At 39.5% G+C, this 47512-nt stretch carries 44 protein-coding genes and 1 pseudogene; 33 read left to right on the top strand and 12 right to left on the bottom strand.

The window, feature by feature from the left end; all coding sequences use genetic code 11:
• Positions 1-30: 30 nt before the first annotated feature.
• Positions 31-646: pseudogene (locus HMPREF3129_RS10790) on the bottom strand (phosphorothioated DNA-binding restriction endonuclease); the annotation flags it as partial.
• Positions 647-1480: 834 nt separating this feature from the next.
• On the opposite strand from HMPREF3129_RS10790, the gene HMPREF3129_RS10785 reads away from it, so the two are divergent.
• Positions 1481-1738 carry a helix-turn-helix domain-containing protein gene (locus tag HMPREF3129_RS10785; RefSeq protein WP_036919663.1) on the top strand — a complete coding sequence of 86 codons (258 nt, stop codon included), beginning with the start codon at positions 1481-1483 and terminating at the stop codon, positions 1736-1738.
• A gap of 475 nt (positions 1739-2213) precedes the next feature.
• Here the strand turns inward: HMPREF3129_RS10785 and prfH are convergent, their stop codons facing one another.
• From prfH to deoC, 4 genes are all read right to left on the bottom strand, one after another.
• Complete coding sequence (gene prfH / locus HMPREF3129_RS10780) at positions 2214-2825, bottom strand: peptide chain release factor H (protein ID WP_036919665.1); 612 nt, start codon at positions 2823-2825, stop codon at positions 2214-2216.
• Positions 2825-3961 carry an RNA ligase RtcB family protein gene (locus HMPREF3129_RS10775; protein WP_026090512.1) on the bottom strand — a complete coding sequence of 379 codons (1137 nt, stop codon included), beginning with the start codon at positions 3959-3961 and terminating at the stop codon, positions 2825-2827. Before HMPREF3129_RS10775 ends, prfH begins: the two co-directional genes overlap by 1 nt.
• Before the next feature lie 266 nt (positions 3962-4227).
• On the bottom strand, positions 4228-5004 hold the full coding sequence (locus tag HMPREF3129_RS10770) for a DeoR family transcriptional regulator (RefSeq protein ID WP_004246149.1): 777 nt from the start codon (positions 5002-5004) through the stop codon (positions 4228-4230).
• A gap of 55 nt (positions 5005-5059) precedes the next feature.
• A complete protein-coding gene (deoC, locus tag HMPREF3129_RS10765) occupies positions 5060-5728 on the bottom strand; it encodes a deoxyribose-phosphate aldolase (protein ID WP_004246148.1) in 669 nt (222 codons plus the stop codon).
• Between the two features lie 179 nt (positions 5729-5907).
• Here deoC and rbsK point away from each other — a divergent pair, with 179 nt between their 5' ends.
• The 8 genes from rbsK (at position 5908) to ilvN (ending at position 13458) form a co-directional block, all read left to right on the top strand.
• Positions 5908-6828: a ribokinase gene (rbsK, locus tag HMPREF3129_RS10760; RefSeq protein ID WP_004249546.1), complete on the top strand. Its 921-nt coding sequence runs from the start codon at positions 5908-5910 to the stop codon at positions 6826-6828.
• 216 nt (positions 6829-7044) lie between these two features.
• Positions 7045-7959 (top strand): N-acetylmuramic acid 6-phosphate etherase, encoded by a 915-nt coding sequence (murQ, locus tag HMPREF3129_RS10755; RefSeq protein WP_004249544.1) that lies wholly within the window; start codon positions 7045-7047, stop codon positions 7957-7959.
• A 39-nt stretch (positions 7960-7998) separates the two neighbouring features.
• Positions 7999-9363: a PTS transporter subunit EIIC gene (locus HMPREF3129_RS10750; RefSeq protein WP_004246145.1), complete on the top strand. Its 1365-nt coding sequence runs from the start codon at positions 7999-8001 to the stop codon at positions 9361-9363.
• Between the two features lie 31 nt (positions 9364-9394).
• Positions 9395-10246, top strand: coding sequence for a MurR/RpiR family transcriptional regulator (locus HMPREF3129_RS10745; RefSeq protein WP_036894102.1), 852 nt, complete (start codon positions 9395-9397; stop codon positions 10244-10246).
• Complete coding sequence (locus tag HMPREF3129_RS10740; RefSeq protein WP_036919668.1) at positions 10246-11034, top strand: sulfite exporter TauE/SafE family protein; 789 nt, start codon at positions 10246-10248, stop codon at positions 11032-11034. Before HMPREF3129_RS10745 ends, HMPREF3129_RS10740 begins: the two co-directional genes overlap by 1 nt.
• 235 nt (positions 11035-11269) lie before the next feature.
• Positions 11270-11368 carry an ilvB operon leader peptide IvbL gene (gene ivbL, locus HMPREF3129_RS18350; RefSeq protein WP_004249539.1) on the top strand — a complete coding sequence of 33 codons (99 nt, stop codon included), beginning with the start codon at positions 11270-11272 and terminating at the stop codon, positions 11366-11368.
• Positions 11369-11475: 107 nt separating this feature from the next.
• The gene (gene ilvB, locus HMPREF3129_RS10735; RefSeq protein WP_004249538.1) at positions 11476-13170 is read left to right on the top strand and encodes an acetolactate synthase large subunit; all 1695 of its coding nucleotides are present in this window, start codon (positions 11476-11478) and stop codon (positions 13168-13170) included.
• A gap of 3 nt (positions 13171-13173) precedes the next feature.
• Positions 13174-13458 (top strand): acetolactate synthase small subunit, encoded by a 285-nt coding sequence (gene ilvN, locus HMPREF3129_RS10730; RefSeq protein ID WP_004246140.1) that lies wholly within the window; start codon positions 13174-13176, stop codon positions 13456-13458.
• A gap of 54 nt (positions 13459-13512) precedes the next feature.
• Here ilvN and HMPREF3129_RS10725 read toward each other — a convergent pair whose 3' ends face one another.
• Positions 13513-14409, bottom strand: a complete 897-nt coding sequence (locus HMPREF3129_RS10725; protein ID WP_036919671.1) for a cation diffusion facilitator family transporter — start codon at positions 14407-14409, stop codon at positions 13513-13515.
• 76 nt (positions 14410-14485) lie between these two features.
• Positions 14486-15064 (bottom strand): helix-turn-helix domain-containing protein, encoded by a 579-nt coding sequence (locus HMPREF3129_RS10720; protein ID WP_004246138.1) that lies wholly within the window; start codon positions 15062-15064, stop codon positions 14486-14488.
• 238 nt (positions 15065-15302) lie between these two features.
• On the opposite strand from HMPREF3129_RS10720, the gene HMPREF3129_RS10715 reads away from it, so the two are divergent.
• The 5 genes from HMPREF3129_RS10715 (at position 15303) to HMPREF3129_RS10695 (ending at position 22120) form a co-directional block, all read left to right on the top strand.
• On the top strand, positions 15303-16490 hold the full coding sequence (locus HMPREF3129_RS10715; RefSeq protein WP_036919674.1) for an MFS transporter: 1188 nt from the start codon (positions 15303-15305) through the stop codon (positions 16488-16490).
• A gap of 770 nt (positions 16491-17260) precedes the next feature.
• The gene (locus tag HMPREF3129_RS10710) at positions 17261-18607 is read left to right on the top strand and encodes an NCS2 family permease (protein WP_004246136.1); all 1347 of its coding nucleotides are present in this window, start codon (positions 17261-17263) and stop codon (positions 18605-18607) included.
• A 127-nt stretch (positions 18608-18734) separates the two neighbouring features.
• Entirely contained in the window at positions 18735-19238 is a 504-nt protein-coding gene (locus tag HMPREF3129_RS10705) for a GNAT family N-acetyltransferase (RefSeq protein WP_004246135.1), read from the top strand.
• A 357-nt stretch (positions 19239-19595) separates the two neighbouring features.
• Positions 19596-21245, top strand: a complete 1650-nt coding sequence (locus HMPREF3129_RS10700) for a Na+/H+ antiporter (RefSeq protein ID WP_004246134.1) — start codon at positions 19596-19598, stop codon at positions 21243-21245.
• A 2-nt stretch (positions 21246-21247) separates the two neighbouring features.
• On the top strand, positions 21248-22120 hold the full coding sequence (locus tag HMPREF3129_RS10695; protein WP_004246133.1) for a carboxylate/amino acid/amine transporter: 873 nt from the start codon (positions 21248-21250) through the stop codon (positions 22118-22120).
• Here HMPREF3129_RS10695 and metR read toward each other — a convergent pair.
• On the bottom strand, positions 22035-22988 hold the full coding sequence (gene metR / locus HMPREF3129_RS10690) for an HTH-type transcriptional regulator MetR (protein ID WP_004246132.1): 954 nt from the start codon (positions 22986-22988) through the stop codon (positions 22035-22037). The two genes, HMPREF3129_RS10695 and metR, sit on opposite strands and share 86 nt — an antisense overlap.
• A gap of 107 nt (positions 22989-23095) precedes the next feature.
• Here metR and metE point away from each other — a divergent pair, with 107 nt between their 5' ends.
• Together metE and HMPREF3129_RS10680 are read left to right on the top strand one after the other, a co-directional pair.
• Positions 23096-25369, top strand: a complete 2274-nt coding sequence (metE, locus tag HMPREF3129_RS10685; RefSeq protein ID WP_004249531.1) for a 5-methyltetrahydropteroyltriglutamate--homocysteine S-methyltransferase — start codon at positions 23096-23098, stop codon at positions 25367-25369.
• Between the two features lie 168 nt (positions 25370-25537).
• Complete coding sequence (locus tag HMPREF3129_RS10680) at positions 25538-26365, top strand: hypothetical protein (protein WP_004246130.1); 828 nt, start codon at positions 25538-25540, stop codon at positions 26363-26365.
• Positions 26366-26469: 104 nt separating this feature from the next.
• Here HMPREF3129_RS10680 and HMPREF3129_RS10675 read toward each other — a convergent pair whose 3' ends face one another.
• A complete protein-coding gene (locus HMPREF3129_RS10675) occupies positions 26470-26862 on the bottom strand; it encodes a YidB family protein (RefSeq protein WP_036894111.1) in 393 nt (130 codons plus the stop codon).
• A 334-nt stretch (positions 26863-27196) separates the two neighbouring features.
• On the opposite strand from HMPREF3129_RS10675, the gene udp reads away from it, so the two are divergent.
• From udp to tatC, 10 genes are all read left to right on the top strand, one after another.
• Positions 27197-27955: a uridine phosphorylase gene (gene udp / locus HMPREF3129_RS10670; protein WP_004246127.1), complete on the top strand. Its 759-nt coding sequence runs from the start codon at positions 27197-27199 to the stop codon at positions 27953-27955.
• Positions 27956-28104: 149 nt separating this feature from the next.
• Positions 28105-28887 (top strand): tyrosine-protein phosphatase, encoded by a 783-nt coding sequence (locus HMPREF3129_RS10665; RefSeq protein ID WP_004249528.1) that lies wholly within the window; start codon positions 28105-28107, stop codon positions 28885-28887.
• A gap of 71 nt (positions 28888-28958) precedes the next feature.
• Positions 28959-29489 (top strand): DedA family protein, encoded by a 531-nt coding sequence (locus HMPREF3129_RS10660; protein WP_004246124.1) that lies wholly within the window; start codon positions 28959-28961, stop codon positions 29487-29489.
• A 102-nt stretch (positions 29490-29591) separates the two neighbouring features.
• Positions 29592-30932 carry a DNA recombination protein RmuC gene (rmuC, locus tag HMPREF3129_RS10655; protein ID WP_004246122.1) on the top strand — a complete coding sequence of 447 codons (1341 nt, stop codon included), beginning with the start codon at positions 29592-29594 and terminating at the stop codon, positions 30930-30932.
• A gap of 81 nt (positions 30933-31013) precedes the next feature.
• Positions 31014-31769 (top strand): bifunctional demethylmenaquinone methyltransferase/2-methoxy-6-polyprenyl-1,4-benzoquinol methylase UbiE, encoded by a 756-nt coding sequence (gene ubiE / locus HMPREF3129_RS10650; protein WP_004246121.1) that lies wholly within the window; start codon positions 31014-31016, stop codon positions 31767-31769.
• Position 31770: 1 nt separating this feature from the next.
• On the top strand, positions 31771-32412 hold the full coding sequence (locus HMPREF3129_RS10645) for a ubiquinone biosynthesis accessory factor UbiJ (RefSeq protein WP_004246120.1): 642 nt from the start codon (positions 31771-31773) through the stop codon (positions 32410-32412).
• Positions 32412-34049: a ubiquinone biosynthesis regulatory protein kinase UbiB gene (ubiB, locus tag HMPREF3129_RS10640; RefSeq protein ID WP_004246119.1), complete on the top strand. Its 1638-nt coding sequence runs from the start codon at positions 32412-32414 to the stop codon at positions 34047-34049. Before HMPREF3129_RS10645 ends, ubiB begins: the two co-directional genes overlap by 1 nt.
• Positions 34050-34174: 125 nt before the next feature.
• Positions 34175-34441, top strand: a complete 267-nt coding sequence (gene tatA / locus HMPREF3129_RS10635; protein WP_004246118.1) for a Sec-independent protein translocase subunit TatA — start codon at positions 34175-34177, stop codon at positions 34439-34441.
• 3 nt (positions 34442-34444) lie between these two features.
• Positions 34445-34975, top strand: a complete 531-nt coding sequence (gene tatB / locus HMPREF3129_RS10630) for a Sec-independent protein translocase protein TatB (RefSeq protein WP_004249526.1) — start codon at positions 34445-34447, stop codon at positions 34973-34975.
• 3 nt (positions 34976-34978) lie between these two features.
• The gene (tatC, locus tag HMPREF3129_RS10625) at positions 34979-35764 is read left to right on the top strand and encodes a Sec-independent protein translocase subunit TatC (RefSeq protein ID WP_004246116.1); all 786 of its coding nucleotides are present in this window, start codon (positions 34979-34981) and stop codon (positions 35762-35764) included.
• Positions 35765-35826: 62 nt separating this feature from the next.
• Here the strand turns inward: tatC and rfaH are convergent, their stop codons facing one another.
• Positions 35827-36327, bottom strand: coding sequence for a transcription/translation regulatory transformer protein RfaH (gene rfaH, locus HMPREF3129_RS10620; protein ID WP_004249522.1), 501 nt, complete (start codon positions 36325-36327; stop codon positions 35827-35829).
• A gap of 284 nt (positions 36328-36611) precedes the next feature.
• Between rfaH and pepE the strand changes: the two genes are divergently transcribed.
• From pepE to fre, 3 genes are all read left to right on the top strand, one after another.
• Positions 36612-37337, top strand: coding sequence for a dipeptidase PepE (gene pepE / locus HMPREF3129_RS10615; RefSeq protein ID WP_004246111.1), 726 nt, complete (start codon positions 36612-36614; stop codon positions 37335-37337).
• Positions 37338-37456: 119 nt separating this feature from the next.
• Positions 37457-38926 carry a 4-hydroxy-3-polyprenylbenzoate decarboxylase gene (gene ubiD / locus HMPREF3129_RS10610; RefSeq protein WP_012368791.1) on the top strand — a complete coding sequence of 490 codons (1470 nt, stop codon included), beginning with the start codon at positions 37457-37459 and terminating at the stop codon, positions 38924-38926.
• Positions 38927-38941: 15 nt separating this feature from the next.
• The gene (gene fre, locus HMPREF3129_RS10605) at positions 38942-39643 is read left to right on the top strand and encodes an NAD(P)H-flavin reductase (protein WP_004246107.1); all 702 of its coding nucleotides are present in this window, start codon (positions 38942-38944) and stop codon (positions 39641-39643) included.
• Positions 39644-39776: 133 nt separating this feature from the next.
• Here the strand turns inward: fre and fadA are convergent, their stop codons facing one another.
• Entirely contained in the window at positions 39777-40940 is a 1164-nt protein-coding gene (gene fadA / locus HMPREF3129_RS10600; protein WP_004246106.1) for an acetyl-CoA C-acyltransferase FadA, read from the bottom strand.
• An 11-nt stretch (positions 40941-40951) separates the two neighbouring features.
• The gene (gene fadB / locus HMPREF3129_RS10595; RefSeq protein ID WP_004246105.1) at positions 40952-43132 is read right to left on the bottom strand and encodes a fatty acid oxidation complex subunit alpha FadB; all 2181 of its coding nucleotides are present in this window, start codon (positions 43130-43132) and stop codon (positions 40952-40954) included.
• 288 nt (positions 43133-43420) lie between these two features.
• Between fadB and pepQ the strand changes: the two genes are divergently transcribed.
• The 4 genes from pepQ to hemG are packed head-to-tail and all read left to right on the top strand — an operon-like array spanning position 43421 to position 47403.
• Positions 43421-44755 carry a Xaa-Pro dipeptidase gene (gene pepQ, locus HMPREF3129_RS10590; RefSeq protein WP_004249521.1) on the top strand — a complete coding sequence of 445 codons (1335 nt, stop codon included), beginning with the start codon at positions 43421-43423 and terminating at the stop codon, positions 44753-44755.
• Positions 44755-45375, top strand: a complete 621-nt coding sequence (locus HMPREF3129_RS10585) for an IMPACT family protein (RefSeq protein WP_004249519.1) — start codon at positions 44755-44757, stop codon at positions 45373-45375. The genes pepQ and HMPREF3129_RS10585 overlap by 1 nt, the downstream gene beginning before the upstream one ends.
• 25 nt (positions 45376-45400) lie before the next feature.
• Positions 45401-46852: a Trk system potassium transporter TrkH gene (gene trkH / locus HMPREF3129_RS10580; protein WP_004252906.1), complete on the top strand. Its 1452-nt coding sequence runs from the start codon at positions 45401-45403 to the stop codon at positions 46850-46852.
• A 20-nt stretch (positions 46853-46872) separates the two neighbouring features.
• Positions 46873-47403 carry a menaquinone-dependent protoporphyrinogen IX dehydrogenase gene (hemG, locus tag HMPREF3129_RS10575; RefSeq protein ID WP_004246101.1) on the top strand — a complete coding sequence of 177 codons (531 nt, stop codon included), beginning with the start codon at positions 46873-46875 and terminating at the stop codon, positions 47401-47403.
• The last annotated feature ends 109 nt before the right edge of the window (positions 47404-47512 follow it).

The raw sequence follows: 47512 nt of genomic DNA, 5'->3' as shown, positions 1-47512 counted from the left end.
GATCCACGTCCTTTAGGGCGTGGAGGATGTCAAATGAGCGGCTTCTAGGCCAACCACGGCGCTATCATAACGTAGATTATAACCGCATATAGCACACTGATAATTGTAAGCACGTAAGATATTTTTTCTAAGAGTGGGATCTCGGTTTTGGCGAATTTCTTGTAGGGGAAAATCAAGACGGTTAGCAATAACTTCTTGTACATTATCAGGGAAGTGTTCACTTAAAATCTGTTGTGCTAGCTTATTGATTAAACTTGGCTTTTTTATAAGAAGCTGATAGCTTTCTTGGTCAAATCCACCTAACACATTTTGCTGAATTAATTTATTTTTCGATGGTTGCTTATTATCTTTTGATAGATCGCTCTCTTTTGGTAGTTGCAACTTCCAAAAACCATCGCGAACTAATCGCCAGAAAGGCAGATTTGGATAATGCTCACGGCGAGATGGGCCAAAATTAATCAATAATTCTAATAACTGTTGATGAATTTCATTACCATAATTAAATAGTCGTGGATGGCCTTTGCGGTTTGCAGTACTCGGAAAGCGCTAATAAGAGTAACAGTGGTTTATGGGGCGCTCTGTTATCACCTTTACGCCAGATCGTGATATTAGATATTTTCTGTTGTAGGATTTTTTGAGTATACATGGGTATTTTAGATAATAAGTGAATGGCTGAATGATAGCGAATGCGAAAGTTTATTAATATAGTCGTATAAAATCTTATTTTATAGAAGAAGTACAGAAATATGTTTAATTATTCATATCTGTTATAATAACATTGTTTTTTAATTTCTTTGCAACATCTTGATACTTAACGTAACAATAGTGATTTTAATGTCTCAAACATCTTCCTCACTCTATTAAATACAATATAAAAATAAAATGGTAAAACTTCCTCTAATCGCTCATTTTTTTTGATTTTACCATTAAAAATGGTTTTATCTTTATTTTAAAGATTCTAATAGGTAAATCTGTTTTATTATAGAATAACAACCATTCTTACATTTTGTACTATTTTTAGTCGTATTTAAAAAAAAGCAAATAATAGACTCAAAATATCTATAAGTAAAAATAGCTAATTATTCTATTCTTTGAAATGCTTATAAGAAAGCATTTTTATGCTATGGTAATATTATAAGTAATATCATATTTGATATATTTTTATAAATATAGTTATTGGTGGAGATTATTTTTATCTTTAAATTTAAAATATATTTTTATTTATACATACAAGTATTAATTTTTTAACATTACATTAACTGTAAATTAGGCTTTTGTTTAGATAATAATCTTTATTAAGGTAAATTATTAAAATTTAATACTTAAAAAACGCATTTATAGGTATATCTATCTAAGTATTGTTACTACCGATCAATGCTTGTTTTTTGATAGCCGTTGGCTATCGTAATCTTTTTATTGATCGTTTTTATCAATTTGTACTAGAATCATCATTAGGGTTACCTGTCATTGAGGGGCGTATATGATGATCAATACAGTGGTAGGGAAAAGAATACAAAATAGAAGAAAAGAATTAAATATATCAAGTTCGAGAATTGCATTACAGTTAGGGATGACAGAGCAATATTATCTAAAATTAGAAAATGGTTATACTAAGATAACCGTTGATGAATTAATATGTATTGCGATTATTTTGAAAGTGTCACCACAAAGTTTATTACTAAAATCAACTGTTAGTCAGCAAAATAGGGATAGCCAATTAAATAATTATTATCACTAATAATATTATCACAATAGTGCTTTGTTAAAAAATACTCATATAGTAGTAGTTTATTGAGTAATATAGTAATGATAAGAAATTACTTTTAGGCATCTTTGATATTAAAATATAAGTATATATCTTTATTGAACGTCATAAATCAATAATTGATGATGCATATTTGATCGTTTTAAGATGTTTTCTATTACCACTCTATAGTGTTAATGCTTTGTTTTTATAGTATAAAATCAGGTCTAATGTTAAATGAAATAGTAATTAAAAGTCGTGATAGATGGCTAATCGTCACTAAAGTGAATTAATAATAACCCTCTATCTTATACTGATGGCATTTAACATCGCTGATGCGTTTTTATTTTCGCTATCTACTAAGGTGTATAACCGATTTTATTATTTAGGATCACAGTGATGGTTTAATTATTAGATTTATTAGTCAGTTAAGCCACGATTTAATAACGTGGCTTTAGTTTTATATGAGTTATTTCGTTATTGGTAAAAACTCACGTCCATAAAAACAATGAGTTGTATTACCACGGATCACTCGGTGATGAGCTAGGTGTCTCTGGTTATTAAATGAAGCTTGCTGTTGGGATAGATAATGAGTTAGATGCCAAGCAATAAGCTGTTTCGCTAATTTTTTATTAGCATGTTGGCTTCGCTGAGACTGGATCTTGACGCTAATGCCTGTTGCAATATGCGTCGCTCTGACAGCTGAACTCGTTTTATTAACATGTTGTCCTCCGGGGCCATTGGCACGCATGGTTTCAAATAAAATTTCGGTGTCTTGGATTTCTTGTGGTGGGTCAAAATAAGCGATACCGATAAACCAATTTTTGCGTTTATGTTTAGGTCTTAAAGTACTTGTACATTGCCATTGCACAGTGCCTGACCATTGTTGTGCGATAGCTTTAGCCTCTGCACCTTTAAGCGATACTAATACTGACTTTAAACCATAACGAGATGGCTCTTGCTCAAGAATTATCACATCAACTTGCCGCTGCTCTGTGACGGTTAGAAAATAATTCAATGTTTTTTCTACCGCTATACAGCATTCTTCGGGGCCTTGTGCTGAAGAAAATTGTAATAACATTATGCTATCTCCCCACTGGTTTTATAAGTAATAACCGGTTTTAAGCGGGCGATAACCTCAATTAAACCAAGACTCCTCATACTTTCTATAACAGTTTCAATTGATTTATACGATTGAGGCGCTTCCTCATAAATTAATTGTTTATTAGCACAAATAATACGGCTACCTAGTGCTGTGCGTGAGAGCTGTAATGGCGTAAATCGATGTGATAAACGGCCTTTACACTCAGTTCGCATCCACTTTCTACCCGCACCATGTGGTAGAGAATGGAGGCTTAATTCAGAGATAATAGGTTTAACGAGATAACTGTGATCACCACGTGAACCAGGAATAACCACAATATCGTGATGGGCGGGCGTCGCCCCTTTGCGATGTAACCATCCCTGTTGATTATATAATTCGCAAGGCTCTACCAGATTATGGTTAACATCAGTAATAACCGTTCCTTGTGTATGAATTTGTTCCATCATTCTATGGCCAATCAAGTGGCGATTGAGCTTAGCATAATTAAGAGCATGGTCATGGGCTTGTAAGTAGTCATTGGCAGCGTCTGTATTCGCGACCAATCCTTGATGGCCAAATTGCTCTGTGTGAGCACGTAAAATAGATTGCCCTAAACCACGTGAACCGCTATGCACCAATAGCAATAATTGTTTTTTATTAATACCACTGTTTGTAAACAATGCTTGATTAATAACTTGGTCAATTTGTTGGAATTCAGCAAAGTGATTTCCACCACCAATAGAGCCTAATGAGTGAGCAAATGGATGATTTTGCATATCTGCAGGTAAATTATCTATCAACCATTCGATGGGCGCGATATCACTCATTTCGCTCAATTTTTTTTCTATTTTATCTAAATTGAGTTTGCTATGGTTAAATTCTGTTTGAAACAGTGTCATACCACAGCCAATGTCATTACCGACTAAAGCAGGGTAAAAACGGTTAACAGAAAAAAAAGCCGCTCCAATGGGATAACCACGACCGGGATGTAAGTCTGGCATGCCAGTGACATAAGCCATTTCAGGAAGTTGAGCGGTTGTTACTAGTTGTTGGATTGCTTTACTTTCAATCCAAGTTTTATCTGAGGCGATATAACAAACGCGATCAGATAAATAATGAACACACTTGTCCATATTCCAATCCATATATTGTAAAGGATAAAAAATAACGTGATTGGCGGACAGTAAAAAGAAAGGATTACTTTTGAGATTGTCCGCAAAGAGTATTCATATTTGTTGTTGTCATGGGATACCTCCTTGCAGTTCTGTGAAATGGAAAATAATAAATCAGGCGAATAGTAATCACTTTTTTTCACTTTAGCAATTAAAAAAGTAGCGTGATTTTTCTTTCTGTTTACCAAAAAAAGTAAATTAGGGAACAGTGAGATTTTTCTTTTGGGTTAATAAATAATTTTAACTGAGCTTTTTCGGCAATAGGCTTCGTAATCATCTGTTAATTTTCTATCGGTGATCACGACATCAAATTGCGCTAAATCGCCCATATTGCCTGTGGCGGTTTCATCGAAGGCATGGTATTTGGTGAGTAAGATCTTGCGAATCGATTTATCCATCGCTTTTCTTTTCATATGAAGATCATCGATGTTGTAGCAAGAAACACCAAAATCGAGGTGGACACCCTCTGCGGAAATAAAGGCTTTTTTCGGGTTTATGTTATCAAGGTAACAAGGCTGGAGGGGATTATAAAATGAGTCGCTTTTAGGGCGATATTCGCCACCACACAGTAGTACGGTCGCATTTTTCTTTCGGCTTAATGCCAGAAAAACGCGGTGCGAATAACAAATACCAGTAAAGTGTAAACTCTCAGGAATAAGCTCAATTAATGTCGGAATAAGTTGGCCATTATCAAAAAATAGTACATCACCTTCAGACACCATGCCCGCAGCAAGATTAGGAATATGTAATTCTTGGGTTTGATCCGGGGTGATAATATCACTAGTCGATGTGATTAGGTTACTATGAGGTTGTGCCAATGCGACAATATAGCCACCAAGCAGTGACATCGGATAGGGGTTTTCAACATCTGAACTGAGATCACGACGAATGGTCATTTCAGATACTTCAAGGATCCTCGCGGCATCTTTGAGATGGATGCGGCCTGAGCGTTTTATGCATTCGCTAAGGCGACGCAAACGTTCATGCTGTTTGGTCTCTATCACCTAAGGATCCTTCTATTATCGAATAGCGTATCCCATATAACGATACGCTAGGCTATTAGTAATTTGATTCTGGTGCATCTGAATCTGTTACAATCGCAACACTGGCACTTGCACCAATACGTGTTGCCCCCGCTTTGATCATCTTTAAGGCAGTTTGGCGATCACGTACACCACCTGACGCTTTTACGCCCATTTTGTCACCGACAGTTTGACGCATTAAAGCGACATGGTGTTCTGTGGCACCCATTGTACTGTATCCAGTTGATGTTTTAACAAAATCAACACCGACTTCGCAACACATTTCACAAACTAAACGTACTTCGTCGTCAGTTAATAGGCATGTTTCTAGAATAACTTTTAGTGTTGTATTTCCGCAAGCGGCTTTTACCGCGGCAATATCTTGTTTTACAAAATCAAAACGACCACTTTTTAACATGCCAATGTTGATAACCATATCGACTTCTTGAGCACCTTGGCGAATAGCTTCTGCCGCTTCAAATGCTTTGGTTGCTGTTAGGCCTGCACCAAATGGGAAGTCGATAACACAACATACTTTTACATCACTTCCGGTTAGGCAAGTTCTTGCTAAAGGGATATAAGAAGTGTTAATACACACAGAGAAGAAACCGTGTTCAACAGCTTCAGCACATAATTGTTTGATTTGTGCTTCAGTTGTATCTGCAGCAAGTAGAGTATGATCGATATAATTAGCTAATGGACGCATAATCGTTTCCTTAAGAGAAGATTGTTATTTATCACTCATGTTAGTTTGGCAACATAATAGTGAGCTTTTAACGGGATAACAATCACAAATGATATTTAAATAACACGATATTGTTATATATCTATCTGAATGTAACTATTCTAACATTTTAACTTTTTCATTAGGGTGAGAGGGGCACTATGGATATCGCAGTGATTGGTTCAAATATGGTGGATTTGATCACCTATATAGATAGGATGCCAAAAGAGGGAGAAACCCTTGAGGCGCCAGCATTTAAGATTGGTTGCGGCGGGAAAGGGGCAAATCAAGCGGTTGCCGCTGCAAAATTAAATTCTAAGGTGATGATGTTAACCAAAGTGGGAGATGATATTTTCGCAGATAACACCATCATGAATTTAGAGTCTTATGGTATTAATACTCGTTATGTTGAAAAAGTGCCCGGAACCACCAGCGGTGTTGCACCTATTTTTGTTACCTCTCAATCATCCAATAGTATTTTGATCGTAAAAGGCGCGAATCAGCATCTATCTGCTGAAGATATCGATAGAGCCGCGGTGAGTTTAAAAAAATGTCGTATGATTGTGCTGCAATTAGAAATCCCGCTTGAAACGGTCTATCACGCGATTGAGTTCGGTAATAAACATCATATCCCTGTATTGTTTAACCCTGCACCAGCATCGAAAGCTTTAGATCTCACTATCGCCGCACAATGTGATTTTTTTGTCCCCAATGAGACAGAGCTGGAAATTTTAACGGGTATGCCAATTAATACGTTGGATGAAATTCGAGAAGCAGCCTACTTTTTACTCGAAAAAGGGTTTAAAAATATCATTGTTACATTAGGTGAAAAAGGGGCGTTATGGGTGAATGGGGAAATTGAGAAATATATCCCCGCCATTGAAGTTAATGCCGTTGATACCAGCGGTGCTGGAGATGCTTTTATTGGCTGTTTTTCTCATTACTATGTGCATACCGGCAATATTGAAGAAGCGTTAAATAAAGCGGTTATGTTTTCGGGTTTAAGTGTCACAGGAAAAGGCACTCAATCTTCTTATCCTAGTATTGAAGAATTTAGCGAATTTTTAAGCTCAGCAAAATAGCCATCAATGAGCCATACCTCTCACAGCTCTCCTGTTTAAAATCAGGAGAGCTTTATTATCAATTAGTTATCTTTTTTACATCGCGTTAAGTTTGTTTTTAGTTGAATGTTTTTACGGTATTGTGATTTTGTTCACAAAATAGTCATCAATAAGATTGAATTAAAATTTCATTAGATGTAATTTTAATTGAAATAATATTTCATTAAGGTTATTACAATGAAAGATGATGCATTGAGTTTATGTCTTCAAAATGAAAGTAACCAAGAGACCACACAATTTTCTGAGCTAAGTACCTTAGCGTTAGTTTCGTTAATTAATAGTGCCGATATCACCGTGGCCTATGCCGTAAAGAAAGAATTACCCGCAATCGCGAAAGCCGTAGACAAAATTTGTGAACGTCTACGTCAAGGGGGACGCATTTTTTATGTCGGCGCAGGAACAAGTGGTCGATTAGCGGTATTAGATAGTGCGGAATGCCCGCCTACTTTTGGCGTTTCTCCCTCACTGGTACAAGCCATTATTGCTGGTGGGCATGATGCTATGCTCCAAGCCGTTGAGAATATTGAAGATAATCAACAAGCTGCTATCGAAGAGTTGCAACGCCGTGAGGTAAATTCTAACGATGTCGTTATTGGTATCGCTGCCAGTGGTCGCACGCCATTTACAGTGGCTGCATTACAGTATGCAAAGCAGATCAATGCATTAACGCTCTCAATTACTACCCGCGGTAAAGGTATGATGAGTGAAATAGCCGATTTATCCATCGCGCCAGATGTCGGCGCCGAAGTGTTAACAGGCTCGACAAGAATGAAAAGTGGCACGGCTCAAAAAATGATCTTAGGTATGCTAAGTACCAGTGTAATGACTCGTTTAGGTAAGGTGCATAAAAACCTGATGGTCGATGTCGTGGCCAGTAATGAAAAATTACAGCGACGTGCTGAAGGTATTGTGAGTGAAGTGTGTGGGATCACAACACAAAAAGCAGCGGAGTTATTAAAAATGGTTAATTATCATCCGCGAAAAGCCATTTTAATGTATGAGCTTCATCTGAGTGTAGAGAAGGTTGAGCAAATGACACAACGCTATCCTTACCACTCTTTACAACAACAGTTAGCCCTATTTAATGAATAACAATATCAGTCAATCCTCTGAACTCTAGCAGGCACAATTATGGCTAATAAAATAGAACATCTCGACACCTTAGCATCAGAAATAGAAAAACAGGCTGGTGGGTTTAGCAATATCGCAACCTTAACACATTGCATGACCCGTATTCGTTTGATCTTAAAAGATAGTTCGCTATTTAATACCGAAGCATTAAAACAAGTCGAAGGTGTCAAAGGCGTGGTATTTAATGGCGAGCAACATCAAGTCATAGTAGGAATGGGAACGGCCGCCAAAGTTTATTCAATCATGAATAAACGTATGCAAAAAAACACAGATAATAGCGAAGAAACCCCTGCGTCAACACCAGTGAAAAAAGGGTTTTCCATTCGTCGTATGCTAAATACGTTGGCGGCTATTTTTGTTCCTACTATCCCAGCATTAATTGGCTGTGGTTTAATTATGGGGCTAATTAATATTATCCGTTTAGTGGCTCCCGGCTTAGTTGATCAGTTTCCTGAACTCTTTAAGCTATTTAAACTGATCGGAAGCACCGTATTTGCTTATCTCTCTATTATGATAGGTATAAATACGGCTAAAGAGTTAGGGGCTTCAACCTCCATAGGTGCTGTTATGGCGGGATTATTAGCCATGCCGGGACTGGCTGATATCACATTATTTGGTGAGAAATTACAGCCTAATAGTGGTGGGATCTTCGCGGTCTTAATGGTGGTGGTATTCTCTTCAAAATTAGAACTATGGTTTCGCAGTATTGTAAAAGAGAGTCTTGATCTTATTTTAACCCCCTTTGTTACTATTTTAGTTTCTGCGTTAGTGGCAATTATGGTATTCCAACCTATTGGTCATTATCTGAATCAACTATTAGCGCAAGGCGTCTCCTTATCACTATTAAATCATGGTGGCGGTGCGGTTGTGACAGGCGCAGCGTTAGGGGGCAGTTTCTTATTCTTATTACTAACCGGCCTACACCAAGGTTTAATACCGATCCACACTGAAATTTTAAATACCTTTGGGTTAAATTACCTATTCCCTATTTTAGCAATGGGTGGAATGGGGCAAGTAGGCTCTTGTTTCTGGGTTTATTTACGTACTAAAAACCAACGCTTAAAGAAAACATTAATGGGTGCATTGCCTGTCGGAATTTTCGGCGTGGGTGAGCCTTTATTATTTGGTGTCTCTTTACCTTTAGGTAAGCCCTTTATTGCTGGTTGTATTGGCGGGGCTGCGGGTGGTGCATTAATGGCTTATTTTCAGGTTGGGATCATTATTCCATTTGGTACTGCTGGGTTATCATTAATTCCACTGGTGGGGGATGGGCAGATCATCAAATTCCTTATCGCAGTATTGGGGGCTTGGGTTGTCGGTTTTATTGCCAGTATATTAATCGGATTTACCGATCCAGAAAAATAAGTCAGAAGAAGAAAAGAAAAAGGATAATAGAATGTCAACACTGACTAAGAAACTTGAAAATTTGCGCTTACAAGGCAAAGGGACAGAGCAACGTCTCGCCCACTATTTATTAGAAAATAGCGATAATATTGCCAGTATGAATGCCGCAGAATTGGCACAAAAAGCCGGTGTCAGTAGTGCTTCTGTTATCCGTTTTTCCCGCCAAATGGGGTATGGCGGTTATCCTGAATTTAAAATTGATTATCTCTCAGAGGAAAAACAACAAAAAAGCAGTAGTGATATTCTTTATGCCAATTTAGCCAAAACAGACTCGACTGAGCAGATTATTGCTAAAACAGGACATCTATTTACTACTGCCATTCAGGATTCGATAGCGTTACTGGATGCAGCGACGATAGATCTACTCGCTGAGAAAATGATCAGCGCTAAACGGATCGTTTTATTTGGTGTGGGCGCATCTGCGATCGTTGCGAGCGATATCTTCCATAAACTGATCCGAGTGAATAAAAACACCTTATTTAGTGCAGATCTCCATGCGCAACTTGCTTATTCAGCGAATTTATCCGTGGATGATCTGGCGATTGCTGTTACTGCAAGAGGTAATACTGCGGATATTAATCGTATGCTGAAAGCGGCAAATCAAGAAGGCTGTATCACAGTGGCTTTAACACGTTTTGGGCAAGATGAAGCTACGCGCTTAGCGAATTACACATTACCTTATTTTTATGATGAGCAACATTCACAATTGGGGGTGATCACACCGCAAGTATTGCAAATGGTCGCTTTTGATGTGCTGTTTTTTAAATATATGACACTGGCAAAAGGCTCAGCGGAAAAAGCGCTATTAAAAGGGCGACAAGCTGTAATGCAAGGAAATCAATAATGTTATTTATCACCATATTAGCTGTTGGTGCGGCGATTGGCTTAATTATTAGCACAACGGGGGTAGGTGGTGGTGTTATTGTTTTACCTATATTAACGTATTTCTTTGGTATGAATGCATTAATGGCGGTGGCAACCGCAAATTTACTTTCAATGTTGATGAAAGTGACATCCTCATATATGCATTTCCGTTTGGGGAATATTCCCTTTAAACGAGCCATGATAGTCCTTGCCATTATGTTGCCAAGTACTTTTTTAGCGAGTTTACTCGTCAATTATTTAGGTTCATTAGCGCAATATCAGCAGCAAGTTGAGTGGGGGATTAATGCGTTGGTGGTTGCTGCCATTATTTTTTCTCTCTTTTTATTTATTCAAAGAATGTTTTTCTCTTCACCTGTGATAGCTAAACAGATAACCCCATTAGCACCTCTTAATATTAAGGCACTGTTATTGCCGGCGGTTGCAGCAGGTGTTGTTTTAGGTGCCACAGGGGTAGGCGGTGGTGTGGTGGTGTTACCTTTATTATTGCGTTACGCCAATCTATCGATAAAACAAGCGATAGGTACTTCGATTTTTACAACCACCCTATTATCAGGCTCTTCTGCATTGGCTTATATGCAAGATGGTCATACCGATATTCATTTAGCATTGTTGCTGTTTCTTGGCTCTTTGATCTCTATTCCTCTATCAAAATGGCTATTAATTAAAATGCCGGATAGGGTATTTCAGTATGCAACGTTGTTTTTAATTTTATGCAGCGCTTTCATGATGTTGGCGAGATTGTTTTAACTGATAGCCATACTATGGCATTGCGTCGATTCTTTATTCTTGGTTGGTGTTTTTTTCTGGTTTTTTATGCTGTTACAACACGGAGTTACTACTTGGATTAACAAGTGATCTAGCTCTCGTTTTGAGCGGTGATAAAAAATAAACTGAAAAAAAAGGTTGTTAATTTATAGAAGTTATGTTTTTTTAGATACAGATAACAGACAAACACATCATTACATTAATTGATAGGTAACCCATGATCATCACTACTCTACTACAAACTCTACGACTAACAGCGCACATCGCGGCTGTGGTTGTTGTGCGTGTGGTGGTGGTCGTCGGCAAAGCGCCGTAACGGGTCCGAATCAACACAGTTTCGCAACCCCGCCGGCGTATTAACCGGGCGGGGTTTTTCATATCTACCGCCCATAAAGTCCGGCTTAGTAAAAAGGACACAGAACAATGGGTGCTCAACAAGATAATGCCACAGGAAAAACCTTCACTGGTGCGCAATTAATTGTTTATTTACTGGAACGGCAAGGTATCACTACGGTTGCGGGGATCCCCGGCGGAGCCGCTCTTCCTTTGTATGATGCATTAAGCCAAAGTCAGTCTATTCGCCATATTTTGACACGTCATGAACAAGGGGCGGGTTTTATTGCCCAAGGTATGGCTAGAGCAAATGGTCAGCCTGCGGTGTGTATTGCCTCAAGTGGACCGGGGGCGACAAACTTAGTTACAGCCATTGCTGATGCAAAATTAGACTCAATTCCTTTGGTTTGCATTACGGGGCAAGTCTCTTCTGCCATGATTGGGACTGATGCGTTTCAAGAAGTTGATACCTATGGGATGTCTATTCCTATTACCAAACACAACTATTTAGTCCGCGATATCGCACAGTTGCCGGAAATTATCTGTGATGCGTTTCGTTTGGCAATGTCAGGTCGCCCTGGACCTGTATGGGTTGATGTACCTAAAGATATTCAACAAGCGACTATCACCTTAGATCAATTGCCACCGATACCACAAAAAGATGCAGCTCCAGCCTTTAATACCGATTTGGTGATCCAAGCCGCGCAAATGATTAACCAAGCGAAAAATCCTGTGCTTTATTTAGGGGGCGGTATTATTAGCTCTGAAGCGTGTAAAGAAGCGATTGAGTTGGCGGAGAAAAATAGCCTACCCACCACGATGACGTTAATGGGATTAGGTTTAATGCCACCAACACACCCGCTATATTTAGGGATGTTAGGTATGCATGCGGCACGGAGTACTAACTTTATTTTAGAAGAAGCCGATCTGCTGATCGTATTGGGGGCGCGATTTGATGATAGGGCAATTGGTAAAGCAGAAAAGTTTTGCCCCAATGCGAAGATCATTCATGTTGATATTGATAGGGCAGAGATAAGTAAGATCAAACGTCCTGATATTGCCATTCATGCAGATGCTAAAGCGGTGCTGTCGCTGTTATTACCTTTAATTAATATCAATCAGCGCAACGAATGGATAGATAGAGTCAATACCTTAAAACAAGAATATCCCTTAGAAATGAAAAACTCACACAATATTCTTAGCGGTTACGGCATCGTACTTGCCGCGGCAAATTGTGTTGATGATGAAGCGATTATTACCACCGATGTAGGGCAGCACCAGATGTGGGTTGCTCAAGCTTATCCACTGAATCGACCGCGCCAATGGTTAACATCAGGAGGCTTGGGGACGATGGGATTTGGGTTGCCGGCAGCGATAGGGGCCGCATTGGCAGAGCCAAATAAAAAGATCCTCTGTTTTTCAGGGGATGGTAGCATCATGATGAATATTCAGGAGCTAGCAACAGCCGCTGAGCATCAGTTAGATGTAAAGATTATTTTGATAAATAATCAAGCATTAGGGTTAGTACACCAACAACAAACACTCTTTTTTGATGAGCGTATTTATGCCGCAGCCTACCCTTATCAAACGGATTTTATTCGTATTGCTCAAGGATTTGGGTTGGATACTTGTGATTTAAATCAAGAAGCAGATCCTCAGGCGGCGCTACAAGCGGCAATTGCTAAACCTGGGCCTTGTTTAATTCATGCCATGATTGATATTAACGAAAAAGTATTTCCAATGGTTCCGCCGGGGGCGGCAAATATCGAGATGATAGGAGCTTAATTTATGTCACTACAATCACAACCTATCGCACTAGAACTTATTGTTCGTAACCATCCCGGTGTGATGACCCATATTTGTGGGCTATTTGCGCGTCGTGCATTTAACGTCGATGGTATTTTATGTTTACCAATGAAAAACAGCGATAAAAGTCGTATTTGGTTATTAGTACAAAAAGATGAGCGTTTAATGCAGATGGTGAGTCAAGTGGAAAAACTTGAGGACGTAAAAGAAGTGCGTTTTAGTGATGATCTGCGCGTTTTTGAACAGATGGAAAGTTATTTAAATTAATTGCACTGTTTGTTCTGGCTCTTTTTAGGTACGAGAGAGCCAGAACCTAAATATCTAATGATGATTATCTTCCAGATGTTGTTTATCCTCACTTTCCATCTGTAAGGTAATATGATTGATATGAAATTGTTCACGTAGTTGCTTATCAATAGCAAGGCGTAATGCTTCACTATCTACATTGGGTTGATAGACAATATGACCACTGAGGATCAACTTGCTTTGCGTCAGTGCCCATAAATGCAAATCATGGGAGCTAGCCACCCCTGCGGTATTATTAATGGTGTCTATTACCTCAGTTAAATTAATGCCTTTAGGCACGCCTTCTAATAAAATATTCAGGCACTCTTTTAATAAGATCCATGTGCGCGGAAAGACCATAAAGCCGATTAATACCGCAATAATAGAATCAACTAATTGCCAACCGGTTAGCCAAATAATTACCGCCCCAATAATGACGCCCACTGAGCCTAACATATCCGCCCACACTTCAAGATAAGCCCCTTTAACGTTTAAGCTTTCATCTTTTGCACTGGTGAGCATTTTCATTGAGATAAAATTAATGATAAGCCCTGCGATTGCCACAACAAGCATACCCATAGACTGAATGTCAGGAGGGGAAGAGAGTCGTTGATAAGCCTCATAAAGAATATAAAAAGCCACCGCCATTAAGATCAGTGCATTCATCGCAGCAGCCAATATTTCAAAACGAGCATAGCCATAAGTTCTGAATAGATCTGCTGCTTTTCTACCTGCGTGGATCGCGATAAGAGCAAGTAAGAGTGCAAATGCATCTGTCATCATATGCATTGCATCAGAAATCAAGGCTAAACTTTCTGTTAAGTAGCCACCAATAAACTCAATCACCATAAAAGAGCCTGTTAATGCAAAAGCAATTAACAGACGTGATTCAGGTAGCGCTTTGACATCACCGTGCTCGTGGCCTGCACCCATGCTATTTATCCCCGCCATTATTAATAATACTTAGAATAATAGTTTAAATGGCGGTGAAATATAATGGGTATTTGTCTTAAGGGCGATGATGATAGTGTTGTTGATTGGGGCTAGACATGATAACTGATGCACGCATATGGCCTTCCACACAAATATAAGAGTGTGGCGCATTACCATGAAAGGCGTAAAAATCGCCGGTTTCTAATAATACGGTTTCATCGTTAGCAAAACGCATCATCAGTTTGCCAGAATAGACCATAATATGCTCTTGGGTGCCGTCGGCATGGGCTGGGCTATTAATAATTGCCCCGTGCTTCATCTCAATATGCCAAATTTCAGTAATATTGCCGATGCCAATACGGAATTTAAATTCTTGTGCATAGTCGCCAACGATAGGCTTATGTCGCTCTAAGCGAGGATATTCTTCGCGGGTAAAACTAAATAAATCACCTAATGGAAATCCAAGGGCTATCGCGATAGCTTCTAAGGTATCGATGCGAGGATTAGAATCGCCAGACTCTAATTTGGACAATGCCGCTTTAGATATGCCTGATTTTCTTGATAACTCATTAAGTGACAAGTTTCGAGATTGTCTTAACTGCTTAACCTTATTACCAAGGTATTCGTTTGTCTTTTTCGGTGATTGTGGGTTCATTGCCAATTCAAAATATTGTCAGTTTAAAAGTATAATTTCCTGTAGATGATAACATCAATTCTTCACAGACGGGAAAAGCACAGACTATTTAGACAATATTTTGTGAACAGGGTGCGCGTATCAGGCGATATTTTAAAGCATGTTTATCTATTTCTTATCCCCTATAATAAGGCAATATTTTCCATTCATTCAATATTCACTACGATGAGGTTTCTCCAGCGTGTAGAAACAAAATAATATGTTGCAACAAAATTATCGTCAGTCCGAGCTTTTTGCTATTACTACTATTACAGTCAGTATTGCGGTGATAGGGATTGTTATTGGATTAACTATTCCGATGGTGGCTTTACGGCTAAACTTGGCGGGGATCAGTGAATCTATTATTGGTCTGATTTCAGCCGCACCTGCAATGGGAATGTTAATCATCTCACCCTTTGCACGCTATATTGTGCAATGGCTTGGTAAACGTTTAGCGATGTTATTAGCAACGATTATATCAGCCATTAGTCTATTGCCTTTAATGGGGAGTTTGCCATTAGAATTCCTGTTCCCATTACGACTAATAACCGGGATTGCCAGTGGTGTGATGATCTGTTTGGGGGAGACATGGATCAATGAACTTGTACCGGATAACAAGCGAGGTCGTATTTTAGCGATTTATACGACCGTGTTTACTATCAGCCAGTTGCTAGGCCCTTCAATTATTGCGTTATATGGCGTTGCTGATAAAACACCGATCTTAATCAGCGTATTGCTTCATATTATCTCTATCGTGCTATTTTTAATGATGGATCAGAAAGTGGGCGATAAATTAGCTAAAGACTCAGAAGAGTCGCACTTTTCTATTCTTCGTTTTATTAAAGTGGCGCCTGCGATATGTGGTGGCATTATCTTTTTTGCATTTTTTGATGGCACAGTGTTGTCTATGTTCCCTATTTATGGGCTAAGTGTTGGTCATAGTGAAGCGATTGCCGCCATGATGATCAGTGCTATTTTGGCGGGAGATGCAATAATGCAAATGCCATTTGGTTGGCTTGCTGATCATATGAATAGAACACGGCTATACCGAATTTGTGGAGTCATTACATTATTAGCAAGCTTATTATTACCCATTGCTATGCCACATACTTTAGTTATTTGGCCACTATTATTAGTGCTTGGTGCAACGGCGGGAGCCATTTATACCATTGCATTGGTACAAATTGGGCAATACTTTTCAGGAAATGATCTGATGATAGCAAATGCTTCAGCGGCGATGTTATGGGGCATTGGTAATCTTTCTGGTCCCATTTTAGCCGGTGCTATGTCTGAAATCTCCCCATCTGCGTTACCTTTTTTATTGGTGGTTATGACGGGATTATTTTTAGTTTCGACGATGGATCGCTTTAACTTGCATGTCGACGCACTAAATCGTCATACATCATAATTGCATGCTCTTTTTTACCTTATTGTAGGTAAAAGAGGGCGCTATTTTCATTAAATTAGACAATAATTTCCTGCTGTTTTATCACTCATTCAATTATTTTTTCTTTTATTATCTTTATTTTAATAATCAATGCGATACATACTATTCAAAGGTTTTTATTGGTGATTTATTAAGAATAATCCAGAAATAATAAAATGAAATAAGAAAGATTTGCCAAATGGCACTATTTTCATCTAGTTTTATCACAAGGAGGTGTATGTTTTTCAAGCAGAGTGTGATGAATACTGAGTCAATATTATCGCCAAACAAGGGAAGATGCTGTTAAAACAGTAAGTTCAAAAATGATAAAAACATAAGAAATATTTAATTAATATTTATAGTATCAAACCAAGCATTATTAATATAAACATCAATGATATTAATAAAAACAGTGGATTATAAGTACGCTTCACCTTTTAGGGTGATTGCGTTGCTAAAACAGTTTAACCAGAGGAGAAATATATCACTATTCTCCTCTTTTCTTTTTTCTGCGAACACTAGAATGTCTTTTTATGACATTTTTGCTAAAAAAGTATTTTTTTTCTTGATTCTTACCCTAAAAGCACCAGATAATCGTTTGCGTCAAATTCTCTCACTCTATCCACATTAATAAACAAACGTTTGCTTTTTCACTCCTCTGATGATTTTTTTACCATTGGAGGTGATAATAATTTTAGACGTAATCGTTTTCGTTGGGGAGGGTGAACTGTTTTTTATGTCAGAGGAATGTAATGTCTGCTAATCAATCAGCAACCACAGGTAAACTGGATAATTATTTTAAGCTTACCGCCCGGGGCACTACGGTTCGTAAAGAGATGATCGCCGGTTTAACAACCTTTTTGGCGATGGTCTATTCCGTTATTGTCGTACCCAGTATGCTAGGGCAAGCGGGGTTCCCCCACACGGCGGTATTTATCGCAACCTGTTTAGTGGCAGGATTTGGTTCTCTGTTAATGGGATTGTGGGCAAATCTACCTATGGCGATTGGTTGTGCCATTTCATTAACGGCGTTTACCGCCTTTAGTTTGGTACTTGGTCAACATATCTCTGTACCTGTTGCTTTGGGGGCGGTGTTTTTGATGGGGTGCCTATTTACCCTATTTTCTTTAACAGGGATCAGAACGTGGATCTTAAAAAATATTCCGATTGGTATCGCTCATGGCGCCGGTATTGGTATCGGGCTATTTTTACTTTTGATCGCAGCCAATAGTGTTGGGTTAGTGGTGAAAAATCCATTAGCCGGATTACCTGTTGCGATGGGAGAATTTACTTCTTTTTCAGTATTAATGTCATTGGCCGGTCTTGCTGCTATTTTTGGTCTAGAAAAACGTAAAGTTCCCGGTGGTGTGTTATTAGTCATTATTGCGATTTCGATTATTGGATTGATTTTTGATCCTAACGTGAAATACCAAGGGTTCTTTAAAATGCCACAATTAGGCGAAGAGGGCCTTGCACTATTATTTGCCATGGATATTAAAGGCGCATTACAACCACTTGTTTTACCTAGTGTATTAGCTTTAGTGATGACGGCTATTTTTGATGCGACAGGAACCATTCGCGCAGTGGCGGGACAAGCTAATTTACTTGATAAACGAGGACAAATTATCAATGGTGGTAAAGCGTTAACTTCTGATTCCGTGAGCAGTATATTTGCTGGGGCAATTGGTGCAGCACCTGCAGCAGTATATGTTGAGTCCGCAGCGGGTACTGCAGCAGGTGGTAAAACAGGGCTCACCGCAACTGTGGTCGGTATTCTCTTTTTATTGATCCTCTTTTTATCACCGCTATCTTATTTAGTTCCCCCCTATGCGACAGCCCCTGCATTAATGTATGTGGGTTTATTGATGTTAGGTAATGTCACTAAGTTAGATTTTAGTGATTTTGTCGATGCGATGTCAGGTATGGTGTGCGCGGTATTTATCGTATTAACGTGTAATATTGTTACAGGCATTATGTTGGGTTTTGGCTGTTTAGTGATTGGCCGTATTTTTGCCGGTGAGTGGCGAAAACTTAATATTGGTACAGTTCTAATTGCTATTGCTTTAGTGGCATTTTATGCCGGACACTGGGCAATTTAATTAAAATCATCAGGTTTAAACATAAAAAGCGGAATATATTTTTATTCCGCTTTTTTGCTATTTATTTATCTAGTTTTATTCGCTATTGTCGAGGTTAAGACTCATTGTTAATTTTTTGGTAAAATAAATGCATCAGATAGAAATACGACATGGTGAGCCTGAAGATGCTATAGCAATACAGCAATTGTATACACATCCAGACTTATATATTTGTACTTGTCAGTTCCCTTATCCATCAGTCACTATGTGGAAAAAAAGGCTAATTGAATTTTCTGAACAAAATATTCCACATTTTGTTGCTTCTTTTGACGGTCAAATCGCAGGTCATTTAGCGTTGATCATCGACAATCATCCTCGTCGTCGGCATATCGTCAGCTTTGGTATTGGTGTTGGTGCTGAGTTTTCAGGAAAAGGTATAGGTAAAGCACTCATTAATACGGCAATTGATTATGCTTTTAATTGGTTGGCTGCAACACGTATCGAGCTAGAAGTTTATGCTGATAATGAAAGAGGCCTTCATTTGTATAAAAAATTAGGTTTTGAAGTGGAAGGCATTCGTCGTAATGCAGCCTTCAGAGAAGGTAAATATTGTGATGTTGTGATGATGGCTCAGCTAAAAAATATCGAATAACTCTGTGGGGGCTTGACGCTGTTTTCATTTTTCAATGATAGAGCCTATTTTACTTTTTGATCCTCTTAAGAGTATGACTAGAACAGAAAACAGCAATAACAGCATACTTTTTCTCTTTCTGATGCCGTTAATAGATAACACTATGCATTAATATGTTAGCTTTTTTGTAAGATACGATTAATCTTAATTTTATATCATTCTTCATTAGTCGATGTGGGTTCAGTTTAAAATAGGAAAGGTAAAGATAGGCATGGTAGATAAACTTTTATGATGCGTTTCTTTATCATTCAGCAAGGGTTCTTTTCATATCAGGAAAGATGGCAGATTCTTAGATAAAAATAAGCATGTAAGGGTAGCATGGAAATTTTCTTTACTATTTTAATTTTAATATTGGTAGTTTCTGTTTCAGGTGTCATTACCAAAGTTATTCCTTTTCGCATTCCATTACCATTAATCCAGATTGTGATCGGGGCACTTTTGGCTTGGCCTCAGTTTGGTTTACATGTCACCTTTGATCCTGAACTCTTCTTAGTTTTACTGATCCCTCCTTTACTTTTTGTTGATGGATGGAAAACCCCCACACGTGAATTTATCCAAAATGGTCGAGAGATCTTTATCCTTGTGCTGGTTTTGGTGATGGTGACAGTAGTAGGTATTGGTTACCTTATTTACTGGATAATGCCTAGTATTCCACTTATTTCTGCTTTCGCGCTCGCCGCGGTTCTCTCGCCAACTGATGCGGTGGCATTATCCTCGATTGTCGGTAAGGGGCGAATACCGAAGCGGATCATGGGGGTTTTAGAAGGCGAAGCCTTAATGAATGATGCTTCGGGTCTGGTGGCGCTGAAATTTGCCGTTGCTGTGGCTATGGGCACGATGATATTTACCGTGGGTGGCGCAACCTTTGAGTTTTTTAAAGTGGCAATAGGCGGTTTATTAGCGGGTATTGCGGTAACGTTAGTCTATAGTAAATCTCTGCGATTGATGAGCCGTTGGAGTGGTGATGATCCTGCCACTCAAATTGTCTTTATGTTGCTGTTGCCTTTTGCTTCTTATTTGATTGCTGAACATATTGGCTTTTCCGGGATCCTTGCTGCCGTGGCCGCAGGTATGACTATCAGTAAATCAGGTGTGATCCGCAATGCACCATTGGCGATGCGCTTGCGTGCAGATAGTGTCTGGTCAATGTTAGAGTTTGTCTTTAACGGACTGGTCTTTATTATGCTGGGTTTACAGCTTCCTGTTATTTGGACAAGCTCGGTTATTCAAGCTGATCTCGATCCTGAAGTTGAAGTATGGATGCTGTTTGCCGCCGTCTTTGTTATCTATTTTGCGTTACTGATTTTACGTTTTACATGGTTATGGCTAATGAAGAAAATCAGCCATCTCTTTATGAAAAAACATCCCCTTGATTTCGCCACTTATACGACGAGAGAATTATGGCTGTCTTCTTTTGCCGGGGTACGTGGTGCTATCACCTTAGCCGGTGCGCTCTCTATACCACTATTTTTAACTGATGGCAGTACTTTCCCTGGGCGCTATCAGATAATCTTTATCGCGGCTGGGGTGATCCTATTATCGATTTTGGTCGGTATTATTTCATTACCTTTCTTACTAAAAGGGATTAAAGCTACCGATAAAGAAGCGGATAAAAATGAAGTACGTTATGCTAAGAAAGTCATGGCAGAAGTCGCTATTGTTAGCCTCAATAAGATGGAAGAGCGTTTAGCTGCAAGTACAGAAGAGCAACTTGATGCGGAAGAAATTAATGAAGTAGCTTCTCGAGTTGCCGGTTATTTAAGACGACGTACCGCGGATCAGGACGAGATGATGCACAATATGTTGGTGGAAGATCTGGAAAGACGTTTTCGCCTAACGGCATTGCGTGCAGAGCGTGGTGAGCTTTATCACTTACGTGCAACGCGTAAAATTAGTAACGAAACACTACAACTTTTGCTTCATGAATTAGATTTAATGGAAGCGCTGTTAGTTGAGAAAGACAGTTAATTATGTGGCTACTGGTTATTACAACGTTGTTATGGGCGGCTTCTTTTAGTCTGATTGGTGAATATCTCGCAGGTCAGGTTGATAGTTGGATCTCAGTATTGATTAGAGTGGTGTTAGCTGCCATCGTTTTTTTGCCTTTCCTACGTTGGAAAGGCATTCGCCTTAAAGTGATTTTATTGTATATGGGAGTAGGCGCATGCCAATTGGGTATTATGTACCTGTTTGTGTTCCACGCTTATAACTATTTAACCGTAGCTGAGTTTTTACTCTTTACTGTATTAACACCACTTTATGTCACCTTAATTTATGATCTACTTGAAAGACAACGTTTACGTTGGGGCTATGCCTTTAGCGCACTACTGGCGGTATTAGGGGCGGCCATTATTCGTTATGATCATCTTAGTGATGACTTCTGGCTGGGATTATTATTGGTTCAGTTAGCCAATATTTTCTTCGCCATAGGACAGGTAGGCTATAAACGATTAATGGAAATGCATCCACTTCCTCAACATCACGCATTCTCTTGGTTTTATATCGGGGCGGTGGTGGTTGTGTTAGTCGGCTCGTTATGTTTTGCCGATTGGCAAAAAATGCCAACCACATCGTTACAGTGGGGGGTATTGCTTTGGTTAGGTATTGGCGCTTCTGGAATAGGCTATTTTATGTGGAACTATGGGGCGACACAGGTAGATGCTGGAACCCTTGCGATTATGAATAATATGATGGTTCCAGCGGGATTATTAGTCAACTTCTCTATTTGGCAACAGCATCCTAATTGGCCAAGTTTCATCATAGGCGCGAGCCTGATTGTTGCATCACTTTGGTTCCATCGGCGTTGGATACACCAACCTGTTTTACAAAAGGCAGATGATTAACGGCATGTTGACCTGCTAAGCGTATAAACTCTCGTATTGCCGGTTGATGTTGCTCACCTGTACGGTTAGCTGCATATAACCGGCTCCATAATCCTTCTCCTAAGGTCTTTGTGACCACTAATCCTTGTTTTTCAAAATTCTCTACGGCCCAGTGCGGCAATGCCGCTATACCCATTCCTGCTGCCACCATTTGAATAAGAAGTAAGGTGTTATCTACATGTTTAAAATGTGGTGTGATCCCTGCGGGCTGTAAAAAATGACGCCAAATATCAAAACGCTCTCTTTGGACGGGATAGATAAACAGTGTTTCTGAGATCAAATCTTGTGGTTGAATATGTAAGCGATTAGCCAGCGGGTGATCAGGAGATAACACAAGCTTAACTTCATAATCAAACAACGCGGTATAGTGCAGGCGTTGGTTATCCAAGATATCAGAAGTGAGTACGACATCTAATTCTCGTTGTAATAAAGCCGGTTGTGGATCAAAAGTGACACCTGAATGGAAGTCGACATTCACATCCGGCCATGTTTGGCGATATTGCTGTAATGCGGGTGTTAACCATTGAATACAGCTATGGCATTCAATAGCAATATTTAAATGAGCATTACCCGGCTCATTACACTCTTCTATCGCTCGGCGCACAATGGGTAGGACTTCTTGCGCTAATCTTAATAACACTTCGCCTTGTGGTGTAAATCGTAGTGGTTGGCTTTTACGGACAAAAATACGATAACCAAGACGATGCTCTAATTCACTAAACTGGTGAGAGAGTGCGGATTGTGTTTGATGTAACTGATTTGCCGCATTGGCAAGAGAGCCTGTTTGCTTAAGTGCCAATATCGTTTTTAAGTGTTTTATTTCTATCATGAGAAACCTTCAGGTTGTGAATGAAAAATTTGCGCTTGTGGTTTATACACTACCTGTAGATTATGGATGTGTAAACATCTAGACGGCTAAAAACAGGATTTTTTATTATGACAATTCGCAATCACACATTAGGTTTCCCACGTATTGGCTTAAATAGAGAGCTAAAAAAGGCACAAGAGAGCTATTGGGCTGGTAATATTTCTCAGGCAGAACTTCTGGCAGTTGGTAAAGAATTACGCGCTCGTCATTGGCAACAGCAAGCTAATGCAGGAGTCGAATTATTACCCGTTGGCGATTTTGCTTGGTACGACCAAGTCTTGGGTACTAGTCTCCTATTAGGCAATATACCGCCACGCCATCGTAATGAAGATGGTCGCCTAGATCTTGATACTCTATTTCGAGTGGCGAGAGGCAGAGCACCAACGGGTAAACCTGCGGCCGCCTCAGAAATGACAAAATGGTTTAATACTAACTATCACTATATCGTGCCAGAATTTCAGCAAGGACAATCATTTACACTGGCGTGGCAACAGCTACTTGATGAAGTCGATGAGGCTTTAGCATTAGGTCATAATGTGAAACCGGTACTTTTGGGGCCGATCACCTACTTATGGTTAGGAAAAGTTAAAGGACCTGAGTTTGATAGATTGTCACTGTTAGACGCTATTTTACCTGTTTATCAGCAAGTATTGAGTCAGTTACAGCAAAAAGGTATCGAATGGGTACAAATTGATGAGCCTGCACTGGTACTTGATTTACCCATTGAGTGGCAAAATGCTTATCAAGTTGCTTATCAAGCATTGACTGGACAGGTTAAACTATTATTGACTACCTATTTTGATGGTATTACTCATCATCTTGATATTATTAAAAACTTACCGGTAAATGGACTACATATTGATCTATGTGCAGGACAGGACGCATTGCAAGTTATACACCAAGCATTGCCTAAAGACTGGGTGTTATCGTTAGGGGTCATTAATGGTCGCAACGTCTGGAAAGCGGATCTAACTACCCGTTATCAACAAGTAGTTGCATTAAAAGGTAAGCGTCCATTATGGATTGGCACATCATGCTCTTTGTTGCATAGTCCAATTGATTTAAGTGCGGAGACTAAGCTTGATGATGAAGTGAAAAGCTGGTTTGCCTTTGCGGTGCAAAAATGTGCAGAAGTGGCGTTACTCGCAAAAGCATTAAATGCACCAGAAGGTGAATATGACGAACAACTTGCCCAATACAGTGCCCCCATTCGTCAACGTGAACACTCTAGTCGTGTACATAATGCAAAAGTGGCCGCACGCTTGCAGGCGATTAATGCACAAGACAGTGAGAGAACATCGCCTTATCAACAACGAGCTAAAGTGCAACGCGCTCGGTTTAATCTCCCTCTGTGGCCAACGACAACCATAGGTTCATTCCCACAAACTACCGAGATCCGCACAGTACGTTTAGACTTTAAAAAAGGGCGTATTGATACCACTGCTTATCGCACTAATATTAGCGAGCATATTAAGCAAGCCATAGATGAACAAGAGCGCTTAGGGCTTGATGTGTTGGTTCATGGTGAAGCTGAGCGTAATGACATGGTTGAATATTTTGGCGAGCATTTTGAAGGTTATGTCTTTACTCAAAATGGCTGGGTACAAAGCTACGGCTCCCGCTGCGTAAAACCGCCGGTGATCATTGGTGATATTAGTCGTCCTGCACCGATTACGGTAGATTGGGCGACTTATGCTCAATCATTAACCGATAAGCCTGTTAAGGGTATGTTAACTGGGCCGGTGACTATTTTATGTTGGTCTTTCCCGCGTGAGGATGTCAGCCGTGAAACTATCGCTAAACAAATTGCGTTAGCGTTACGTGATGAGGTGGATGATTTACAAAAAGCCGGTATCGGTATTATTCAGATAGATGAGCCTGCATTACGCGAAGGATTACCGTTACGTCGTGATGAGTGGCAAGCATACCTAGATTGGGCTGTTGATGCCTTTAAGCTCAGTGCAGCTATCGCTGATGATGAGACACAAATTCATACACATATGTGTTATTGCGAGTTTAATGACATTATGGAGGCGATTGCTGCATTGGATGCGGATGTGATCACCATTGAAACATCACGCTCAGATATGGAGTTATTAGAAGCCTTTGAACATTTTGATTATCCAAATGAAATTGGTCCTGGGGTATACGATATTCATTCGCCTAATGTACCGAATGTAGAATGGATTGTAGGATTGTTAAGAAAAGCGCAATCGCGTATCCCTGCGGAACGTTTATGGGTAAATCCAGATTGTGGTTTAAAAACGCGGGGGTGGAGTGAAACCCGTGCAGCATTGGCAAATATGGTTGAAGCGGCTAAATATTTACGCCAGAACGTATAATAATATTTAAATAATACATTTTAGTAGCCTGTTATTTTGATGTTATCAATATAATAGGCTATTTTTTTCTTATTAATCAAAAATGTTTATTAATAGGTAAATAAAAATAAGAGATAATCTTATTATTGATATTTTTTAATATTGCTATACTGCACAAAACTTAATTTTATGGATATAGATATTGTGCAAAATGGTATTCACCTGTCAGAAAAAATATTAAATGCATTTCCTACTCGAGCTTTAACATTATCTCCATTAAAAGGGGATGGCGGTTTATTCCGTACCTTATTTTTAGTGATTGCAATGTTAGGGATGACAGTATTTAGTGCTTATCAAATTCCTAATATTGTTTATGATTATCAAATTAGTAAAAACCCCGTATTTATTGATGCCGATGTTGATGGCTCTTGCCGTTCAAAACTATTTGTTTTAACCAATTGTAGTGTTGACTTACGCTATAAAGGTAATGAGGTTTCACGAAATTTTACTTTTCTTGATTTTGGCAATAAAGATATATTGGTTGAGCCAGTAGCAGATGAAAACGATCTGACTAAAATGACCGTCGATGTGGCAATTGATAATATTTGGTTACGCTTAATTAGTGCATTAGTTTTTACTGCATTATTTGCTTTTTGCGTGATCTTTTTCATTTATCGTCAAATGATCAGCAATAAAGTCAAAAAAGCATTGCTTTCAGTAGGCACCAAACCTTTAAAATTAACGGCTATCCCTGCTAAGGTCGTTGTGAGTAATAAACAATTTATTGCTACCTATAAAACCAATGTTGCCGGAAAAGAGACTTCAATTACTTATTCAGGTAATAAGAAAACGCCACCTATTACATTAGAAATGGAAGGCAAAACTTATGTTTTGGCGGTGTACGAGCCACAACAAAATATTCCTTATGTATTAGATGTTCCCTTAGCTCGAATTCAAGCAACAGAAGAAGAAAAACAACGTTTTCATGAGGCATTAATAGAGGAAGGTATTCTCTAATTACGCTTTAATGCAGTGATGAGAGCGATTGATTATAGAAAACAAGATGGCTATTGCGCTTGATTGGTTAAGAAACAATAGCGCCATAGCCATCATTTAATTTATTAGCCACCAAAGATTTTTGCTTTAAGCATATCCATACCGGCGCTCATTAAATCTAACTCTTTGGGGATAACACCTTCTGGCGTGAGTTTATCAACCAATTTTGGCAAATATTGTGCAGCCATATCAGAGGCTTCAGCGGTATTCATATTGATCTTTGCCGCCAATTCATTAATCACTGGAGATGAAAAAACTTGTACGATTTGCTCGGCATTAATAGGTAAATTACTGCCTGTGCCAATCCAAGATTGGATCAGCTCACTTAATCCTGCGCTATTAAACTGTTTAACCAAGCCTTCAATTCCCCCTTGGGTTTCTACCCATTCGAGTACTGTTTTGAATTGATTAATTTTCTCACCGCCCAACAGGCTTGCGATTTGGTTAAATAAGCTCATGCTTGCTCCAATAACTATCAACGCATTATTACGTTATATTGAGATGTTAATTTTAAAGGCGAGTAGTGTACGTGAAGTTAGTATCTTCATCTATACTCAAGTGATATTTATCCGACTAAGCAAGAATAGAATGCAGGATTTTATTACGCCAAAGCGATATTGATAATGCCGCCACTATTCGACACTGTTATTTGTGATAGCTATCACGTTTTTATGAAATTGTTACTTTTTTTATTACCTGACAGGTGACGTCAATCACTAAAAAGGTCTAAAAAACTGATAAAGTAACACTTAATTTAATGAACATTGGTTTTGTCCCATTGAGGAGTCCGATATGTCTGATGTATTTCACTTAGGTTTAACCAAAAATGACCTACAGGGTGCCACTTTAGCAATTGTTCCAGGTGATCCTAAGCGTGTTGAAAAAATTGCCAAATTAATGGATAACCCAGTTCATCTGGCCTCTTTACGTGAGTACACCTCATGGCGTGGTGAAATTGATGGAAAAGCAGTGATCGTTTGTTCTACAGGGATCGGTGGTCCATCAACCTCAATTGCAGTGGAAGAATTAGCACAATTAGGTATTCGTACTTTCTTACGTATTGGTACAACGGGCGCTATTCAAGAGCACATCAATGTTGGTGACATCTTAGTAACCACAGCAGCGGTTCGTTTAGATGGGGCAAGTTTGCACTTTGCACCAATGGAATTCCCTGCAGTGTCTGACTTTGAATGTATGAATGCACTGTATAAAGCGGCTAAAGACAATGGTTCAACGGTTCACGTTGGTGTTACAGCCTCTTCTGATACCTTCTACCCAGGCCAAGAGCGTTACGACACCTATACTGGTCGAGTCGTTCGTCGTTTTAAAGGCTCTATGAAAGAGTGGCAAGAAATGGGTGTGATGAACTATGAAATGGAATCCGCTACATTATTAACCATGTGTGCAAGCCAAGGCTTACGTGCAGGTATGGTTGCAGGTGTTATTGTTAACCGTACTCAACAAGAGATCCCCGATGCTGAATTACTGAAGAAAACTGAAAATAATGCATTAGGTATCGTGATTGAAGCTGCTCGCACTTTAATGAAATAAGTTTTCTAAATGAAATACTAAAGCCTTTAATACATTGGTGTATTAAAGGCTTTTTTTGTGCGGTAATTCATCATGTTAATATGTCAACCGTTATAGATTTCTGTTAAGGTCTTGATGGTCTTAACAATACAACAATGAGAAGAGGCATTATGACTGATATCTTACAAACACATCCTTCGGTGTTGCCTTTAACAGGTGGGATTAACTTTCGTGATCTAGGGGGAAAAAAGCTCAGTAATGGCGGTATTATCAAACCCGGCTTACTCTTTCGCTCCGGTTCACTGGATAGATTAACGGATACCGATCAAGCGCTTCTTATTGATAAAAATCTTTTTCAAATCTTAGACTATCGTGACACAGGTGAAATTGTTGATAAGCCGGATCGAGTATGGGAAGGGGCACAATATTACCATGCTCCAGCCAATCCATTATCGAAAGAAGTGTCAGCTAACCTTGAAAAACTCACCCCAGAAATACTGGAACAGTTTGATGCTAAAGCATTTATGTTTCAGCTATATAAATTACTACCTATTAATAATCCGGCTTATAAACAGTTGGCAACGTTGTTGAAGCAACCAGAAAAAGGCGGTGTCATACAACATTGTGCAGTAGGTAAAGATAGAACGGGGGTGGGCTCTGCTTTAGTTCTATTTGCCTTAGGGGCCTCATTAGATGTGGTGATGGAAGATTACTTACTCACCAATGAAACATTAGCGCCTTTCCGCGCTTATCTTTTAGAAGAGCATGCTAAAACACTGAGTGAAAATGTGGTGAATAAATTTGCGTATGTTTATTCAGTACAAGAAGAGTTCCTGCAAACAGCCCTTGCCAGTATTAATCAACACTATGGCAATATCGATACTTGGCTTGAAAAAGATATTGGCTTGGATGCGCAAAGTAGAGAAAGCTTACAAAACTATTTTCTCGAATAGTGAAGTGATTTATATTCGGTTAAAGATGTTGTGCTTTTTTACTGAAATTAACCGAATTTAAGGTCTCTATTGTGACAGTACAAGACATTATTCATACCATCACTCTGTTTGTAAAAGAGCACGAAATATGGGCTGTGCCTATCGTGTTCTTACTCGCATTTGGTGAGTCACTTGCCTTTATCTCGTTATTAATACCTGCCACTGTTATCCTATTAGGCCTAGGAGCATTAATAGGTGAAAGTGGTCTACTCTTTTGGCCAATTTGGCTTGCCGCCGCCCTAGGCGCTTTTTTTGGTGATTGGATCTCCTATTGGGTGGGTTATCACTATAAAGAAGGGGTAAGAAACTTATGGCCGATTTCTCGCTCACCGCAGACCTTGGTAAGAGGGCATCAATTTTTTAATCGCTGGGGTGTTTGGGGGGTATTTATTGGGCGATTTTTTGGGCCTTTTCGGGCAATAGTGCCTTTAGTTGCGGGGATTTGTGCTATGCCACAACGCTATTTTCAGCTGGCGAATTTGGCTTCTGCGATGATCTGGGCATTTGGTATTCTGGCTCCAGGGGCGTTTGGCCTGCAATGGCTGGCGAAATGGATAGGATAATTGCGTCCTTTATCGCAAATCAGCGTATGATGTAAATTGTTGCTAGACAATGTTACTGATGCGTTTTAACGTAGCCCGCTAGAAAATAAAAAGGTTACTTGAGTGGATATTCAGTTGTTATACGGGATCATCGGTTTATTAGGCGGTGTTTTGGTGGGGGGGATCGCCGTTTGGTGGCTTATCCAACAACGCTTAGCCGAAAAAGAAAACCTATTACGTGAAAATTATACTCAGCTTGCGGTTGCACAACAAAAAGCATTGGTGATCCCTTCTTTACAACAACAGATAGCGCACTTAGAGCAAGAGTTACGTGCACAACGTGAAATAATTACTTCTCAAGAGGCCGAATTAAGGGAAGTGACCACGCGTTGGGAAGAGAGCCGAATATCCGCTGAAGAGAAACAGCGTTTACTGCTTAATAGTGAACAACGACTAGCCACTCAGTTTGAAAATCTGGCTAACCGCATTTTTGAGCAAAGTGGACGTAAAGCGCAAGAGCTTAATCGTCAAGGTTTAACCCATCTCCTTTCTCCATTTCGAGAGCAACTAGAGAGTTTTCGTCGGCAGGTACAAGAAGGTTTTGGACAAGAAGCGCGAGAAAGGCATACACTGGTACATGAAATTCGCCAACTGCAACAACTCAATGTCAAAATGGCGCAAGAAGCCGTTAATCTGACTAATGCCTTAAAAGGGGATAATAAAATCCAAGGCAACTGGGGAGAAACGGTATTAGCGCGGATCTTAGAGTCATCTGGTTTACGCGAAGGGCACGAGTTTGAAACTCAAGTCAGTATTCGCCATGAAAATGGCAGTCGTTATCAACCCGATGTGATTGTGCATTTACCGCATCGTCGAGATGTGATTATTGATGCTAAAATGTCGCTGATTGCTTATGAAAGATACTTTAATAGCAGTGATGAAAATGAACAAAAACAAGCGCTGCATGCTCATGTGAACTCTATCAGAGCGCACATTAAAGGCTTAAGTCTCAAAGATTATCATAAGCTACCGGGAGTGACTTCGTTAGACTACGTTTTAATGTTTATACCGATAGAGCCTGCTTACCTCGTTGCTATTGGTCATTCTCCAGATTTATTAGAAGAAGCATTGAAAAATAATATAATGTTGGTTGGGCCATCTACTTTACTTGTTGCTTTGCGTACAATAGCCGCATTGTGGCGTTATGAATACCAAAGCCAAAATGCGCAAGAAATTGCTGATAGAGCGGCTAAAATGTATGACAAATTAAGACTTTTCGTTGATGATATGCAAGGGCTAGGTAATAGCATTCAAAAAGCGCAATCGGGCTATCTATTAGCGATGAAAAAACTCTCTGAAGGTCGTGGAAACCTTATCAGCCAAGCAGAAGGCTTTAAATCCTTAGGGGTTGAGATAAAAAAGACCATTGATAATGATCTGGTTGAAAAATCAGCTTCTGATTGATTTACATAAATAAAAATAGCGGTTTCCGGGCAAGAAATGTACTGAATTTACTAAATTTTGATTAATTAGCGGGCAAATAATATGACTCAACAATCTAAGGAAACAACAGATTTTGGTTTCCAAACCGTTGACAAAGATGAAAAACAAACCATGGTGGCCAAGGTTTTTCACTCTGTTGCATCTAAATACGATTTAATGAATGACTTAATGTCTTTTGGCATCCATCGTGTCTGGAAACGCTATACCATTGAGGCAAGTGGTGTAAGACGTAATCAACGTGTACTTGACTTGGCAGGTGGAACCGGTGATTTAACGGCAAAATTCTCTCGTTTAGTGGGAGAGAATGGTGAAGTGGTTTTAGCTGATATCAATGACTCCATGTTAAAAATGGGACGTGAGAAACTGCGTGATCACGGTATTGTTGGTAATGTCAGTTATGTACAAGCAAATGCAGAAGAGTTGCCATTCCCTGATGATTACTTTGACTGTATCACTATCTCGTTCGGTTTACGTAATGTGACTGATAAAGCCAAAGCGTTACGTTCTATGTTCCGTGTGCTAAAACCCGGTGGACGTCTATTAGTCCTTGAATTCTCTAAACCCGTTCTTGATCCGCTAAGTAAGATTTATGATGCTTACTCTTTCCATATATTACCAAGAATTGGTCAAGTGATTGTGAATGATGCAGATAGCTATCGCTATTTAACAGAATCTATTCGCATGCACCCAGACCAAGAAACATTAAAAGGAATGATGGAAGAAGCTGGGTTTGATCAGGTTTCCTATACCAATATGACTGGAGGTATAGTTGCATTACACAAAGGGTTTAAATTCTAAGATGGAAAAAGCCACTTTTTCTCATGATATTGCTTCTCAAGTGCTCTATCCACTGATAACTGCATCGATGGAAACGGCACTTAATCATGTTTTATATCAGGAAAATGTGCTTAAACCTGCCCGCAATCGCCTTGCGGGCAAAGTCTTGGCGCTTTCTATTAATGAGTTTCCTCAATCTATCTATTTAATTTTCAGCGAACAGCAAGTTGATGTGTTAACTCAATGGAATGATGAGACTGATTGCACGATAAAAACTAAATTATTAACCTTAATTAAACTCACTGACCGACAAAAGTTGTCTGAATTAATTAATCGTGGTGATATTACCATTGAAGGCGATATGCAGGTGGTACAAAACTGGTCTGCCTTGCTGGATATGGCACCCTGGGAGCCTGCGCAATATTTAGCGCCTTATATTGGTGATTTGGCTGCTGAAGGATTATCGCTTGCAGCAAGTAAAGGGCTCAAATTATTCACTACACTATTTGGCCGACAAAAAGCTTATTTAAGAGACGCTTTGATTGAAGAGTGGAAAACCGCCCCCTCAACATTAGAGACTGTCCATTTTTATGATGAAATAGAACAACTGGCACAGCAAACAGCCGAGTTAGAAAAACGGTTAAGCACCTTGGAGAAAAAATAATGCTCCTCAGTGAGTTAAAGCGCCTTTATCATATTATTAAAGTCTTCTTATCTTATGGGCTTGATGAGTTAATTCCTAAACATCGAATTACCTTGCCTGCAAGATTGGGGTGCCGAGCACTATTTTGGATCAAAAATCAGCATGCCGATAAACCATTAGGTGAGCGCTTACGACTTGCATTACAAACATTAGGGCCTGTTTGGATAAAACTGGGTCAAATGTTATCGACTCGACGTGATCTTTTTCCTCCTCATATCGCTGATCAGTTAGCGTTACTGCAAGATAAAGTAGCCCCTTTTGATGGTAAAAAAGCGCGACAATATATTGAAAAATCATTTGGTGGCCCTATCGATAAATGGTTTGATGATTTTGACGAAACACCTCTTGCTTCTGCGTCTATTGCACAAGTTCATACCGCTACATTGAAAGAAAATGGTAAAGAAGTGGTATTAAAGGTGATCCGTCCTGATATTCAGCCTGTTATTAAAGCGGATATTCGTTTGATGTATCGGTTAGCGAATTTATTGCCATTTTTACCCGATGGGCGTCGGTTACGGCCTAAAGAAGTGATCCGCGAATATGAAAAAACATTACTTGATGAGCTAAACCTATTACGTGAAGCGGCAAATGCCATTCAATTGCGTCGTAACTTTGAAAATAGCTCTATGCTTTATATTCCGGAAGTGTATTCGGATTATTGCCATGAAAATGTAATGGTGATGGAGCGTATTTATGGTATTCCTGTTTCAGATATTGATGCGTTAAATGCCCAAAATACCAATATGAAGCTATTGGCAGAGCGTGGGGTTAAAGTCTTTTTTACTCAAGTATTTAGAGACAGTTTTTTCCATGCAGATATGCATCCAGGTAATGTATTTATCAGTTATGATCATCCGGAAAATCCATACTATATTGGCATTGACTGTGGTATTGTCGGCTCACTGAATAAAGAAGATAAACGTTATTTAGCGGAAAACTTCTTAGCATTCTTTAATCGTGACTATCGTCGTGTGGCTGAGTTACACGTTGATTCTGGTTGGGTACCTGCTGATACCAATGTAGAAGATTTTGAATTTGCTATTCGCACAGTGTGTGAGCCAATCTTTGAAAAACCCTTGTCAGAAATTTCTTTTGGGCATGTGCTACTGAATCTTTTTAATACGGCTCGTCGTTTTAATATGGAAGTACAACCGCAATTGGTTTTACTGCAAAAAACTTTGTTGTATGTTGAAGGCTTAGGTCGTCAGCTTTATCCACAGCTTGACCTTTGGAAAACGGCAAAACCTTTCTTAGAAGATTGGCTACATAGTCAAATTGGTATTACTGCGTTGGTAAATGGTATCAAAAGTAAGGCGCCTTACTGGATTGAAAAGATGCCTGAATTGCCTGAATTGGTTTATGATAGCCTGAAACAACACAAAAATATGAAGTTAACGCTAGAAAAATTGACGGAACAAATAAGTTCACAGAGAGTCAAACAAAGACAGTCCTATTTTTTATTGGGTATGGGAACAACGCTATTTTTATGCGGTAGCCTGTTTTTTGTTTCTGGTTTTAAAACATTATTTAGTGTTTTTATCAGTTTAGGCCTTCTCGCATGGATTTGGGGCTGGTTTAAATCAGGTAATGCACAATAAAAACACATCAAAGTTTGTCTTTGAACAATTTATAATATGAATTCGAGATTCCCGAAAATTGAATTCGATGTATATAATGGGCACTGTTGTAAAGTATAACTCCTAAAATAGTTGAGGAACATAAAATGGGCGGTATTAGCATTTGGCAATTACTCATCATCGCTGTCATCGTAGTCTTATTATTTGGTACTAATAAACTGCGCACTTTAGGCTCAGATTTGGGTGCTTCAGTCAAAGGCTTTAAAAAAGCGATGGGTGACGAAAACCAAAAAGAGACCAACAACGCAGAAAAAACCACGAACGACGCAGATTTTGATACTAAAAATTTAGCGCAGAAGACTTCGACAGAAGAGAAGTCAACCACTGAGAGCAAAAATAAAGAGCAGGTGTAAACCGTGTTTGACATTGGTTTTAGTCAGCTGCTATTGGTCATGGTGATAGGTCTTGTTTTTCTGGGGCCAGAACGATTGCCCGTAGCAGTAAAAACAATTGCTGGCTGGGTAAGGGCATTACGCTCTTTGGCGGCGAATGTGCAAAATGAGCTAACTCAAGAACTAAAACTTCAAGAGCTTCAAGAGAGCCTGAAGAAAGTGGAAGAGAAAGCGAATTTGCAAACATTATCCCCTGAGCTAAAAGCGTCGATGGATGAGTTAAAAGAGGCTGCACAGTCTTTAAAAGAAACTTATCAAGCACCTACAACGCCAGGATCTACAGAGACAGAGCAGTCTGTAAAAACCGACTCTACGGAACCTACGCCTTCTGATTTAGCGGCACTGGCTGAAGCGAATGAAGCGAATGACGATGTTCAACACAGTTCCAAAACGGTAACTGAAAATACAGAACATGTTATTAAGCCAGATGTTCCTGTTACCAAAACAGTAACAGTAGAGAAGAAAACAACTGATCAGGCAAATGGTGAGCACTAAAACATGGCAGTAAATGATACCCAACCGCTGATCAGCCATTTAATAGAACTGCGTAAGCGTCTAATGTACAGCTTAGTTTCAGTTCTAGTGGTTTTTCTGGCTTTGGTTTATTTTTCTAACGATATCTATCAATTAATCTCGGCACCTTTACTTGATAAGTTGCCGCAGGGGTCAAATATGAGTGCGACTGATGTTGCCTCAACTTTTTTGACGCCGATTAAATTGACTATTATGGTATCCGTTTTTGCTTCTGTTCCTGTGATCCTTTATCAGGTATGGGCTTTTATCGCACCAGCACTGTATAAACATGAACGTCGCTTAATGTTACCGTTACTGGTTTCAAGTACCGTATTATTTTATCTCGGTATGGCGTTTGCGTATTTTGTTGTGTTTCCACTTGCATTTGGTTTCTTTGTGAATACTACCCCAGAAGGGGTTAACTTTATTCCAGATATCAGTAAGTATTTAAGTTTCGTAATGACGCTGTTTATGGCGTTTGGGGCCGCATTTGAAGTTCCTATTGCGATCATCTTGCTGTGCTGGAGTGGTGTCACAACACCTGATGCATTAAAGAAAAAACGTCCTTATATCTTAGTGGGTGCTTTTGTTATTGGCATGGTATTAACGCCACCTGATGTTTTTTCTCAAACATTATTAGCAATACCGATGTATTTATTGTTTGAGATTGGTGTCTTGGTGTCCCGTTTTTATGTCAATAATGGCAGAAGAAAAACACCAGAAGAAGAAGCTGAAGAGGCTGAGGCGCAAGCAACAGAACAGCAGAAATAATTTTAGGAAGTGAGTTTTCTAAAAACATAATTTATTAACCCAGCTAAGGCTGGGTTAACTTTTTAGAAAGGCTCTTTTTTAAACTCTTTATTATCAACGGATTTTTTCACTTCATTATTTAATATTTTTAATAGCAAAATAGAGCGAGTTTCGCCGTCTGGCTCTTGGTATATCGCTTTGATCCCCTGAAAAACACCTTCCGTAATTAATACATAATCACCACTATGCGGCACATTTTCTTCACTGTAGATAACTGAAGACGGTGACGGCGATTGTAAGGTATCTATAACCTCTTGTGGCACTGTGACAGGATAGCGTCCAAAGCGCACAAAGGCATTAACACCACGGGTAGAATTTATCGTAGTGGTATGAATGACCTCTGGATCAAATTGAATAAATAGATAATTCGGGAACAAAGGCTCGGTGACCAAAGTTCTTTTATTTCTTATTAACTTTTCTATTGTCACCATCGGCGTAAAGCAGATCACCTGCTGACGTTCTAAGTGTTCGATCGCCCGAGCGATTTGTCCGCGTTTACAATACAGAAGGTGCCAGTTTTTCATAATAGAGACAAAGGGTTAGTTGATCTTAATTAGGAGGATAATAGCAAATTTATGATAAAGGTAACAGTCATCTGTCGGTAAATGTAACAAGTGAAATGCAATTTTATACTAGAAAATGATCACTGAAACCGTGTTCAGACGCAATAAATGCAGTGGTTTTGAGAAGTTTCAATCTTATCTCAGATAGAGGTAACAAGTTGACAAAAAAATGATGGCAAAAACAAGAAAAAACTCCCAAGATAATTATCTTAGATCCTGATCCATAATTATAAAGAGGTTTTCAAATGGAAGTTTTTTTATTGAGTAATGGGAAGATTGCCGGGGACCCACAATGGTTAAGTTACGCCAAAGATAATATCGACAGCATGATTAAAAAGCGTGGTATTCGTTCTGCCGTGCTTATTGCATATGCGGTTATTCGTTCTGATCACGACCAACGTGCTCGTGAATTATCAGAAGTATTAGGTATTGAAGTGACTTGTATTGAACATTTTGATTCAGAAGTGGAAGCCATTAACAATGCTGAGTGTATTTTAGTTAGTGGGGGGAATACGTGGTTATTAAACCAAATGCTGCATGAGAAAGGATTAGTGGTTCCTATCCAGCGTGCAGTTCGTGAACGTAATATCCCTTATATCGGTTGGAGTGCGGGTTGTAATGTTGCCACTCCGACTATCCGTACTACAAATGATATGCCTGTGCGCTGTTCTGTTGTTATGCCTTCACTGGGATTATTCCCTGTACAAATTAACCCGCACTATATTGATGCCACCATTAGTGGACATATGGGCGAAACTCGAGATGAGCGTATTGCGGAGTTTTGTGCGATGAACCCAGACGAGATAGTGGTTGCCATTCGTGAAGGTAGTTACTTATATATTCAGGGTGAAGAGTTACGTTATTACAGCGCTAAAAATGAAGGCTTTAAAATTTTCCAACATGGAAAAACTTTTCCAGAACAGTTTGATACAAAAATGTTGGCAAAATGGGTTCCATTTCGCTGTTTATAATAATAATTTGCAATCTCATATAAAAGGCATTGCTTTTTAGTGAGTTATGCGTTTAGCTTATAGTGTTTCAAAGAGGGCTTTGCCCTCTTTTCTCTCACTCACTGGCTCGTAAGATTATGATGAAATACCGCGATTTAAGAGATTTCCTTTCATTACTCGAAGAAAAAGGTGAATTAAAACGCATCACCTTTGAAATAGATCCCTACCTTGAAATGACCGAAATAGCGGACAGAACATTACGTGCTGGTGGGCCTGCACTGTTATTTGAAAATCCTAAAGGGTTTGATATGCCAGTGCTATGTAATTTATTTGGTACACCTGAGCGTGTTGCTATGGGGATGGGGCAAGATGATGTTAAAGCCTTACATGAAGTGGGTAAGCTATTAGCATTTTTAAAAGAGCCTGATCCTCCGAAAGGATTTCGTGATCTTTTTGATAAGTTACCTAAATTTAAGCAAGTTTTAAATATGCCAACTAAGCGCCTGAGCAAAGCCCCTTGTCAGGAGGTTGTGTTAACTGGCGATGATGTTGATTTAACTAAGATCCCCGTGATGCATTGTTGGCCTGAAGATGCAGCCCCTTTGATTACATGGGGACTTACAGTAACGCGAGGGCCTTTTAAAGAGCGCCAGAATTTAGGTATTTATCGCCAACAAGTGCTTGGCAAAAATAAGGTGATTATGCGTTGGTTATCTCATCGCGGTGGCGCGTTAGATTTCCAAGAATGGTGTCAAAAACACCCAGGAGAACGTTTTCCCGTTTCTGTTGCATTAGGGGCTGATCCTGCGACAATTTTAGGTGCCGTAACGCCAGTACCAGATACATTATCTGAATATGCCTTTGCTGGATTATTGCGAGGTAATAAAACAGAAGTCGTTAAATGCCTTTCCAATGACTTGGAAGTCCCGGCAAGTGCCGAAATTATTCTCGAAGGGTATATCGAACCCGGTGAGCTTGCACCAGAAGGGCCATATGGTGATCATACTGGTTATTATAATGAGATTGACTCTTTTCCAGTATTTACCATAACACATCTAACACGTCGTAAAGATGCTATCTATCACTCTACTTATACAGGGCGTCCACCGGATGAGCCGGCAGTATTAGGCGTTGCGCTTAATGAAGTATTAGTACCGATATTACAAAAACAATTTCCTGAGATTGTCGATTTTTATTTACCTCCTGAAGGTTGCTCTTATCGTTTAGCGGTTGTGACCATGAAAAAGCAGTATGCTGGTCACGCTAAACGCGTAATGATGGGAGTTTGGTCTTATTTGCGACAATTTATGTATACTAAATTTGTGATTGTTTGCGATGATGATGTGAATGCAAGAGATTGGAAAGATGTGATTTGGGCTATCACAACTAGAATGGATCCCGCAAGAGATACCATTATGATGGAAAATACGCCAATTGATTATCTTGATTTTGCTTCACCTGTTTCAGGTTTAGGCTCCAAAATGGGGTTAGATGCGACCAATAAATGGCCCGGTGAAACAGAGAGAGAGTGGGGGCGACCTATCGTAATGACGGATGAAATAAAACAGCGGGTCGATACTATTTGGGAACAGCTCGATATTGTTAAATAATAATAGAGGAACAACATGGCGATACTGAACTGTAAAGTCTCACTCGTTGAGCCGATAACAGATACGGTGTATCGGGTAAGATTATTACCTGATGGCCCATTTGATTTTCAGGCTGGACAATACCTTTTAGCGGTTATGGATGAGCGAGATAAGCGCCCATTCTCTATTGCCTCTATTCCCGAAAATAAAGACTTTATTGAGCTTCATATTGGCGCGTCAGATCTGAATCTTTACGCAATGGCTGTGCTCGATCTTATTTTAGAAACTCAACAATTAAAGATTGATATTCCCCATGGTAATGCGTGGTTTAGACAACAGAGCCAACGTCCTTTGTTGCTTATCGCAGGAGGAACAGGATTTTCTTATACTCACTCTATCTTGCTAGCGGCATTACAAGAAAATCCTCAACGTGCGATAACGCTTTATTGGGGAGGACGAGAGCAGGTACATCTTTATGATCTTAATGAGTTGCAAGATTTAACGGAAAAGTATCCCTCATTATCAGTCGTACCTGTTGTTGAACAACCTGATGACGCTTGGCGTGGTAGAAAAGGGACTGTATTAACGGCAATTAGTGAAGATTTTGGCGATTTATCATCCTATGATATTTATATCGCAGGACGTTTTGAAATGGCTAAAATAGCGCGAGATCGTTTTTGTAATGAGCGTAATGCTGATAGAGAACGCTTATTTAGTGATGCTTTTGAGTTTATTTAATAAGCAATAACGATAAAAAAACCATAAAAAAACCATAAAAAAACCCGCCCCTGACGGCGGGAAAATGGTTAAAAAACCAAGCAATCAAACATGTCAACCAAGTGATATTACTCAAAATGAAAAATCATCTTGATTAAACTCGCTCAATAATGGTTGCTATCCCTTGGCCTAATCCAATACACATTGTCGCTAATCCTAATTGTGCATCTTTACGCTCCATAATATTTAATAGCGTGGTGGTTATTCTGGCACCAGAACAACCTAATGGATGCCCAAGTGCAATAGCACCACCATTAAGATTGATTTTGTCATCAATGCTATCGAGTAAGTTCATTTTTTTCATGCAAGCTAAGGATTGCGCTGCAAAGGCTTCGTTAAGTTCAAAGATATCAATATCACTGAGGGTTAACCCTGCTTTCTTTAGCGCTATTTCAGTGGCAGGAACGGGACCATATCCCATGATTGCCGGATCACAACCTGTTACCGCCATCGAACGAATAATTGCACGGGGTTTTAAATGATGTTGCTTAGCATAACTTTCGCTCGTGATAAACATCGCGGATGCCCCATCAGAGACGGCCGATGAATTCCCCGCAGTGACGGAGCCCGTGGCGGGATCAAACACGGGTCTAAGTTGTGCTAATTCATCAAGGCTTGGGTTATAACGGATAACTTCATCCGTGCTGACGCGTATAAAATCTCCTGCTGCATCATGACCATTAATGGCAACAAGTTCGTTGTCAAAATAGCCTTTTTGGGTCGCGAGGGCGGCTAAATGGTGTGAGCGATAGGCGAATTTGTCTTGTTCTTCACGAGATATTTGAAATGATTTTGCTAACATTTCTGCAGTTAACCCCATTGAGAATGAAGCCTTTGCCACAGAAAGATTTAATGCTGGGTTAAAGTCAGCATTATAGGTCATCGGTACATGACCCATATGTTCAACGCCACCAATTAAAGCAACTTGGCTCTCTCCTAACATAATTTGGCGAGCACCGTCATGCAAGGCTTGCATCGAAGAGCCACATAAACGATTGACGGTTACTGCCGGAACTTTATGCGGTAATTCTGCTAATAGTGCGGCATTACGTGCAATATTAAAGCCTTGCTCTAAAGTTTGTTGCACACAGCCCCAAATCACATCGCCAATATCATTGGGATCAATATCAGGGTTACGCTTAAGCAAAGCTTGCATTAATTGCGCAGAGAGATTTTCAGCTCTTACATGGCGAAATGCCCCGCCTTTTGAACGTCCCATTGGGGTGCGAACACCATCAATTATGACAACCTTTTCCATTTCTTCTCTCCTTAAGCGAGTTCTCTGATGTTAACATCTACTTTTGCAGGCTTTGGATAGTAGGTTTCGTTACGTAATGCTTTTTGTTTTAAGCTCTCAGGAATTTGGTAAAGTGGCCCTAATTCTGAGTATTGCTCTGCATTTGCAACAAATTGTGCTAATCCAATGGTATCGAGGTAACGGAAGACACCACCACGGAAAGGAGGGAAGCCTAAACCATACACTAATGCAATATCGGCTTCTGCAGGTGAGGCGATAATGCCTTCATCTAAGCAACGAATAACTTCATTGATCATTGGGATCATCATACGAGCAATAATAGTGTCTTGGTTAAATTCCTGTTTTTTGCCGACATGATGTTCAATAAGGCTGTGAATATCGTTATCTACCTGCTTTTGTTTTTTACCACGCTTATCAATAGTGTAGTCATAGAAACCATGATTATTTTTCTGACCATAGCGTTGTTGTTGATATAAAAGCGCAATAACGTCTTTATCAATACTTCCCATTCTGTCTGGGAAACCTTGAGCCATCACTGCTTGAGCATGATTCGCTGTATCGATACCGACAACATCCAGTAAATAAGCCGGACCCATTGGCCAGCCAAAGGCTTTTTCCATCACTTTATCTACAGCAATAAAATCAGCACCATCTCTTAATAAAAGAGAAAACCCGGCGAAATAAGGGAAGAGCACGCGATTGACAAAGAACCCCGGACAGTCATTAACAATGATTGGCGTTTTACCCATTTTGCTAGCATAACTGACAATGCGATTAATCGTCTCTTCGCTGGTTTTTTCACCTTTAATGATCTCAACTAAAGGCATGCGGTGAACGGGATTAAAGAAGTGCATTCCACAGAAATTTTCAGGGCGTGTTAGTGATTTGGCAAGTAGCGAAATGGGGATTGTTGAGGTATTCGAAGCAAGTACAGCATGATCAGCAAGGAGCGCTTCGGTTTCAGCAAGTACAGAGGCTTTTACTTTAGGGTTTTCAACCACCGCTTCGACCACAATTTGTGCATCAGCTACACTGGCATAGTTTAAGGTAGGATGAATAGAGGCGAGGGTTTTTGCCATATCAACGGCACTCATACGTCCTTTTTCTTGACGTTTTTGTAACAGACTGAGTGCTTCTGTCATACCCAATTCAAGGGAGTTGGCATTAATATCTTTCATGGTAACAGGAATGCCTTTTAGTGCAGATTGATAGGCAATTCCGCCACCCATGATCCCCGCGCCTAATACTGCCGCTTGTTTTGGTAAGCTAGCATGACGTTTTTTAGTAATACCTTTCACATATTGATCATTAAGGAAAATACCCACTAATGCTTTGGCAACATCGGTGCGGGTCAGTTTGACAAAGTTTTCTGTTTCCAATTCAAGTGCCGCTTTTCTATCTAGAAATGCGGCTTTTTCTATCGTATTAACGGCGGTCATTGGGGCTGGATAATGAGGGCCTGCGACTTTCATCACCATGCCTTTTGCCACAGCAAATGACATTTTATGTTCAAGTTCCGTTAATCTTAATGCCACAGTTTTAGGTTGACGAGCAGCTTGCCAGTCAAATTTGCCATCAATGGCTTGCTCTATCAGTGAAATGGCACTTTCTTTTAGCTTATCAACAGGGACAATAGCTTGAATTAAGCCATTCTTAAGTGCCGTTTCGGCATTAATATCTTTACCTGCGGTAATAATTTCTAAGGCATTATCAACGCCAATAAGGCGAGGTAGCCGAACAGAGCCACCAAAACCCGGCATAATACCAAGTTTTGTTTCGGGTAAACCAATGCGTAAATCCGGTGATGCAATACGAAAATCCGTTGCTAATACACATTCACAGCCACCGCCTAGGGCATAGCCATTAATGGCAGAAACTGTAGGAACGGGGAGATCTTCTAATCGATTGAAAATATGATTAGCAAAATGTAGCCATTGTGTCAGTTCTTCAACGGGTGCATCAAAAAGTGATAAAAATTCGGTAATATCGGCACCAACAATAAAGGCGGGTTTTTCTGAACGTAAAATAACCCCTTTTAGATCAGATGTGTTTTCTAATACTGTTAACGCTTCGCTTAACATTGCCACCGTTTTTGTATCTAATTTATTAATAGAACCGCTAGCATTGAAAACGAGCTCAACAATACCTTGCTTCACCCAATCGGCTTGAATATTTTCGCTTTGATAGAGCATTTGTATTCTCCCTAAAGTATAAACTGGTATGACCAGATAATTAGAGTGTGAATACAATGTTAATTAATTGCAAATATTTGATTAAGGAAATGTAGGGCTGATCACAATGAAATTATCTAATATATTGATTTTTATATGATTGGTTTAAATGAATAAATCAGCATAATTAAGGACCGTAAAAACATAGTAATAAGTCATGGTAAGCTATTTTTGCTATGGTGTTACCCTGTAAAAGAGTTGGCGTGTTAAGCTGAATAATTAACAATAAATAAAGATAGGTGATTAGTAATGGAAAAATTGCTTTCTCTGTATCAAGAACATATCAAAACACTACAAAATCGTACTCGTGATGCTTTATCTAGACACCACCTTGATAATGTCTTGATTCACTCTGGTGAACCTATTGGTGTTTTCCTTGATGATAGTGATTACCCTTTTAAAGTGAATGCACACTTTAAAGCGTGGGTGCCAGTAACTGATGTGCCACATTGTTGGTTATTGGTTGATGGTGTCAATAAACCAAAACTCTGGTTCTATTCACCTGTTGATTATTGGCATAGTGTTGAAGCTTTACCAAGTAGCTATTGGACCCATGAAATTGAGCTGATCCATTTAAAAAATGTCGATGATATTCAAAAAGAGCTAGCACCTTTTATTAATAAAAATACTGCTTATATTGGGCCAAATACACAACGGGCTGATTCATTAGGTGTCAGTCTTGATAATGTTAATAACCAATCTCTTCTTAACTATTATCATTATTATCGTGCTTATAAAACGGGTTATGAACTGGCATGTATGCGCGAAGCGCAGAAAATGGCAGTCAATGGACATATCGCCGCTCGTGAGGCATTCCAAGCTGAGTTAAGTGAATTTGATATTAATATGGCTTATTTAATGGCAACAGGACATCGGGACACAGATGTACCTTATGGCAATATTGTTGCATTAAATGAACATGCTGCTGTTTTGCATTACACCAAATTAGATCATCAATCGCCAGATGAATATCGTAGTTTCCTTATTGATGCGGGAGCAGAGTATAATGGGTATGCTGCGGATATTACGCGTACTTATTCAGCGAAAGAAAATCATGAATTTACTGCTTTAGTCAAAGATATGAATGATGCGCAACAGGCATTGATAGCGACAATGAAAGCGGGAGTACGCTACAGCGAATATCATATTCAAATGCATCAACGTATTGCCGGATTATTACATAAATACGGTATCGTTAAGGGGATTAGCGAAGAAGAGATGGTGAGTGAAGGATTAACAACTCCCTTCTTACCACATGGATTAGGCCATGCGCTAGGTTTACAAGTTCATGATGCGGGTGGATTTATGCAGGATGATAAAGGGACTCATTTAGCTGCGCCAGCCATGTATCCTTTCTTACGTTGTACACGTATTGTAGAGCCGGGAATGGTACTTACCATTGAGCCAGGATTCTATTTTATTGATTCGTTATTAGCACCTTGGCGTGAAGGGAAATATCGTAGTCATTTTGATTGGCATTTGATTGAACACTTCAAGCCTTTTGGTGGCATTCGTATTGAAGATAATATTATTATTCACGATAACAAAATTGAAAATATGACAAGAGACTTACATTTAGCCTGATGAAAGCTTATTTGATCCCCGCTGAAACGGTAGAATTCAGTGAAGAAATAAAGAAGAGCCGTTTTATTACATTTATTGCTCATACTGAAGGGATTGAGGCTGCCAAAGCGTATATCCAATCAATTAAAGCGCAGTTTCCCGATGCTCGGCATCATTGTTGGGCATTTGTTGCTGGAAGACCGGATGATTCACAACAGTTAGGTTTTTCTGATGATGGTGAACCAACAGGCACGGCGGGAAAACCTATTCTAGCACCCCTGTTAGGGAGTGGTATGGGAGAGGTGACTGCGGTTGTGGTACGTTATTTCGGCGGGATCAAATTAGGCACTGGCGGATTAGTTCGTGCTTATGGCAATGGGGTACAGCAGGCATTAAAACTTTTGCCAACGAAAACCAAAGTACCTCAGCGCCGATTTCTTGTGGAGTGTGAATATTCCTTAGTGTCATTACTTGAGCAAGTTATTGCAGAATATCAAGGGAAGATCCTCTCTAGTGAATATACTGATAAAGTCACTTTTGAACTATCATTGCCAGCAGTAGAGAGTGAAAAAGTTGAAAGTAAACTACGCGATATCAGTCGTGGCAGTATGCAATTAATATGTTTAGAACCGAATGAATAATCGTTGCTACCAAGGAAATCGCTAAATGCATTTTCGTTCAATAACCCGAATTGTTGGGCTACTTGTTATTTTATTCTCTGTCACGATGATCATCCCCGGTATCGTTGCGTTGATCTATCGGGATGGTGCAGGACGAGCATTTAGTCAGACATTTATTGTCGCTCTTATTATTGGGCTAATGTTGTGGATCCCCAATCGAAACAATAAAAGTGATCTAAAACCCAAAGAAGGTTTTCTTATTGTGGTTTTATTTTGGACTGTGTTAGGCAGCGTAGGGGCATTGCCTTTTATTTTTTCGGAACAACCTCATCTATCGATTACCGATGCCTTTTTTGAATCTTTTTCCGGATTAACAACCACAGGGGCTACGACACTTGTTGGGTTGGATAGCTTACCTAAAGCGATTTTATTTTATCGCCAAATGCTGCAATGGTTAGGGGGAATGGGGATCATCGTATTAGCGGTGGCAATTCTTCCACTGTTAGGCGTTGGGGGAATGCAGCTTTATCGGGCAGAAATGCCGGGGCCTTTGAAAGACAATAAAATGCGCCCAAGGATCGCAGAAACTGCGAAAGCATTGTGGCTGATTTATGTCTTACTCACTATTATTTGTGCCCTTGCGTTGTGGATTGCGGGTATGGACGTGTTTGATGCTATCTCGCATAGTTTTTCTACCATTGCAATCGGTGGATTTTCTACCCATGATGCAAGCATTGGCTATTTTAATAGTCCAACAATTAACGTCATTATTGGTGTTTTTCTATTAATTTCAGGGTGTAACTTTGCTTTACACTTTTCGGTTTTAACAGGGCGAAGCCTCAATATTTATTGGCGTGATCCTGAATTTCGCATGTTTATCTTTATACAGCTCGGATTAGTGATTATTTGTAGCCTTATTCTATGGCTCTATTCGGTATATGACTCTGGATGGACAACAATTAATCAAGCTTTTTTCCAAGTTGTTTCAATGGCAACAACCGCAGGGTTTGCAACAGATAGTTTTGCCCAATGGCCAACTTTTTTACCTCTGTTACTGTTGTGCTCTGCCTTTATCGGGGGCTGTGCTGGTTCAACGGGGGGGGGGTTAAAAGTAATCCGCATCTTACTGCTATTTTTACAAGGCTCTCGTGAATTAAAACGTCTTGTACACCCTAATGCGGTTTATACGATTAAACTAGGACATCGAGCATTACCAGAGCGTATTATAGAAGCGGTTTGGGGCTTTTTCTCAGCATATGCTTTAGTGTTTATTATTAGCTTAATGCTATTAATAGCGACAGGTGTTGATGAGTTTTCTGCTTTTTCTGCTATTGCTACAACACTTAATAATTTGGGTCCAGGATTAGGTATTGTTGCTGATAACTTTACAACAATGAATCCAGCCGCTAAGTGGATACTTGTTGTCACCATGTTATTTGGCCGATTAGAAGTTTTCACATTATTGGTTTTATTTACACCAACATTTTGGCGTGATTAACCAAAAACAAGGAGTGATGTATGAGCGCGCTGTTGCTGTACTGCAGTACAGATGGTCAAACTAAAAAAATAATGACGCACATAGCTAATGAACTAAGACAACAGGGCTATGAATGTGATGTAAGAGATTTAACTGCTGTTCACCATAGCCTTAATTTATCTGCTTATAATAAAGTGTTAGTTGGGGCATCAATTAGATATGGCTATTTTAATAAAGTACTGGATAAATTTATTACCCAACACCTTTCTCAATTAAATAGTATGCCATCCGCCTTTTTTGGGGTGAACCTTACGGCAAGAAAAGCTGAAAAGAGTACACCCGAAACCAATGCTTATATGCGTAAGTTTTTAGATAAGACTCCATGGAAGCCTAGATTAACAGGTGTTTTTGCAGGCGCGCTTCTTTACCCACGTTATAAATGGATTGATAGAGTGATGATCCAGCTTATTATGAAGATGACTAAGGGTGAAACCGATCCAACAAAAGAGATCGAATATACTGATTGGAATAAAGTTAGCGAATTTGCGACAAAATTTTCCAAAATTGAGTGATATCTGTTCGTTGTGACCTGTTTTTTGTACGTATTGTTGGGGTTTTAATCGAACGGTGAATTTTTTTCAAAAAACACTTGCGCTAATCTGAGAAGCCCCTATAATGCGC

Source organism: Proteus sp. HMSC14B05 (assembly GCF_001808035.1).
Lineage (GTDB): Bacteria > Pseudomonadota > Gammaproteobacteria > Enterobacterales > Enterobacteriaceae > Proteus > Proteus mirabilis.
The sequence above is the reverse complement of the archived record's forward strand: the minus strand, read 5'-3'. Positions and strand labels throughout refer to the sequence as shown.

Excerpts from the sequence above, each read along its gene's own strand:
- HMPREF3129_RS10705 (WP_004246135.1), top strand. The coding sequence starts at position 18,735 with ATGCATCAGATAGAAATACGACATGGTGAGCCTGAAGATGCTATAGCA.
- fre (WP_004246107.1), top strand. The coding sequence starts at position 38,942 with ATGGCGATACTGAACTGTAAAGTCTCACTCGTTGAGCCGATAACAGAT.
- fadA (WP_004246106.1), bottom strand. The coding sequence starts at position 40,940 with ATGGAAAAGGTTGTCATAATTGATGGTGTTCGCACCCCAATGGGACGT.
- HMPREF3129_RS10775 (WP_026090512.1), bottom strand. The coding sequence starts at position 3,961 with ATGGACAAGTGTGTTCATTATTTATCTGATCGCGTTTGTTATATCGCC.
- HMPREF3129_RS10700 (WP_004246134.1), top strand. The coding sequence starts at position 19,596 with ATGGAAATTTTCTTTACTATTTTAATTTTAATATTGGTAGTTTCTGTT.
- fadB (WP_004246105.1), bottom strand. The coding sequence starts at position 43,132 with ATGCTCTATCAAAGCGAAAATATTCAAGCCGATTGGGTGAAGCAAGGT.
- tatC (WP_004246116.1), top strand. The coding sequence starts at position 34,979 with ATGGCAGTAAATGATACCCAACCGCTGATCAGCCATTTAATAGAACTG.
- rfaH (WP_004249522.1), bottom strand. The coding sequence starts at position 36,327 with ATGAAAAACTGGCACCTTCTGTATTGTAAACGCGGACAAATCGCTCGG.
- murQ (WP_004249544.1), top strand. The coding sequence starts at position 7,045 with ATGAAAGATGATGCATTGAGTTTATGTCTTCAAAATGAAAGTAACCAA.
- pepQ (WP_004249521.1), top strand. The coding sequence starts at position 43,421 with ATGGAAAAATTGCTTTCTCTGTATCAAGAACATATCAAAACACTACAA.
- ubiE (WP_004246121.1), top strand. The coding sequence starts at position 31,014 with ATGACTCAACAATCTAAGGAAACAACAGATTTTGGTTTCCAAACCGTT.
- deoC (WP_004246148.1), bottom strand. The coding sequence starts at position 5,728 with ATGCGTCCATTAGCTAATTATATCGATCATACTCTACTTGCTGCAGAT.
- HMPREF3129_RS10720 (WP_004246138.1), bottom strand. The coding sequence starts at position 15,064 with ATGAACCCACAATCACCGAAAAAGACAAACGAATACCTTGGTAATAAG.
- HMPREF3129_RS10585 (WP_004249519.1), top strand. The coding sequence starts at position 44,755 with ATGAAAGCTTATTTGATCCCCGCTGAAACGGTAGAATTCAGTGAAGAA.
- HMPREF3129_RS10695 (WP_004246133.1), top strand. The coding sequence starts at position 21,248 with ATGTGGCTACTGGTTATTACAACGTTGTTATGGGCGGCTTCTTTTAGT.
- HMPREF3129_RS10745 (WP_036894102.1), top strand. The coding sequence starts at position 9,395 with ATGTCAACACTGACTAAGAAACTTGAAAATTTGCGCTTACAAGGCAAA.
- trkH (WP_004252906.1), top strand. The coding sequence starts at position 45,401 with ATGCATTTTCGTTCAATAACCCGAATTGTTGGGCTACTTGTTATTTTA.
- metR (WP_004246132.1), bottom strand. The coding sequence starts at position 22,988 with ATGATAGAAATAAAACACTTAAAAACGATATTGGCACTTAAGCAAACA.
- HMPREF3129_RS10675 (WP_036894111.1), bottom strand. The coding sequence starts at position 26,862 with ATGAGCTTATTTAACCAAATCGCAAGCCTGTTGGGCGGTGAGAAAATT.
- tatA (WP_004246118.1), top strand. The coding sequence starts at position 34,175 with ATGGGCGGTATTAGCATTTGGCAATTACTCATCATCGCTGTCATCGTA.
- hemG (WP_004246101.1), top strand. The coding sequence starts at position 46,873 with ATGAGCGCGCTGTTGCTGTACTGCAGTACAGATGGTCAAACTAAAAAA.
- HMPREF3129_RS10710 (WP_004246136.1), top strand. The coding sequence starts at position 17,261 with ATGTCTGCTAATCAATCAGCAACCACAGGTAAACTGGATAATTATTTT.
- HMPREF3129_RS10725 (WP_036919671.1), bottom strand. The coding sequence starts at position 14,409 with ATGGGTGCAGGCCACGAGCACGGTGATGTCAAAGCGCTACCTGAATCA.
- udp (WP_004246127.1), top strand. The coding sequence starts at position 27,197 with ATGTCTGATGTATTTCACTTAGGTTTAACCAAAAATGACCTACAGGGT.
- HMPREF3129_RS10665 (WP_004249528.1), top strand. The coding sequence starts at position 28,105 with ATGACTGATATCTTACAAACACATCCTTCGGTGTTGCCTTTAACAGGT.
- ilvB (WP_004249538.1), top strand. The coding sequence starts at position 11,476 with ATGGGTGCTCAACAAGATAATGCCACAGGAAAAACCTTCACTGGTGCG.
- ilvN (WP_004246140.1), top strand. The coding sequence starts at position 13,174 with ATGTCACTACAATCACAACCTATCGCACTAGAACTTATTGTTCGTAAC.
- HMPREF3129_RS10785 (WP_036919663.1), top strand. The coding sequence starts at position 1,481 with ATGATGATCAATACAGTGGTAGGGAAAAGAATACAAAATAGAAGAAAA.
- rbsK (WP_004249546.1), top strand. The coding sequence starts at position 5,908 with ATGGATATCGCAGTGATTGGTTCAAATATGGTGGATTTGATCACCTAT.
- HMPREF3129_RS10750 (WP_004246145.1), top strand. The coding sequence starts at position 7,999 with ATGGCTAATAAAATAGAACATCTCGACACCTTAGCATCAGAAATAGAA.
- HMPREF3129_RS10715 (WP_036919674.1), top strand. The coding sequence starts at position 15,303 with ATGTTGCAACAAAATTATCGTCAGTCCGAGCTTTTTGCTATTACTACT.
- prfH (WP_036919665.1), bottom strand. The coding sequence starts at position 2,825 with ATGTTATTACAATTTTCTTCAGCACAAGGCCCCGAAGAATGCTGTATA.
- ubiD (WP_012368791.1), top strand. The coding sequence starts at position 37,457 with ATGAAATACCGCGATTTAAGAGATTTCCTTTCATTACTCGAAGAAAAA.
- ivbL (WP_004249539.1), top strand. The coding sequence starts at position 11,270 with ATGATCATCACTACTCTACTACAAACTCTACGACTAACAGCGCACATC.
- pepE (WP_004246111.1), top strand. The coding sequence starts at position 36,612 with ATGGAAGTTTTTTTATTGAGTAATGGGAAGATTGCCGGGGACCCACAA.
- ubiB (WP_004246119.1), top strand. The coding sequence starts at position 32,412 with ATGCTCCTCAGTGAGTTAAAGCGCCTTTATCATATTATTAAAGTCTTC.
- HMPREF3129_RS10740 (WP_036919668.1), top strand. The coding sequence starts at position 10,246 with ATGTTATTTATCACCATATTAGCTGTTGGTGCGGCGATTGGCTTAATT.
- HMPREF3129_RS10645 (WP_004246120.1), top strand. The coding sequence starts at position 31,771 with ATGGAAAAAGCCACTTTTTCTCATGATATTGCTTCTCAAGTGCTCTAT.
- metE (WP_004249531.1), top strand. The coding sequence starts at position 23,096 with ATGACAATTCGCAATCACACATTAGGTTTCCCACGTATTGGCTTAAAT.
- HMPREF3129_RS10680 (WP_004246130.1), top strand. The coding sequence starts at position 25,538 with ATGGATATAGATATTGTGCAAAATGGTATTCACCTGTCAGAAAAAATA.